55 protein-coding genes (2 of these 55 cut by a window edge) are annotated in these 54907 nt (G+C 73.6%); 31 read left to right on the top strand and 24 right to left on the bottom strand.

Annotated features, from left to right (window positions below):
- From ACFWJB_RS19385 to ACFWJB_RS19360, 6 genes are all read left to right on the top strand, one after another.
- A protein-coding gene (locus ACFWJB_RS19385; protein ID WP_386923567.1) for an AAA family ATPase crosses the window boundary here: on the top strand, positions 1-2827 show its 3' portion. The gene continues 122 nt to the left of window position 1, outside the view; only the last 2827 of its 2949 coding nucleotides appear in the window; the start codon falls outside the window, past its left edge; the stop codon is at positions 2825-2827.
- A gap of 92 nt (positions 2828-2919) precedes the next feature.
- Positions 2920-4212, top strand: a complete 1293-nt coding sequence (locus ACFWJB_RS19380; protein WP_386923565.1) for a CAP domain-containing protein — start codon at positions 2920-2922, stop codon at positions 4210-4212.
- A 132-nt stretch (positions 4213-4344) separates the two neighbouring features.
- On the top strand, positions 4345-5304 hold the full coding sequence (locus ACFWJB_RS19375; protein ID WP_386923563.1) for a threonine/serine dehydratase: 960 nt from the start codon (positions 4345-4347) through the stop codon (positions 5302-5304).
- Between the two features lie 127 nt (positions 5305-5431).
- Positions 5432-7015 carry a serine/threonine-protein kinase gene (locus tag ACFWJB_RS19370; RefSeq protein ID WP_386923561.1) on the top strand — a complete coding sequence of 528 codons (1584 nt, stop codon included), beginning with the start codon at positions 5432-5434 and terminating at the stop codon, positions 7013-7015.
- A 67-nt stretch (positions 7016-7082) separates the two neighbouring features.
- The gene (locus ACFWJB_RS19365) at positions 7083-8057 is read left to right on the top strand and encodes an LLM class F420-dependent oxidoreductase (RefSeq protein ID WP_385472389.1); all 975 of its coding nucleotides are present in this window, start codon (positions 7083-7085) and stop codon (positions 8055-8057) included.
- A 101-nt stretch (positions 8058-8158) separates the two neighbouring features.
- Positions 8159-8584 (top strand): SsgA family sporulation/cell division regulator, encoded by a 426-nt coding sequence (locus ACFWJB_RS19360; RefSeq protein WP_385472386.1) that lies wholly within the window; start codon positions 8159-8161, stop codon positions 8582-8584.
- A gap of 52 nt (positions 8585-8636) precedes the next feature.
- On the opposite strand, the gene ACFWJB_RS19355 is transcribed toward ACFWJB_RS19360, so the two are convergent.
- Positions 8637-9062 (bottom strand): DUF6328 family protein, encoded by a 426-nt coding sequence (locus ACFWJB_RS19355; RefSeq protein ID WP_385472392.1) that lies wholly within the window; start codon positions 9060-9062, stop codon positions 8637-8639.
- 235 nt (positions 9063-9297) lie between these two features.
- Here ACFWJB_RS19355 and ACFWJB_RS19350 point away from each other — a divergent pair, with 235 nt between their 5' ends.
- The gene (locus ACFWJB_RS19350) at positions 9298-9645 is read left to right on the top strand and encodes a hypothetical protein (protein WP_385472383.1); all 348 of its coding nucleotides are present in this window, start codon (positions 9298-9300) and stop codon (positions 9643-9645) included.
- Positions 9646-9696: 51 nt separating this feature from the next.
- Here ACFWJB_RS19350 and ACFWJB_RS19345 read toward each other — a convergent pair whose 3' ends face one another.
- Positions 9697-10680 (bottom strand): aldo/keto reductase, encoded by a 984-nt coding sequence (locus ACFWJB_RS19345; protein ID WP_386923558.1) that lies wholly within the window; start codon positions 10678-10680, stop codon positions 9697-9699.
- Between the two features lie 131 nt (positions 10681-10811).
- Between ACFWJB_RS19345 and ACFWJB_RS19340 the strand changes: the two genes are divergently transcribed.
- Positions 10812-11264: an SRPBCC family protein gene (locus tag ACFWJB_RS19340; protein ID WP_386923556.1), complete on the top strand. Its 453-nt coding sequence runs from the start codon at positions 10812-10814 to the stop codon at positions 11262-11264.
- 19 nt (positions 11265-11283) lie between these two features.
- On the opposite strand, the gene ACFWJB_RS19335 is transcribed toward ACFWJB_RS19340, so the two are convergent.
- The 3 genes from ACFWJB_RS19335 to ACFWJB_RS19325 form a co-directional block, all read right to left on the bottom strand.
- Positions 11284-11985, bottom strand: coding sequence for a ribonuclease H (locus ACFWJB_RS19335; protein ID WP_385472374.1), 702 nt, complete (start codon positions 11983-11985; stop codon positions 11284-11286).
- 31 nt (positions 11986-12016) lie between these two features.
- Entirely contained in the window at positions 12017-12814 is a 798-nt protein-coding gene (locus ACFWJB_RS19330; protein ID WP_385472371.1) for a VOC family protein, read from the bottom strand.
- Positions 12815-12980: 166 nt separating this feature from the next.
- Positions 12981-13463, bottom strand: a complete 483-nt coding sequence (locus ACFWJB_RS19325; RefSeq protein ID WP_385472368.1) for a VOC family protein — start codon at positions 13461-13463, stop codon at positions 12981-12983.
- A 262-nt stretch (positions 13464-13725) separates the two neighbouring features.
- On the opposite strand from ACFWJB_RS19325, the gene ACFWJB_RS19320 reads away from it, so the two are divergent.
- Both ACFWJB_RS19320 and ACFWJB_RS19315 read left to right on the top strand, forming a co-directional pair.
- A complete protein-coding gene (locus ACFWJB_RS19320) occupies positions 13726-14379 on the top strand; it encodes an ATP-dependent Clp protease proteolytic subunit (RefSeq protein WP_385472365.1) in 654 nt (217 codons plus the stop codon).
- Positions 14379-14981 carry a ClpP family protease gene (locus ACFWJB_RS19315; RefSeq protein ID WP_385472363.1) on the top strand — a complete coding sequence of 201 codons (603 nt, stop codon included), beginning with the start codon at positions 14379-14381 and terminating at the stop codon, positions 14979-14981. The genes ACFWJB_RS19320 and ACFWJB_RS19315 overlap by 1 nt, the downstream gene beginning before the upstream one ends.
- Before the next feature lie 87 nt (positions 14982-15068).
- Here ACFWJB_RS19315 and ACFWJB_RS19310 read toward each other — a convergent pair whose 3' ends face one another.
- Positions 15069-15455, bottom strand: coding sequence for a helix-turn-helix domain-containing protein (locus tag ACFWJB_RS19310; RefSeq protein ID WP_385472360.1), 387 nt, complete (start codon positions 15453-15455; stop codon positions 15069-15071).
- Between the two features lie 277 nt (positions 15456-15732).
- Between ACFWJB_RS19310 and ACFWJB_RS19305 the strand changes: the two genes are divergently transcribed.
- Complete coding sequence (locus ACFWJB_RS19305) at positions 15733-16620, top strand: RNA polymerase sigma factor SigF (protein ID WP_386923552.1); 888 nt, start codon at positions 15733-15735, stop codon at positions 16618-16620.
- 90 nt (positions 16621-16710) lie between these two features.
- On the opposite strand, the gene ACFWJB_RS19300 is transcribed toward ACFWJB_RS19305, so the two are convergent.
- Complete coding sequence (locus ACFWJB_RS19300) at positions 16711-17166, bottom strand: ATP-binding protein (RefSeq protein ID WP_385470827.1); 456 nt, start codon at positions 17164-17166, stop codon at positions 16711-16713.
- 146 nt (positions 17167-17312) lie between these two features.
- On the opposite strand from ACFWJB_RS19300, the gene ACFWJB_RS19295 reads away from it, so the two are divergent.
- The 3 genes from ACFWJB_RS19295 (at position 17313) to ACFWJB_RS19285 (ending at position 19677) form a co-directional block, all read left to right on the top strand.
- Positions 17313-17897, top strand: coding sequence for a PRC-barrel domain-containing protein (locus tag ACFWJB_RS19295; RefSeq protein ID WP_385470829.1), 585 nt, complete (start codon positions 17313-17315; stop codon positions 17895-17897).
- Positions 17894-18310: a PRC-barrel domain-containing protein gene (locus ACFWJB_RS19290; RefSeq protein WP_385470831.1), complete on the top strand. Its 417-nt coding sequence runs from the start codon at positions 17894-17896 to the stop codon at positions 18308-18310. Before ACFWJB_RS19295 ends, ACFWJB_RS19290 begins: the two co-directional genes overlap by 4 nt.
- An 89-nt stretch (positions 18311-18399) precedes the next feature.
- Positions 18400-19677, top strand: coding sequence for a streptophobe family protein (locus ACFWJB_RS19285; RefSeq protein ID WP_385470833.1), 1278 nt, complete (start codon positions 18400-18402; stop codon positions 19675-19677).
- Here the strand turns inward: ACFWJB_RS19285 and ACFWJB_RS19280 are convergent.
- Entirely contained in the window at positions 19674-20441 is a 768-nt protein-coding gene (locus tag ACFWJB_RS19280; RefSeq protein WP_386923585.1) for an HAD family hydrolase, read from the bottom strand. The two genes, ACFWJB_RS19285 and ACFWJB_RS19280, sit on opposite strands and share 4 nt — an antisense overlap.
- A 532-nt stretch (positions 20442-20973) precedes the next feature.
- Here ACFWJB_RS19280 and ACFWJB_RS19275 point away from each other — a divergent pair.
- Positions 20974-21615, top strand: coding sequence for a ScbR family autoregulator-binding transcription factor (locus ACFWJB_RS19275; RefSeq protein ID WP_385470834.1), 642 nt, complete (start codon positions 20974-20976; stop codon positions 21613-21615).
- A 63-nt stretch (positions 21616-21678) separates the two neighbouring features.
- Here ACFWJB_RS19275 and ACFWJB_RS19270 read toward each other — a convergent pair whose 3' ends face one another.
- Positions 21679-22089: a hypothetical protein gene (locus tag ACFWJB_RS19270; protein ID WP_385470836.1), complete on the bottom strand. Its 411-nt coding sequence runs from the start codon at positions 22087-22089 to the stop codon at positions 21679-21681.
- Between the two features lie 334 nt (positions 22090-22423).
- Between ACFWJB_RS19270 and ACFWJB_RS19265 the strand changes: the two genes are divergently transcribed.
- Positions 22424-22804, top strand: coding sequence for a nuclear transport factor 2 family protein (locus ACFWJB_RS19265; RefSeq protein ID WP_385470838.1), 381 nt, complete (start codon positions 22424-22426; stop codon positions 22802-22804).
- Between the two features lie 83 nt (positions 22805-22887).
- Complete coding sequence (locus ACFWJB_RS19260; RefSeq protein WP_385470839.1) at positions 22888-23175, top strand: DUF1905 domain-containing protein; 288 nt, start codon at positions 22888-22890, stop codon at positions 23173-23175.
- An 18-nt stretch (positions 23176-23193) separates the two neighbouring features.
- Here ACFWJB_RS19260 and mgrA read toward each other — a convergent pair whose 3' ends face one another.
- Positions 23194-24186, bottom strand: coding sequence for an L-glyceraldehyde 3-phosphate reductase (gene mgrA, locus ACFWJB_RS19255; protein ID WP_386923548.1), 993 nt, complete (start codon positions 24184-24186; stop codon positions 23194-23196).
- A 128-nt stretch (positions 24187-24314) separates the two neighbouring features.
- On the opposite strand from mgrA, the gene ACFWJB_RS19250 reads away from it, so the two are divergent.
- On the top strand, positions 24315-25199 hold the full coding sequence (locus ACFWJB_RS19250) for a LysR substrate-binding domain-containing protein (protein WP_385470843.1): 885 nt from the start codon (positions 24315-24317) through the stop codon (positions 25197-25199).
- Positions 25200-25224: 25 nt separating this feature from the next.
- Positions 25225-25740 carry a DinB family protein gene (locus ACFWJB_RS19245; protein WP_386923546.1) on the top strand — a complete coding sequence of 172 codons (516 nt, stop codon included), beginning with the start codon at positions 25225-25227 and terminating at the stop codon, positions 25738-25740.
- Here the strand turns inward: ACFWJB_RS19245 and ACFWJB_RS19240 are convergent.
- Together ACFWJB_RS19240 and ACFWJB_RS19235 are read right to left on the bottom strand one after the other, a co-directional pair.
- The gene (locus ACFWJB_RS19240; protein WP_386923544.1) at positions 25704-26801 is read right to left on the bottom strand and encodes an adenosine deaminase; all 1098 of its coding nucleotides are present in this window, start codon (positions 26799-26801) and stop codon (positions 25704-25706) included. The genes ACFWJB_RS19245 and ACFWJB_RS19240 overlap by 37 nt on opposite strands.
- A 45-nt stretch (positions 26802-26846) precedes the next feature.
- Positions 26847-27239, bottom strand: a complete 393-nt coding sequence (locus ACFWJB_RS19235) for a VOC family protein (RefSeq protein WP_385470849.1) — start codon at positions 27237-27239, stop codon at positions 26847-26849.
- A gap of 147 nt (positions 27240-27386) precedes the next feature.
- Here ACFWJB_RS19235 and ACFWJB_RS19230 point away from each other — a divergent pair, with 147 nt between their 5' ends.
- Entirely contained in the window at positions 27387-27842 is a 456-nt protein-coding gene (locus ACFWJB_RS19230; RefSeq protein ID WP_385470851.1) for a pyridoxamine 5'-phosphate oxidase family protein, read from the top strand.
- Positions 27843-27847: 5 nt separating this feature from the next.
- Here the strand turns inward: ACFWJB_RS19230 and ACFWJB_RS19225 are convergent, their stop codons facing one another.
- The 3 genes from ACFWJB_RS19225 to ACFWJB_RS19215 form a co-directional block, all read right to left on the bottom strand.
- Positions 27848-28747 (bottom strand): oxidoreductase, encoded by a 900-nt coding sequence (locus ACFWJB_RS19225; protein WP_386923541.1) that lies wholly within the window; start codon positions 28745-28747, stop codon positions 27848-27850.
- Positions 28748-28777: 30 nt separating this feature from the next.
- Entirely contained in the window at positions 28778-29668 is an 891-nt protein-coding gene (locus tag ACFWJB_RS19220; RefSeq protein WP_385470855.1) for a glycoside hydrolase family 19 protein, read from the bottom strand.
- Positions 29669-30180: 512 nt separating this feature from the next.
- Positions 30181-30369, bottom strand: a complete 189-nt coding sequence (locus tag ACFWJB_RS19215; protein WP_385470863.1) for a hypothetical protein — start codon at positions 30367-30369, stop codon at positions 30181-30183.
- Positions 30370-30561: 192 nt separating this feature from the next.
- Here ACFWJB_RS19215 and ACFWJB_RS19210 point away from each other — a divergent pair, with 192 nt between their 5' ends.
- Positions 30562-31002 carry an SPW repeat protein gene (locus tag ACFWJB_RS19210; protein WP_385470857.1) on the top strand — a complete coding sequence of 147 codons (441 nt, stop codon included), beginning with the start codon at positions 30562-30564 and terminating at the stop codon, positions 31000-31002.
- A 175-nt stretch (positions 31003-31177) separates the two neighbouring features.
- Positions 31178-31663, top strand: a complete 486-nt coding sequence (locus tag ACFWJB_RS19205) for a nucleoside deaminase (RefSeq protein ID WP_385470859.1) — start codon at positions 31178-31180, stop codon at positions 31661-31663.
- 158 nt (positions 31664-31821) lie between these two features.
- On the opposite strand, the gene ACFWJB_RS19200 is transcribed toward ACFWJB_RS19205, so the two are convergent.
- On the bottom strand, positions 31822-32514 hold the full coding sequence (locus ACFWJB_RS19200) for a chaplin family protein (protein WP_386923539.1): 693 nt from the start codon (positions 32512-32514) through the stop codon (positions 31822-31824).
- Between the two features lie 260 nt (positions 32515-32774).
- Here ACFWJB_RS19200 and ACFWJB_RS19195 point away from each other — a divergent pair, with 260 nt between their 5' ends.
- The 4 genes from ACFWJB_RS19195 to ACFWJB_RS19180 all read left to right on the top strand — a co-directional run bounded on the left by ACFWJB_RS19195 (position 32775) and on the right by ACFWJB_RS19180 (position 38274).
- Positions 32775-34361: an alpha/beta hydrolase gene (locus tag ACFWJB_RS19195; RefSeq protein ID WP_386923537.1), complete on the top strand. Its 1587-nt coding sequence runs from the start codon at positions 32775-32777 to the stop codon at positions 34359-34361.
- A 91-nt stretch (positions 34362-34452) separates the two neighbouring features.
- Positions 34453-35547: a chemotaxis protein gene (locus ACFWJB_RS19190; RefSeq protein ID WP_386923535.1), complete on the top strand. Its 1095-nt coding sequence runs from the start codon at positions 34453-34455 to the stop codon at positions 35545-35547.
- Between the two features lie 104 nt (positions 35548-35651).
- A complete protein-coding gene (locus ACFWJB_RS19185; RefSeq protein ID WP_386923533.1) occupies positions 35652-36671 on the top strand; it encodes a Gfo/Idh/MocA family protein in 1020 nt (339 codons plus the stop codon).
- 271 nt (positions 36672-36942) lie between these two features.
- Positions 36943-38274 (top strand): SpoIIE family protein phosphatase, encoded by a 1332-nt coding sequence (locus tag ACFWJB_RS19180; RefSeq protein ID WP_386923531.1) that lies wholly within the window; start codon positions 36943-36945, stop codon positions 38272-38274.
- A gap of 15 nt (positions 38275-38289) precedes the next feature.
- On the opposite strand, the gene ACFWJB_RS19175 is transcribed toward ACFWJB_RS19180, so the two are convergent.
- Positions 38290-39798 carry a hypothetical protein gene (locus tag ACFWJB_RS19175; protein ID WP_386923529.1) on the bottom strand — a complete coding sequence of 503 codons (1509 nt, stop codon included), beginning with the start codon at positions 39796-39798 and terminating at the stop codon, positions 38290-38292.
- A gap of 280 nt (positions 39799-40078) precedes the next feature.
- Between ACFWJB_RS19175 and ACFWJB_RS19170 the strand changes: the two genes are divergently transcribed.
- The gene (locus tag ACFWJB_RS19170) at positions 40079-41221 is read left to right on the top strand and encodes an aminoglycoside phosphotransferase family protein (protein ID WP_386923527.1); all 1143 of its coding nucleotides are present in this window, start codon (positions 40079-40081) and stop codon (positions 41219-41221) included.
- Positions 41222-41483: 262 nt separating this feature from the next.
- The gene (locus tag ACFWJB_RS19165) at positions 41484-43460 is read left to right on the top strand and encodes an N-acetylmuramoyl-L-alanine amidase (protein ID WP_386923525.1); all 1977 of its coding nucleotides are present in this window, start codon (positions 41484-41486) and stop codon (positions 43458-43460) included.
- 8 nt (positions 43461-43468) lie between these two features.
- Here ACFWJB_RS19165 and ACFWJB_RS19160 read toward each other — a convergent pair whose 3' ends face one another.
- The 4 genes from ACFWJB_RS19160 to ACFWJB_RS19145 form a co-directional block, all read right to left on the bottom strand.
- Positions 43469-43966 (bottom strand): hypothetical protein, encoded by a 498-nt coding sequence (locus tag ACFWJB_RS19160; protein WP_189233422.1) that lies wholly within the window; start codon positions 43964-43966, stop codon positions 43469-43471.
- A 70-nt stretch (positions 43967-44036) separates the two neighbouring features.
- Positions 44037-44939, bottom strand: coding sequence for a universal stress protein (locus tag ACFWJB_RS19155; RefSeq protein WP_385470508.1), 903 nt, complete (start codon positions 44937-44939; stop codon positions 44037-44039).
- A gap of 162 nt (positions 44940-45101) precedes the next feature.
- On the bottom strand, positions 45102-45344 hold the full coding sequence (locus tag ACFWJB_RS19150) for a DUF397 domain-containing protein (RefSeq protein WP_385470510.1): 243 nt from the start codon (positions 45342-45344) through the stop codon (positions 45102-45104).
- 143 nt (positions 45345-45487) lie between these two features.
- Positions 45488-46327 (bottom strand): alpha/beta fold hydrolase, encoded by an 840-nt coding sequence (locus ACFWJB_RS19145; RefSeq protein WP_386923523.1) that lies wholly within the window; start codon positions 46325-46327, stop codon positions 45488-45490.
- Between the two features lie 133 nt (positions 46328-46460).
- On the opposite strand from ACFWJB_RS19145, the gene ACFWJB_RS19140 reads away from it, so the two are divergent.
- Positions 46461-47207: a DsbA family protein gene (locus ACFWJB_RS19140; protein WP_386923521.1), complete on the top strand. Its 747-nt coding sequence runs from the start codon at positions 46461-46463 to the stop codon at positions 47205-47207.
- Positions 47208-47226: 19 nt separating this feature from the next.
- Here ACFWJB_RS19140 and ACFWJB_RS19135 read toward each other — a convergent pair whose 3' ends face one another.
- On the bottom strand, positions 47227-48726 hold the full coding sequence (locus ACFWJB_RS19135) for an acyl-CoA synthetase (protein WP_386923519.1): 1500 nt from the start codon (positions 48724-48726) through the stop codon (positions 47227-47229).
- 140 nt (positions 48727-48866) lie between these two features.
- Here ACFWJB_RS19135 and ACFWJB_RS19130 point away from each other — a divergent pair, with 140 nt between their 5' ends.
- Together ACFWJB_RS19130 and ACFWJB_RS19125 are read left to right on the top strand one after the other, a co-directional pair.
- Positions 48867-51290 carry a penicillin acylase family protein gene (locus ACFWJB_RS19130; protein ID WP_386923517.1) on the top strand — a complete coding sequence of 808 codons (2424 nt, stop codon included), beginning with the start codon at positions 48867-48869 and terminating at the stop codon, positions 51288-51290.
- A gap of 158 nt (positions 51291-51448) precedes the next feature.
- Positions 51449-53224, top strand: coding sequence for a serine hydrolase (locus ACFWJB_RS19125; protein ID WP_386923515.1), 1776 nt, complete (start codon positions 51449-51451; stop codon positions 53222-53224).
- A 21-nt stretch (positions 53225-53245) separates the two neighbouring features.
- On the opposite strand, the gene ACFWJB_RS19120 is transcribed toward ACFWJB_RS19125, so the two are convergent.
- Together ACFWJB_RS19120 and ACFWJB_RS19115 are read right to left on the bottom strand one after the other, a co-directional pair.
- A complete protein-coding gene (locus tag ACFWJB_RS19120; protein ID WP_385472835.1) occupies positions 53246-53437 on the bottom strand; it encodes a DUF2795 domain-containing protein in 192 nt (63 codons plus the stop codon).
- An 80-nt stretch (positions 53438-53517) separates the two neighbouring features.
- On the bottom strand, positions 53518-54907 hold the 3' portion of the coding sequence (locus ACFWJB_RS19115; protein ID WP_386923512.1) for a phytoene desaturase family protein. 179 nt of this gene lie beyond the right edge of the window; the window shows 1390 of its 1569 coding nt (coding positions 180-1569); its start codon lies off the right edge, out of view; the stop codon is at positions 53518-53520.

Below are 54907 nucleotides of genomic sequence, written 5' to 3'. Positions count from 1 at the left end.
CGGCGACGCCGGGGTGGGCAAGACCCGCACGCTGGACGAGGTCGCCGGGCGGGCCGCCGCGGCCGGGACGACCGTGCTCACCGGGCACTGCGTCGACCTGGGGGACGTCGGTCTGCCGTACCTGCCGTTCACCGAGATCCTCGGGGTACTGGCCGCCGACGAGCGGTTCGCCTCCGTGCTGGCCGCGCATCCGGCAGCGGAGCGCCTGCTCGGGGGCGGCCCGGAGGACGACGGTGGCGCCCCGCGTTCCCGGCTGCTGCTCTTCGAGGGCGTGGCCGCCCTGCTGACCGCCCTGGCGGACGCCGCGCCGCTGCTGCTGGTCCTGGAGGACCTGCACTGGGCCGACCAGTCCTCCCGGGACCTGCTGCGGTTCCTGCTCAGCCGGGGGGTGCTGCAGCGCCACCGGATCGCGGTGCTGGCCTCGTACCGGGCGGACGACCTGCACCGCCGCCACCCGTTGCGCCCGCTGCTCGCCGAGTTGGTGCGGTTGCCCGCCGTGGAGCGGCTGGAGCTGCGTCCCCTGCCGGACGCCGACGTGGCCCGGCTGGTGCGCGCCCTGCGCGACCGGCCGCTGCCGGACACCACCGTGCACCGGATCGTCGAACGCGCCGAGGGCAACGCCTTCTACGCCGAGGAGCTGGTCGCGGCCACGGACACCCCCGCCGGGGGTGTGCCCAGCGGTCTGGCCGACGTCCTGCTGATCCGGTTCGAGCAGCTGTCCGAGACCGCCCAGCAGGTGCTGCGCACCGCCGCCGTCGCCGGGCGCCGCGTGGGGCACGGCCTGCTGCGGGACGCCGTGGGACTGCCCGAGGAGGAACTGGAGTCGGCGCTGCGCGAGGCCGTGGAGCGGCAGTTGCTCGTCTCCGGCGACGGGAACGCGTACTCCTTCCGGCACGCCCTCGCCCGGGAGGCCGTCTACGCCGATCTCCTCCCGGGTGAACGGGCCCGGCTGCACGGCGCGTTCGCCCGGCTGCTCGCGGGGCCGGACCGCCGCTCCGACAGCGCCGCCGAGCGCGCCCACCACTACCGCGAGAGCCACGACCTGTCCGAGGCCCTCGCCGCCTCGCTGGAGGCAGCCGACCACGCCCAGCGCGTCGGCGCGCCCGCCGAGGAGCTGCGGCACCTGGAGGCGGCCCTCGACCTGTGGACGGCGGTCGACGCCACGCGACGCCCCGCCGGCGCCGACGCGGTGACGCTGACCCTGCGGGCCTCGGCCGCCGCCGCGCACGCCGGGGAGCTGCACCGCGCGGTCTCCCTGACCCGGTCCGCGCTGGCGGGCCTCGGCCAGGACGCCGACCTGGAGCTGGCCGCCCGCGTCCGCTACACCCTCGCCGGGAACCTGCTGAGCGTCGACAACCTGTCGGCCGCGTACGCCCACAGCACCGAGGCCCTCGAACTGATCCCCGCCGAGCCCCCCTCGTCGACGTGGGTGTGGGCCGCGGCCACGCACGTGACGGCGGCCCGCCAGGTCGGGGAGAACGAGACCGCGCTGCGGGTCGCCCACCGGGCCCTGCGGGTCGCGGAGGAGCTGGGGGTCACCGACGCCCGCGCCGATCTGCTGATCTCCCTGACGAGTCTGGAGGGCGGCAACCGCTCCACCCCGGCGGGCCGGGAACGGCTGCTGGAGGCACGCGAGCTGGCGCGGCGGTCGGGCAACGCGCCCGTGGAGCTGCGCGCGCTGTTCAATCTCGCCATCGGCAGCTTCGAATCCGGCGACCTGGAGGAGTGCCTGCCCTGGGCGTCGGAGGGACTGGAGCGGGCCCGCCGCTCCGGGCTGCTGTCCTCGCCCTATCCGCGGGAGATGCGGTATCTGCGGCTGCTCGTGCAGTACACGCTGGGCCACTGGGACGAGGTGCTGCGCGAGTCCGCCGAGCAGGCCGGGGTGCGGCCGGCCGTGGACGGTCATGCCCTCGGCCCCGGGCTGTACGTGGCGCTGGCGCGGGGCGACTTCGGGGCGGCCGAGCGGGCCCGGGGCCTGCTGGAGGGGCCGTTCGACTGGATGGCGCGGATGGTCGGGGGGCTCGTGCTGACCGACGCGGCGGCGCTGCGCGGGAACGCGGAGGAGGCCGTGCGGTGGAGCCGGTCCACCGTGGAGGCGCTCACCGAGGGGGGCACGCGGCCCGCCGTGACCGTCCGGCTCGTGACCCTCGCGCTGTCCGCGGTGGCCGACACCGTGGCGGAGCTGCGCCGGGCCGGGGACGCGGCGGGGGTGGCCCGCTGGACGGACACGGCGGCCGAACTGCTGGCCGAGGCCCGCTGGTCCGCCGAGCACGGTTTCGACGACCTCCCCCAGGGCCCGGAGGGCCAGGCGTGGCTGGCCCGGGCGGAGGCGGAGTGGGCGCGGACCTCGGCCGACGCGCCGGACCCGGCGTCCTGGGAGCGGGTGGTGGCCGCCTTCGCGTTCGGTGATCCCTACGAACGCGCGCGGTGCCGGCTGCGGCTGGCCGAGGCCCTGCTGGCGGCCGGCCGCCGCGAGGAGGCGGCCGGCGAGGCCGACGCCGTACGCCGGGAGGCCGACCGGCTCGGCGCCACGCTGCTGCGCGAGCGGCTCGACGCCCTGGCCCGCCGCGGCCGGCTCACGGATCCGGCGCGGCCCGCCGGGACGGGTGCCGCCGTGCTGACGGCGCGCGAGCAGGACGTGCTGCGGCTCCTCGCCGTGGGGCGCAGCAACCGGCAGATCGGCGAGGAGCTGTTCATCAGCGCCAAGACGGCGAGCGTCCACGTCTCCAACATCCTCGCCAAACTGGGTGCTTCGAGCCGGACGGAGGCCGCCGCGGTCGCCCACCGGCAGGGGCTGGTCGCGCCGGAGGCGACCGCCTCGGGCTGATGCCGTCCGGGCGTGCCGGGAACCCCGTCCGGCCGGGGGACGTTGTCCGGGCACCCCCACCCCATGGCGAACCACGACACAGGGCGGACAGGATGAGCGAGTTGGTCCCGGGTGGCAACATCCCCCTGCCGGACGGCCCCGTGAGCGTGCGGGTGCCGGGCGGGTTCGACGTGTCCGCGCTCATCACGGACGACGGCGGCAAGGTGGGCGGTGACGGCGACTTCGTCTTCTACAACCAGCCCGACGCTCCCGGCGCCCGGCTGCGGGACGACACGCTGACCGTGGATCCGCGGCGACTGCGCGCCGGGGCCACCCGGGTGACGGTGGCCGTCAGCCCCGCCGTCCCCGGCACGCCGCTGAGCGGCCCGCCCGCCCCCACCCTGGAGGTGGCCGACGCGGCCGGCCGGACCCTCGCCCGGTTCACCCCGCCCGTCCCGCGCCGGGAGACCGTGCTGCTCCTGGCGGAGCTCTACCGGCGGGGCGACCGCTGGAAGCTGCGCGCCCTCGGCCAGGGGTACGCGGACGGACTCGCCGGCCTGGCGCGGGACTTCGGGGTGGAGGTCGTGGACGACGCCCAGGGCTCCGGCCCGGCGGCGCCGGAGCCCGCCGCCTCCGACGGCTTTCTCGGGCTGGTCAACTCCGCCCGTGCGGCGGCCGGAGCGCCGCCCGTCTCGGCCGACGCGCGCCTGGCCTCGGCGGCCCGCTCGCACGCCGGTGCCATGGCGGCGGCCGGTGCCCTGAGCGTGGAGACCCGGGACGGCGTCTCGGTCCATCAGCGCGTCGTCCTGGCCGGATACGCGTATCTCACCGTCGGCGAGCACCTGGTCTCGGGCCCGCGCACGCCGGCGGAGTTCGTCGGGCACTGTCTGCGCACCGAGCGGGCCCGCCGCACCCTGCACGACGCCGCCTTCACGCACGCAGGCTGGGGGTACGTCACCGGCGGCCCCGCGGGCGACACGTACTGGACGGCCCTGTGGGCCGTGCCGCTGACGCCGGTCGGTCTCGGCCGCGCGACGGGCGAGGTCGTCGAGCTCACCAACCGGGAGCGGGCCCGGGCCGGGCTGCCCGGGCTGGCCGCCGACCCGCGGCTCACCGCGGCCGCGCAGGCGCACAGCGCGGACATGGTGGCCCGGGACTTCTACTCGCACACCGATCCGGACGGCGGAAGGCCCTGGGACCGGGCCGCCGCCGCGGGCGCCACGCGGCGCACGGTCGGCGAGAACATAGCCTGCGGCCAGCGCTCCCCCGCCGACGTGGTGGAGGGCTGGATGAACAGCCCCGGGCACCGTGCCAACATCCTCGGGGCCGACTTCACACACATCGGGGTCGGCCTGGCCGGCGGCGGCCGGGCAGGCATGTACTGGACCCAGCTCTTCGGCGGCTGACGGGCCCTCGCCGGGCAAGTCCGAGCCGCGGGCCTCACCGGCCGCGCCGGGGAGCCCTGTTGACCTGGGAAGCGACGCGCGAAAGGCTGCGGGACGGCGTGGATCACCACCCGCGCCGGAAGGATGGGTGCCTTGATCGGGATCACGGAGATCGAAGCCGCGGCCGCGCGGATCGCCGGCCATGTCGTACGCACCCCGACGGTGCCGAGCCCGGGGTTGACCGCGCTGCTCGGGACCCCGGTCACCGCCAAGCTGGAGCTGCTCCAGCGCACCGGGTCGTTCAAGGCGCGCGGCGCGACGGCGAAGCTGCTGTCGCTGACCGAGGCGGAGCGGGCGGCGGGTGTCGTGGCGGTCAGCGGCGGCAACCACGGCATCGCCGTGGCGGTGATGGCCGCGGCGCTCGACGTGAAGGCCACGGTGGTGATGCCGCGTACGGCTCCCGCGCGTTCGCTGGAGACGGCCGAGGAGGCGGGCGCGCTGGTACGGCTCACCGACGGCATGGACAGTGCCTTCGCGCTGGTGACGCGGCTGCGGGAGGAGGGGCTGACCCTGGTCCACCCGTTCGACGACCCCGTGGTGATCGCGGGGCAGGGCACCGTGGGGCTGGAGTTCGCCGAGGACGCCGGGGAGCTCACCGACGTGGTCGTGAGCGTCGGCGGCGGCGGGCTGATCGCGGGCGTGGCGGCGGCGTTGCGGGCCCGCCGCCCGGACGTGCGGGTCTGGGGCGTGGAGACGGAGGGCGCCGAGGCCATGTCCCGGGCGCGTGCCGCGGGCGGCCCGCTGCCCGTGCCGCTGTCGTCGGTCGTCACCACGCTCAGCGCCCCGTCCGTCTCGCGGCTGACGTACGACCATGTGTCCGCGCTGGTCACCGACGTGCTCGTGGTGCCCGACCGGGAGGCGATCCGGGGGTCGCTGGAGCTCGCCGAGCACGGGAAGGTGTGGACCGAGCCCGCCGCGGGCTGTCTGCTGCCCGCGGCCCGGCAGGTGGTGGAGCGGGTGGGCGACGGCGCCCGGATCGGGCTGGTGGTGTGCGGGGGCAACGCCACGGCCGCCGACATGGCGGCCTGGGCGGACCGTTTCGGGCTGCGCTGACGCTGCGCCGCGCGGGACGCCGCGAGAAAGTCCGGGTGGTCGTTTCGCGCGTCCGTTGAACGCTCCCCGGCCCGCTCACCGTACCCCTGGGCGAGCGGACAGCCGGCGGCGCGGACGAGGGGTGGCCATGGGCAGGGCGCACGTCTCCACACACGACCTGGTCGCCGGACGGTACCGCCTCGTCGAGGTCCTCCACCGGGAGACGAACCGTGTCTGCTGGTCCGGGGAGGAGGCCGGGTCGGGCCGCCCGTTCCTGGTGACACAGGTCGGCCTTCCGGAGGACCCCGCGGCCGAGAGCGCCCGGCGGGTGACCGGCCGGGTCGTGCGGACCTGCGAGACCGTGCGGCTGCTCCGCCCGGACCGGGTGGCCGCGGTGGTCGAGGCCGTCGTGGAGCACGGCGCCCTGTGGACGGTCACCGAGTGGGTCGGTGGCACGCCTCTGAGCGAACTCGTGGCCGGGCAGGGCGCGCTCGGTCACGCGCGGGCGGCACGCATCGGGCTGGAGCTGCTGGACGTGCTGGAGGCGGCGCACGTCCAGGGCGTCACGCACGGCGAGCTCAGCCCCGGGCAGGTGTTCGTGAGCGAGGAGGGCTCCATCGTCGTCACCGGCTTCGGGCTGGCCGGCGCCACGCTCGCCCCGCGGCTCACCGCTCCCTCGTACGCGTCCCCCGAGCAGGCCCGCGACGAGCGGATCGGGCCCGCGGCCGACCTGTGGTCGCTGGGCGCGATCCTCTACACGATGGTCGAGGGCCGTCCGGCGTTCCGTGACCGGGGCCGGGCCGAGGCCACGTTGAAGGGCGTGGACCGGCTGCCGCTGCGGGCCCCGGTGCGGGCCGGGCCGCTCACCCCGGTGGTCCAGGGCCTGCTGCGCCGGAACTCCCGGGAGCGGCCGGGCCGCCCGGCGGTGCGCGAGGCCCTGGCCCGGGTGGCGGCGGACGGCCCCGAGGCCGCGCCGTCCCCGGTCCCGCGGCCCCGGCCGCGTGACGCGGGGGCCGCCGCTCGCCGGGCCGGCCGCGGCACGATCCGGCGGACGACGGCCGCCGGGGCCGTGCCGGCCCTGGCCGCCGTAGTGGGCGCCGTCCTCGCCGTCACCCACGCGCTGCCCGGCCCGGGCGGCGACACGGGCTCGCGACCGCGTCCCCCGGCCCCCGCCGCACCACCCGCGGGCGGCACCGCGCCCTCCTCCCCCGCTCCCCGGCCGACCGCGTCACCCTCACCCTCGCCGTCACCGTCCGGAGCCGCCGTCCCCGCGGGGTTCCGCCGTTACGAGGCGCCGGAGGGGTTCTCCGTGGCCCTTCCCGAGGGCTGGGGGCGTCTGACCACCTCGCGGGTGCCGGACGGGGCGTACCGGGTCGTCTTTGGCGCGTCCGGCGACCCGCGGACGCTGGCGGTCACCTACAGCGAGCGGGCCGGGGCCGATCCGGTGGCGGTCTGGCGCGACGAGGTCGAGCCCGGTCTGGAGCGGTCGGGCGGGTACCGGAGGGTCGGCGGCATCCGCGCGACGGCGTACCGGGGGCGCGAGGCGGCCGACATGGAGTGGCTCGCCGAGGACGACGGCGTCCGGGTGCGCACCTTCGGGCGCGGTTTCCTGCTGGGCGGCGGGCGCAGCTTCTCGCTGCGCTGGACCGCACCGGCCGCCGCCTGGGACGACGCGGCGAACGAGCGGGCGCTCGCCGCCTTCCTCGGGACGTTCCGGGAGGGCGCCGGCTGACCGCCGCCGCACCGGCTCGCGACGAGCGTCCCCGTTTTCGCCCGGCACGGACGGGGACTCGCCTCCTATGGTGCAAATCGGATACACGATGATGACCGAGCAGGCCGGCCCCCGTGAGCTCGTCGACCACGTGGTGCGGGCCGAGCAGGTGGGCTTCGACTTCTCGGTGACCTCGGACCACTACTTCCCGTGGCTGCGTTCGCAGGGGCACGCGCCGTACGCGTGGAGCGTGCTGGGCGCCGCGGCCCAGGCGACCTCCCGCATTCCGCTGATGACGTACGTGACGTGTCCGACGTTCCGGTACCACCCTGCGGTCGTGGCGCAGAAGGCGGCGACGATGCAGCTGCTGGCCGAGGGCCGGTTCCGGCTGGGGCTCGGCTCGGGCGAGAACCTCAACGAGCACGTGGTGGGCGGCGGCTGGCCGTCCGTCGACGTGCGCCACGAGATGTTCGAGGAGGCCCTGGAGATCATCAAGGCGCTCTTCGAGGGCGGTCACGTGAACCATCGCGGTACGCACTTCGACGTCGAGTCGGCCCGGCTGTGGGACCTGCCGGACAGCCCGCCGCCCATCGGGATCGCCGTCTCCGGCGAGCGCTCCTGCCGGCTGGCGGGCGAGCACGCCGATCTCGTGATCGCCACGGAGCCCAAGTCCGACCTGCTGGAGGCGTTCGACCGGCACGGCGGCCGGGGCAAGCCGCGCGTCGGCCAGCTGCCGGTCTGCTACGACCCGGACCGGGACGCGGCGATCGAGCGCGCCCACTCGCAGTTCCGCTGGTTCGGCAGCGGCTGGAAGGTCAACTCCGAGCTTCCGCACCCCGATTCGTTCGACGCGGCGACCCAGTTCGTCACGCCCGGGGACGTCGCCGAGTCCATCCCCTGCGGTGACGACCCCGACGCCTTCGTCGAGGCCGTGCGTCCCTACGCGGAGGCCGGGTTCACCGAGGTCGCCCTGGTGCAGATCGGCGGCGAGTCCCAGGAGGCGTTCCTGGACTGGTCCGAGAAGACCCTGCTGCCGGCCCTGCGGGACGCCTTCGGGTCCTGACGGGCGGGGGGCCGGCGAGGAAGTCACCCGGTTGCCGGAGCATCTTGCGCGGGATCGGGGTACTAGAGGGCCCTACGTCTGTTCTCCCGGAGGCCCCTGCCGTGAACTCCCTCGTGCACAAGACCCTGGTCGTGCAGCTCCAGACGGGCGACGCCGACCGTTTCCCGGTGCTCGCCCACCTGAGCTACGACCCGGCGGACCCGTTCGCCCTCACCGTGGTGTTCAGCCACGACGGTCGCGTGCTGGCCCGCTGGACGCTGGACCGGGAGATGGTGGCCGACGGACTCGCCCGCCCGGTCGGCGTGGGCGACGTCCGGATGCGGCCCGAGTCGCGGGGCATGTGGGAGGAGCTGCGCATGGAGTTCCTCGGCGACCACCGGCCCGACGGGGAGCGTCATCGCGCCGTGGTCTTCGTGTGGGCGGCGGCGGTGGCCGCGTTCCTGCGCGAGACCCACGGGGTGGTCCGGCCGGGCGAGGAAGAGGTGCACGTCGACGACTTCCTCGCGGAGCTGATGGCCGACGGCTGAGCGGACACCGGCGCACCGCCACGGCGCGGCTCCCCCGGGAGGGGCCGCGCCGTCAGCGTGACGTGTGGCGGTGCCGGGTCCACAGGGGTATGCCGAACCAGCACAGCAGGTACCACAGCACCACGCCGGTGACCAGGTAGGGCACGAAGCCGTCATGGGTGGCGACGCGCAGGATCAGCAGGAGCGACGAGGTCGTGGTGGCGAGCAGCAGCACCAGGCCGAGCAGGGTCAGCCGCGAGGCCCACTGCACCGCCTGGGGCTTCACGCGTCGCCCGGAGACGAGGCGGTGCAGGGACACCGGCCCGATCAGGGCGCCGGTCGTCACGGCCCCGAGGACGACCGTCACCAGGTAGAGCGTCCGGTCGGCGTCCGACAGGTCGTCGTACTTGGGGGTGAACACGACGGTGAGCAGGAAGCCGAAGAGGATCTGCACGCCCATCTGCGCGACGCGGACCTCCTGGATCAGCTCCGTCCACATCCGGTCCGCGCGCTCCTCCTCGCTCTCGTCGCGCCCCCTGCGGCGTCCCGAGTGCCCCGTCGTGTCCGCGTCCGTGTGCGCCACAGTTCCTCCCGTTGCCGACGCCTGGTCCCCCTTCCCTCTTCCCGGGTTCCCCACGGTCAGACGACGTGTCGCCGGCGCGTCCGGTTTGGGCGGTCCGGGGGCGGTTACACGGGCGGGACCCACACACCCAGGCCTAGGAGGATGGCGCAGGATGTCCGACACTCAGCTCACCGTGACGCTCAGCGGGGGCGGCATCGACGACGCGCGGGCGGTCGTCCGCGCCCTGGAGGGCGCCTTCGGGGCACCCGACGAGCTGCCCGCCGACGAGCGGGCGACGATCCGTACGGCGACGTTCAGCTCCCCGCCGTCCCCCGAGGCGGACCCGGCCCCACGGGAGGCGGGGGCCGGGCTGTCGGAGCCGGTGACGGTCACCGTGCAGGGCACGCCGCAGGCCGTGGAGGCCGCGAGCAGGACGCTGACCGGCGCCTTCTCGACGCGCGACGAGGGTGCCGTCTCCGGCGACCAGGAGCGGGAACGGCAGCTGCTCCTGGTGCCGTGAGCGGGGCCGCAAGAGGTACCGCGCGTGGCGCCGTGAGGCGGCCGGAGCGGGCTACCAGCGGCCTTCGACCTGCTGCTTGATCCGGCGGTCGTAGAGGTCGCGGACCGCCGTGAGCGTCTCCTCGCTCAGCTCGGGCAGCCGGGCGGCGTCCGTGTTGGCGCGGGCCTGCTCGGGCGAGCGGGCGCCGGGGATCACGGTGGTCACGCCGGGCTGCTGGACGATCCAGCGCAGCGCCAGCTGGGCGGGCGTGTACCCCTCGGGGGCGAGGGCGGCGAACTCCGCGGCGGCCTCCACGCCGGTGGCGAAGTCGACGCCGGAGAAGGTCTCGCCCTGGTCGAACGCCTCGCCGTGGCGGTTGAAGCTGCGGTGGTCGTTCGCGGCGAAGACCGTGTCCTTGGTGTACTTGCCGGTCAGCAGGCCGGAGGCGAGCGGCACCCGGGCGATGATGCCGACGCCGGCCTCCCTGGCGGCCGGCAGGACCTCGCGCAGGGGCTTCATGCGGAACGGGTTGAGGATGATCTGCACGCTCGCCACGTTGGGCCGGGCGATGGCGGTCAGTGCCTCCTGGCAGGTCTCGACGCTGACGCCGTACGCGGCGATCCGCTCCTCCTCGACGAGGGTGTCCAGGGCGTCGAACACCTCGTCGGAGGAGTAGACCGGGGTCGGCGGGCAGTGCAGCTGCACCAGGTCGATGACGTCGACGCCGAGGTTGCGGCGGGAACGGTCGTTCCAGTCCCGGAAGTTGTCGAGGACGTAGTTCTGCGGGATCTGCTCGACGCGCCGGCCCATCTTCGTGGCGACCAGCACGTGCAGGTCCGGCCTGCTGCGCAGGAAGGTCGCGATGGTCTCCTCGCTGCGGCCGTCGCCGTAGACGTCGGCGGTGTCGAAGAAGGTCACGCCCGATTCGGCCGCGGCCTCGAGTACCCCGAGGGCTTCCTTGTCGTCGACGTCCCCCCAGTCGGCACCCAGTTGCCAGGTGCCGAGGCCGATCACCGACGCGTGCTGGTCCGACCTGTCGAAAGTGCGCTCGTCCATGCCGTCAGTCTGTCATCCGCGAAGTCGCGCCACCGAGCCGGGACGGCCCGCGCGGCGAGGAGGGTGATTCACCCGGAATCCGTCGGGTACCCGCGCGGCTCCGTCCGACGAACCATAGGAGGAGAGACAGCGTGTCGCAGGTCGAGGAGTCCATCGAGGTCCGCGTCCCGGTCCGTACCGCCTACAACCAGTGGACCCAGTTCGAGTCGTTCCCCGAGTTCATGAACGGGGTGCAGCGCATCGAGCAGCGCGGTGACACCCTCACCCACTGGGTGACGAGCGTGGACGGCGTCCACCGTGAGTTCGACGCGGAGATCACCGAGCAGGTCCCGGACGAGCGGGTCGCGTGGACCACGGTGTCCGGCGAGGCCAAGCAGGCGGGTTCGGTCACCTTCCACCGCCTGGGTGACGACCGCACCAAGGTGATGCTCCGGATGGAGTTCCAGCCGGAGGGCGTCACCGAGAAGGTCGGTGACAAACTCGGGGTCGTGCAGCGGCAGACCAAGGGCGACCTGGAGCGGTTCAAGCGGTTCATCGAGGAGCGCGGCCAGGAGACCGGGGGCTGGCGCGGCACCGTCGCGTGAACCGCGCGCCCGGCCGGGGCTATCCGGCCGCCGCCGTGCGGCACTCCGGATGGCCCCAGCCCTGGTCGTTCTTGGCGATCGACTCCCCGGCCGCGTAGGAACGGCCGCACGCGCAGCGCCCGGGGAACTTCGCCTTGATGGTGCGCGCGGAGGCGCCCCCGCTCCTGCGGCCCGCCGCGGGCGCGCGGCGCGGCGCCTTCCGCGCCGCCGGGACGTCCGGCGAGGGCGGCGGCTCGGGTGAACCGAGGCCGCTGCCCGCGGGCTCCTGGGCGGTGGCCGCCTGGCTGGCGGCGCGGTCGGCGAAGTCGTTGAGCCGGTCGCCGTCGACCTGGTGGGCGGGTACGTAGCGGAACTCGACCGACCGGCCGTCGAGCAGCTCGTCGATGCGCACGACCAGCTCCTGGTTGGCGACCGGCTTGCCGGCCGCCGTCTTCCAGCCGTTGCGCTTCCAGCCGGGCAGCCAGGTGGTGACGGCCTTCATGGCGTACTGGGAGTCCATCCGGACCTCCAGCGGCACGTCCGGGTCGGTCGACGCCAGCAGGCGCTCCAGCGCGGTGAGTTCGGCGACGTTGTTGGTGGCCTTGCCCAGCGGCCCCGCCTCCCAGCGGGCCGGAACCTCCGCCGCGTCGGCCACCACCCAGGCCCAGCCGGCCGGACCCGGGTTTCCCTTCGAAGCCCCGTCGCACGCGGCCACCACACGTTCACGCATGGCCCCGATCATGCCATGGTCCGGCCGGGTGCCCGGACGGCCCTCAGGAGACGGGCGTCAGCTTGGGCATCTCCCCCTCGGTCTTCGTGATGTCGATCACCGAGAAGCTCGCGCCCTGCGGGTCGCTGAGCGCGGCGAAGCGGCCGAACGGAGTGTCCATGGGCCCGAAGCGCAGGACTCCGCCGAGCTTGGTGGCCCGGGCCACGGCGTCGTCGCAGTCGGTGACCGTGAAGTAGACGTTGATGTACGGCGCCACCTCGGGCGGGAAGTCCTCGGTCATCCGCATCCGGCCCAGGACGGGACGGTCGTCCAGGTCGTACAGGCGGAAGTCCACGTGCTCGTCCTCCATCTGCTTCTCCGTGTAGGAGAAGACCGCGGGGAAGAACGCGTCCGACTTGCCGGGCTCGCGGGTGAAGACCTCGGCCCAGCAGTACGCGCCGGGTTCGGCCATCGCCTCGAAGCCCTCGTGGGTGCCGCCCTGCCAGACGCCGAACACGACGCCGCCCGGGTCGCGGGCCAGGCACATGGTGCCGAAGTCGCCGACCCGCATCGGCTCCATCAGCAGCTCGCCGCCCGCCTCGCGGATGCGGCCGGCGGTCGCGGCGGCGTCCGGGGATGCGAAGTAGAGGCACCACTGGGAGTGGTCCTCCTGGCCGGGCGGCGGCGGGACCACCGCGGCGACCGCCTTGCCGTTCGCGTAGCACTGGGTGTAGTTGCCGTACTCCGACGACGACTCGCCGAAGGTCCAGCCGAGGACGTCGCCGTAGAAGCGCTTGGCCCCCTCGACGTCGCTGAACATCGCGTCGGCCCAACAAGGGGCTCCCTCGGGTTGCACGGCCATGACTGCCGCCTCCGCGTCGCTGGGTGTTCCTGATGGTCGTGGTGGTGCGGACGGTGTGGATGGTCCGTTTTTTCACGCTAGTCACCCCGGCCCGGCCGCGCGCGCCGAGCGTCGCCGCCGTGTGGACGGGCCGGGAGGCCGTCGTGCCGGGCACGGCGGCGTGGCCTCACTGCCCCGCGTAGGCCTTCTCCAGCTCGGCGATGTCGAGCTTGCCCATCCCCATCATCGCCTTGAAGGCACGCGCGGCCCTGGCCGGATCCTCGTCGCGGAACATCTCCTCGATCCGGACGGGCACGACCTGCCACGACACCCCGAACCGGTCCTTGAGCCAGCCGCAGGGACCCGTCTCGCCGCCGCCCTCGACGAGCTTGGCCCAGTAGTGGTCGACCTCCTCCTGGCTCTCGCACATGACCTGGAAGGAGACGGCCTCGTTGAAGGTGAACTGGGGTCCGCCGTTGAGGGCGACGAACCTCTGGCCGTTGGCCGTGAAGTCGACGGTCAGGACGGAGCCGGCGGTGCCGGGCGCGCCCTCGGGGTAGTGGGTGACGGCGCCGATGCTCGAGTTCTTGAAGACCGAGACGTAGAACTCGGCGGCCTCCTCCGCCCGGCCGTCGAACCAGAGACACGTGGTGAATCCGTCGGTGGTCATGAGTACCTCCCAGGTGCGGACGTGGAACGCGGTCACCACTGTCGACCGGTGCGGACAACGGAACTCATCGGTCGCGACGGCGGACGTTCCGGATGTTCCGGATCTTTTCCATGGTCGGGGACCGGGCGGCCGGGCGCTCTGCCGGCGGCGAATCTGCCGCGGGCAGAGAAGTGCCCGCCGGGGCCGGACGCGGCCCGAGAGTGGAGGGACCGCGGCGTACCGGCCGCGCACGACTCCCCCGACGACTCGACGAGGAGCGCCGATGTCCTTGCTCACCACCGGCCCGGCGGCCGGGCTTCCCCGGGCCGAGGAGGGCGACACCCCTCCCACCCGCTTCGACGACCATCTGGCCGCGCAATTGCTCGCGCAGCGCATCGTGCTGCTGGGCACGCAGGTCGACGAGGTCTCCGCCAACCGGGTCTGCGCCCAGTTGCTGATCCTCTCGGCGGAGGACCCTCGCACCGACATCAGCCTGTACATCAACAGCCCCGGCGGCTCCGTGCACGCGGGGCTCGCCATCTACGACACGATGCGGCTGATCCCGAACGACGTCTCGACGCTCGCCATGGGCTTCGCCGCCAGCATGGGGCAGTTCCTGCTCAGCGTCGGCGCGGCGGGCAAGCGCTACGCCCTGCCGAACGCGCGGGTCATGATGCACCAGCCGTCGGCGGGCATCGGCGGCACGACCGCCGACATCGAGATCCAAGCGGACAACCTGGAGTTCACCAAGCGGACCATCGAGCGGATCACCGCCGAGCACACCGGCCAGAGCCCGGAGACGATCTCCCGGGACGGAGACCGCGACCGCTGGTTCACGGCGGAGGAGGCCAGGGAGTACGGCATGGTCGACCGGGTCGTGGAGTCCCTCACGGACGTCCGGCCGTCCGCCTCGCGGCGCAGGGTGGGGTTGCAGTGATGGGGAGCTACACGATTCCGAGCGTCGTCGAGCGCACCCCGCAGGGCGAGCGGTCCTACGACGTGTTCAGCCGGCTGCTGTCGGAGCGGATCATCTTCCTGGGCACCGAGATCGACGACGGCGTGGCCAACGTCGTCATCGCGCAGCTCCTGCATCTGGAGTCGTCGGCCCCGGAGAGCGAGATCGCGGTCTACATCAACTCCCCCGGCGGCTCGTTCACGTCGCTGATGGCGATCTACGACACGATGACCTTCGTCCAGGCGCCGATCTCGACGTTCTGCGTGGGGCAGGCGGCCTCCACCGCGGCCGTGCTGCTGGCCGGCGGGGACCCGGGGCGCCGGTTCGTGCTGGAGCACGCGCGGGTGCTGCTCGGGCAGCCGGCCAGCGGCGGACGGCAGGGCACGGTCTCCGATCTGGCGCTGCAGGCCAAGGAGATGGTGCGGATCCGCTCCCAGGTCGAGGAGGTGCTGGCCCGGCACACGGGGCACGACCCGGCGGCGCTGCGCGCGGACATGGACCGCGACAAGGTGTTCACCGCCGCGGAGGCCGTGGCCTACGGGCTGGCCGACGAGGTGCTCGGCCGGCGCCTCGTGAGGGGGTGAGCGGTGCGGGTGTGAGACTCCGGCCCGGTGTCCCTCGGCGACCGTGACGGCCGCCGGGAGACCCGGGCCGGACGGCGGGAACGCCCGTCAGGCGGCCAGGCACATGCCGTCGTGGCGGGCGGCGGAGGTGCCGCGGTGGCCGCCGGTGTGCCGGGCGGTGACGCGGACCAGCTCACCCTGGGCGCGCGCCAGCAGGTCTCCCAAGCCCAGGCCCAGGGCGCCCGCGGCGGCGGCGAGGACCTCCGACGACGCCTCCTTGCGGCCGCGCTCCACCTCCGACAGGTACGGCATCGAGATACGCGCGGTCTCCGCGACGTCCTTCAGCGTGCGTTCCTGCGCCAGGCGTTCGCGCCGCAGGACGTCGCCGACCAGATCGCGCCACAGGGGCTCTCTGACGGCGGGACGGTCCTCCGGGCGCGCGGCGGGAGGGCGGAGGGGAATGACGCGGGCTTCGTCCGGCGAGTGGCTGGTCACGTGTACAGCCTAGGAGTCCGGCGGCCGGGGGGAAGGGGGCGGCATTCCGCCGACAGGGGAATCGGCCGAGGGCGAACCACCGCGTGACACCGCGTCATAGTGCCGCCCGCGGCTCACCGGCATAGTCTGGAGGGACCTGCACCGCCCCGCGACGACGCCGCGGTCACCGCGTTCACGCCACTCGCGAAACCGGGTGGCATGGACGCGCGCGACCCGGGTACCCGCCAACGGTAAGGACCTGGGGAGACGCCCAACCGTGACTTTCGTGGGAGAGGTAATGGAGACCGCCGTGATCCGGCCGGAAGCGCAGGTCGTCGGGAGGACAACCGAGAGCGGGACGGACTACGGGGCGCTGCCGGGCGTCGTGGACCCGCGCACCGTTGCGCCGCGTGACGCCCGCCAGCTGTCACGTCAGTTCTTCCAGCGCCTGACGGAGCTCGAAGAGGGCACGCACGAGTACCAGTACGCGCGCAACACGCTCATCGAGATGAACATGTCGCTCGTGCGGTTCGCCGCCGGCCGCTTCCGCGGCCGTGGCGACGACATGGAGGACATCGTCCAGACCGGCATGATCGGCCTCATCAAGGCCATCGACCGGTTCGAGCTGTCGCGCGAGGTCGAGTTCACCTCGTTCGCGCTGCCGTACATCGTCGGCGAGATCAAGCGCTTCTTCCGCGACACCACCTGGGCGGTGCACGTGCCGCGGCGGCTCCAGGAGCTGCGCGTGGAGCTCGCCAAGGCGCGCGAGGAGCTGTCCAGCCGGCTGGACCGCGAGCCCACCGTCGCCGAGCTCGCCACGCTGATGAACATCAGCGAGCGCGAGGTGGTCGAGGGGCAGATCGCGTCCAACGGCTACAACTCCTCCTCGCTGGACGCCGCGCTGACCGGGGACGGCCCCGAGGGCGGCGAGTCGGTGCTGGCCGACTTCATCGGTGTGGAGGAGGACGGGCTGCGGCTCGTCGAGGACTTCCACTCGCTCGCCCCGCTGATGGCAGAGCTCAGTGAGCGCGACCGGCGGATCATCCACATGCGGTTCGTGGAGGAGGCCACCCAGGCGGAGATCGGCGAACAGCTCGGCTGCTCCCAGATGCACGTGTCCCGGCTGATCAAGCGGATCATCACCCGCCTGCGCGAGGGCATGCTGGGCGAGCTGGGCTGCGCCTGACACGGACGACGAACAGGACCCCGGGGTGCGTCACGGCCCCGGGGTGCTTCTTTGTGCGGTTTTCCATGTGGCTGCGAGTGAGCGGACCGGTCACTCGTCGGTGACGCGCAGCACCGCGCTCACCCGCTTGCCGACCGGCACCCGCTCGACGACGACCGTCTCGGCGAGGGCGTGGACGATCTCGAGTCCGTGCCGGCCGACCCGCTCCGGGTCGCGGGGGAAGCGCCGGGGCACGGCCCCGCTGCTGTCGTAGACGGTCACCGTCACGGAGGCGTCCGTGCCCTCCAGCTCCAGGATGTACGGCCCCTGGCTGTGCCGGTCGGCGTTGGTAACCAGCTCGCTCACCACCAGGAGGACCGCGCCGTCGGCGCGCCGCCCGATCGTGGCGCACCACTCGGTCCTGAGCTGGTCGAGGAAGAGCGAGGCCAGGTGCCGCGCCTGCGCGATGCATCCGGGCTCGCCGGAGTAGTGGGCCGCCAGCCTCAGTGGCTCCACGGGAACGTCGAAGCCAGTCGGTATCACTGCCCCGTCCAGGTATTCGGTCATGCGTTTCTCTCTCGGAAGCCGGACTGGCCGGACGCTACTGCACGAGTCCTCGTACCCCCGCTCCGGCATTGCAGTCCACCTCTTCCCACAGTGCGGGAATCGTCACAGCCGGCCGGGGAACCCGGAGGGTACGGGAAAGGTGTGCGATGGACGAATTGATGGGCGCGCGCAGTCTCACCACCCGGCCGGTGGTCACCCTGGGCGGGGACGTGATCGCCCACGTCAAGGACACCGTCTTCGACGCCGGCGCCGGGCGGATCACCGGTTTCACGCTGAGCGGCCGGGACCTGTGGTCCGGCCCGATGAAGGAGGGACTTCCGTGGTCGGCGGTGCACTCGCTCGGCCACGACGCGGTGATGGTCCGCGACCGGCGGGGGCTGGTGAGCACCGCGCTGCTGACGTTGCACCAGGAGACGCTGCGGGCACGGCTGCTCGGTGCGAGCGTGCTGACCGACGCCGGCTCCGAGATCGGTACCGTCCTCGACGTCGTGGTGGAGGGCGGCACCGGGGGGCGGGTCGCCGGTTTCCGGCTGGCGGCGAGCAGGCGGTTCGCGCCGGGCCCGACCCGTCACCGGCGCAGGGTGTACGTGGCACGGGGCGGGACGCTGACGGTAGCCGGCCGGTCGCTCGTCCTTCCCGTGGACGCCGTACGGCACGTGGCCGACGACCTGTCGGGCTTCTCGGCCCTGGTCGACGGCGTGCCCGGCAGCCGGAGGGGCTCGCCGTCGTGATGCTGTTCACGGAGGTGCGGGGGCTGCCCGTGCTCACCGGGGACGGGGAACGGAGACTGGGGGCGGTGACGTCCCTGACGGTCGACGCCGCCGCCGGCGTGGTCAGCCACGTACGGTTCCGGGCCGGCCGTCTGCGCGGGGAGTCCGTGCTGGCCTGGGAGGCGGTGCGGTCCCTCGGCCCGGGGGCCCTGCGGGTCGGTCCGGCGGCCGAGCCGGACGCGGCGCCGCCCGGTCACGATCTGCTGGGCCACCGGGTCCTGACCGAGGCGGGGGTGGAGCGGGGCACGGTGCTGGACGTGGCGTTCGATCCGCGGACCGGCCGCGTCCTCGCGCTGTTCACGACGCGGGGCGAGGTGTCGCCCGGCCGCATGATGGGCCTGGGCGACCACGCGCTCGTCGTCCGGGAGGACTGAGCCCGGGCGGACGGTGCGGCGGGGCACACGCCGACGCGGACGGCCCCGCCGGGAGGGCGCGGCGGGCGGGGCCTGCTTAGCGTGGCTGCGTGAGCGCGCGAACCCTTTCCGGTCCGGCAGTGGCCCGTCACGGCTGGGCGCAGGCCCTCGCCACGGTACTGGCCGGGCTGCTCGCCATGGGAGCCGTGGCCGCGTTCGGGCTGTGGGCGGCCGGTGCCACGGACCTGCCCGACAACGCCTTCCCCCGGGTCGTCACGGCGACCGTCGTCGCCGCCGTGGGCGGTTCGGTGGAGCTGTCCGGGGACGCCGGGGGCCTCGCCGGCACCGACGCGGGACTGACGGTGATGCCGCTGTCCGTCACGCTGGCCGGGGCGCTGGTGATCGCGGCGGGATTCCTGCGGCCGCTGCGTCACCGTGCGGTCGCCGGCGCCGGGGAACTGGCCGGCTGGGCCGGCCGCATCGCCCTCCTGTGGCTGCTCGCCCTCGTCGGACTGGCCTTCGCCTCGCGGCAGACCTTCGAGGTGCCGCTCGGGGAAGGGGTGCTCGACGACCTCGGGGACCTGTTCGGCATCACCCCGCGGATCGGCTTCACCACGGACGTGCCGCTGACCGCGCTGTTCGGCCTGCTCTGGCTGGCGGGTGTGCTGGTGCTCGCCCTGCTGGTGGCGCGCGGGGCGCCGCTGCCGGGACGGCTGCTGCGTTTCCGGGCGTCGGTGCGGCCGGTGGCGTACGCGATGGTGGCGCTGCTGCTGGCGTACGTCGCCGTCGGTGCCGTCGTCGGTCTGGTCGTCGCCGGGACGCGGGGGCATCCGGCGGACACCTTCGCCGTGCTGCTGCTCGGTCTGCCGAACCTGGCGTGGCCGGCGCTCACCATCGGTCTCGGCGCCACCTGGAACGGCCGGGTGGAGGGGCCGTTCGGGCTGCCGATGCCGCACGTGCTCGACGAGGTGCTGCGCACGCCGGACGTCTCCACGGTGAATCTGGGCACGCTCACCGACCGGGACGGACGGATGTGGTGGCTCCTCGTCGCGGCCGTGGTGCTGGTCCTGGCGGCCGGGTGTCTGGCGGCGGCCCGGTCCCCGGCCGGTGTGCCGGCGTGGCGGCTCGCCGTGCACATGGCGGTGGCGCTGGCTCTCACGGTGCTCATGATCTGCGCGGTGGGCCGGGTCTCCGCGTACTACGGCCTGTCCGTGCTCGGCATCGGTGACCTGGGCGGAGGACTGTCCGGGCGGTTGTTCCTGCGCCCGCGGCCGTGGGGCGCGGTCGGCCTCGCCCTGCTGTGGGGTCTGGTCGCGGGGTTCCTCGGCGCGCTGATCGTGCGCGGGGTGCGTACCGGGGGTGTCGCGGACGGGCGGCCGTCCGCCTAGTGCCCGGGCGCCCGCCCGGCCGGATCGTCTCCGGGGCCGGCCATCCGTGTGCGCGCCCAGCCGAGCACCTCTTCGGAGTCCAGGCCCGTGACCCAGGCGTCGGCCTGCCGGCTCCCCTCGCCGGGCGGCTGCGGTCCCACGCCTAGGACCCGCAGCCCCGCGCGTCGTGCGGACTCGACGCCCGTGAGGGAGTCCTCGACGGCGAGAGCCGCCTGCGGGGGGACTCCGCACAGGCGGGCGGCCGTGGCGTAGACGTCGGGCCAGGGCTTGGGCCGCACCACGTGCTCCTGCCCGAGGCCGTCCGCCGGCCCCGCCGCGCCGGACGTTCCCGGCGTCACCGTGGGGACGACGACGTGCCGGAAGTACGTGCGCAGTCCGGCCCTCGCAAGGCTCTCCTCCACCGCCACCAGCGGGCAGTTGCTGGCCACCGCCAGCGGGAGGCGCCGCGAGCACAGCCGTACGAACTCGGGGGCGCCGGGCATCGTCAGCGGGTCCTGCGCGACGAGGAACATGAAGTGTTCGAGCAGCGCGTCCGCGAGCTCCTCGGCCAGGTCCGGCTTGTTCGTCTCCTGGGCCATGAGCCGTCCGCAGTCGGCGTAGTGCACGCCCTTCGCCCGCTCGGCGAAGCCGGGGGGAGGCAGCAGACCGAACTCGCGGAAGGTGCGGATGCGGGCGTCCTGCCAGTGGCATTCGGTGTCCATCAGGGTTCCGTCGCAGTCGAAGACGACGGCTTCGGGCGACCAGTTGGACGGAAAACGCGACATCCCGGTCACGGCGACCTCCTGGGGTGGGCGGCCACGCGCGTCACGGGGCCGCCGGGTGAGTGGTTGCGGCCTCCCGCGACGGGCCACCGGGACCGTCACCGTTCCCTCGTCGGTTCCACCGGCGGGAACGATCAGCATTTCGGGACATCAGCCGCAAAAGGAAAACATTGCGACGGCTACGTTATTTCGGTCCGGAAAGGCAGCGCAATCACTACTTCGAGTGCTCGACCCCAGGGCGTCCGGGGTGTATACGGGCATCGGGCGCGATACGTGCGCGGCAATTGCTGACGCACCGTCACTGCCGCTTCCGCGCAGCGGAGTTGAGACCGGCCGCAGGAAGGGAACCGCCCGTCGGCGGGCCGCGACTGCCTTGATCGGTGGAGCGCGCGAGCAGCACCCAAAAGGCCAGTCGCCACTCGCGCGCGTTCATCTTCGAAAGAAAAAAGCAATAACCGCGCGCAGTTGACGCCCGATTGCTCCAGGCGTACGCGGGCGCACTACATTTTCCGTCGTTCATCAACGACGAGCCGAGGTGCGCGAGATCTTGCAAGAACGGGCCAGAGCAACCCGCAGATCGCTCCTGGAGGCGGCCGCCTGCCTCTTCGCCCAGCAGGGATACGCGGGGACCAGCGTCAACGACATAAGCGCCCGGTCCGGGCGGACCAGCGGCTCCGTGTACTTCCACTACGCCAGCAAGGAGGGCATCGCCCTCGCCGTCGTCCGGGACGGCTTCGCCACCTGGCCCGGCCTCGCCGCGCGGTACGGCGACCTGTCCGTGCCACCGCTCGAACGCCTCGTCGCCCTGAGCTACGAGATCGCCCGGGCCCTCTCCGAGGACCCCCTGACCCGCGCGGGTGCCCGGTTGTGGGCGGAGCGCGACACCATCAACGTGCGTCTGCCCGACCCCTTCGCCCTCTGGACGACCGCCGCCACACGTCTGCTCTGCCAGGCCCGGAACAGTGGTCAGCTCGCCGCGCACATCCGCCCGGCCCCCACCGCCCGCACCCTGGTCCGCGCCTTCTTCGGCTTCTGCGCCCTCACCGAGGCACTGGAGGGACCGGGCGCCCTCACCGGCCGCCTCTCCGACTGGTGGCACGTGACCCTGCCGTCGCTCAAACCGGCCCCCGAGCACGACGGCCCCGGGCAGGCCGGCCTCCGGGCGGGCGGTACGTGAGCGACGCCGCTCGGATCCAGCCGTCCGCGCCACGTCCGGGCCGACAGCGGCGGCCGTACGGACTCAGGCGACGGGGACGACCAGCGGCGGAGCGGCCCGCTGCATGCGCAGCGCGTCGACGGACTCGGCCAGCAGCTCGTACTCGGTGGTGTCGTCGCTGGTGGCGATGCGCACCAGGCGCCCCGCGGCCAGCTCGTCGGCGACCAGTTCCTGCTGGACGACGTCCGCGCACCAGTGGCGCAGGACGCGCGGCACGTCGGGAGCGTCGTCGGCGACCGGGGTCAGGGCGCCGCGCGGTAAGTGAGGGGAGTCGGGCTGCGGATCGAGGCGCTCGGCCATCCAGGACGCGCGGTCACGCAGCCACCACAGGGCGAGGGCGAGGGTGGGAGCCCGGTAGGTCCCCAGGGGGACGCCGACACGCCGGCCGTCGCAGACCCCGTAGGCGGTGACATGGCACAGGAACTCGTCGTGCACTGCTCCCCTCCCCCGTCGCCCGGCTCGCCTGCCGGTCGGGCATGACGTCCGGGCGGCTCGTGTGCGGTGCGTGAGGGCACTGTCGCGTGGTGTGAGTCGCCCTAAGGGTGAGTATGTTCACTGCTGAACCACTGTCACCATGAATTTCCGGCCAGTCTCCTGGCATATTCACGGCACTGGTTGGCCGAAACGTGACGACCGGCCGCAGCCACCGTCATGACCCCGGAGGTAATCGACGGCTCCGGCCCGGTGCGGGCAGGGTTGCGCTACCGGGTCGCCGAGACCGGACCCGGTCCCCGACCAGTACGTACCACCTCGATGGAGGCTGATCGACATGTCCGCACCCACCCACCGTCACGAGGATGCCGTCGCCCGCTACTTCGAGGCCTGGAACGCCGGGGCGGAGGCGCGGGACAAGGCGGTCGCCGCGGCCTGGACCGCGGACGGCGGCTACACCGACCCGCTCGCCGACGTCCGCGGCCACGAGCAGATCGCCGCGGTGATCACCGCGGCGCACGAGCAGTTCCCGGGGTTCGTCTTCCGGCTGTCCGGTGCCGTCGACGGTCACCACGACACGGCCCGCTTCTCCTGGGAGCTGGTGAACGAGGCCGACGGCTCGGCGCCCGTGGCCGGGTCCGACGTGATCACCCTGGACGAGGAGGGCCGGATCCGGGCCGTGTACGGCTTCCTGGACCGGGTGCCCGCGGGGGCGTGACGCCGGACCGCCGGCGATGAGTTCCACGGCTCCCGGGAGTCTGCCGAGGAGACGGGCCGCCGGGCCCCGGGAGCGGAGGAACGATGACCACGAACCAGGCGCTGGACGAGGAGTTCACCGCGGTCCTGCGCAAGAGCCCCGCCAAGGGCGGGTGGACGTACCTGGTCTGGCCGCGGTCCGCCGAGTTCTTCGGCACCCGCGGCCCGGTCAAGGTCCGGGGCACGATCGACGGGCACGCCTTCCGCAGCTCCTTCATGGCGCTGGGCGACGGCACCCACAAACTGCCCGTGAAGGCGGACGTCCGCCGTGCCATCGGCAAGGAGGAGGGCGACACGGTCACGGTCCGCCTGGCCGAGAGGCTCGAGGCGTGACCGTGTCGCAGGGCCGCTCTAGCGGGTGACGACGGCGTCGATCCGGGACAGCTCGCCGGCGTCGAAGTCGAGGTTCCCGATGGCCGAGACGCTGTCCTCGAGCTGCCGCGGGCTGCTCGCGCCGACGAGGGCCGAGGTCACCCGTCCCTCGCGCAGGACCCAGGCCAGGGCCATCTGGGCCAGGGACTGGCCGCGGGACTTGGCGATCTCGTCCAGGGCCCGCAGCTTGGCGACCAGTTCCCCGGTGACCGCGTCGGAGTTCAGGAAGGGGCTGTCGCTCGCGGCGCGCGAGTCCTCGGGGATGCCGTCGAGGTAGCGGCCGGTGAGCAGGCCCTGTTCCAGCGGGGAGTACGCGATGGAGCCGACCTTCAGCTCGTCCAGGGTGTCCAGCAGACCGCTGCTCTCCGGGCGCCGGTCGAGCATCGAGTAGCGCGGCTGGTGGATCAGCAGCGGAGTGCCCAGGTCGGCGAGGATGCGGGCGGCCTCGCGGGTCTGCTCCGGCGAGTAGTTGGAGACGCCGACGTAGAGCGCCTTGCCCTGCTGGACCGCCGTGTGCAGCGCGCCCATCGTCTCCTCCAGGGGAGTCTCCGGGTCGGGGCGGTGCGAGTAGAAGATGTCGACGTGGTCCAGGCCCATGCGGGTCAGGCTCTGGTCGAGGGAGGACAGCAGGTACTTGCGCGAGCCCCACTCGCCGTACGGGCCGGGCCACATCAGATAGCCGGCCTTGGTGGAGATGACCAGCTCGTCGCGGTACGGCGCGAAGTCGGCCTCCAGGGCCTCGCCGAGCGCGGACTCGGCGGAGCCGGGCGGCGGGCCGTAGTTGTTGGCGAGGTCGAAGTGGGTGACACCGAGGTCGAAGGCGCGGCGCAGGATGGCGCGCTGGGTCTCGACGGGGCGGTCGGGGCCGAAGTTGTGCCACAGGCCGAGCGAGAGCGCGGGGAGCTTCAGGCCGCTGCGTCCGGTGCGCCGGTAGGGCATCTCCGCGTAGCGGTCGGGGTGTGCGGTGTACAACGCGACTCCAGAGGGGTTGGCCCCCGAGGTACGGGGCTTGGGCGGAACCGCGCCCCACTCTTCCGTGACCTGCGGGCAGTGGTCCAACAGAAGAATCCGATGGTATTCAGCGGCTAGGCTTCTCAATCATGGAACTACGCCATCTCCAGCACTTCGTGGCGGTCGCCGAGGACCAGCACTTCACCCGCGCGGCCGAACGGCTGCTGGTGTCCCAGTCCGGCCTGTCGGCGTCGATCCGGGCGCTGGAGCGGGAGCTGCGGGCACCGCTGTTCGTGCGCACGACCCGCAGGGTGACGCTGACGGAGGCGGGGCGGGCGCTGCTGGACGAGGCACAGCGCATCCTGGCACAGGTGCGGTCGGCCCACGAGGCGGTCGCCGCGGTGCAGGGCGTGCTGCGCGGCACGCTGTCGCTGGGCACCGAGCAGTGCATCGCCGGGGTGCCGGTGGCGGGGCTGCTGGCCGCGTTCCGGCGCCGGCATCCGGACGTGGAGATCCGGCTGCGGCAGGCGGGCTCGGGCGAGCTGGCGGAGGAGGTCGCGGCCGGGCGGCTCGACCTGGCCTTCGCCTACCGCACGCAGGCGGACACGGAACAGCTGCGGTCCGTCTCGCTGGCCGGCGAGCCGATGACCGTCCTGTGCCATCCCGGCCACCGCCTCGCGGGGAACGGTGCGGCGCTGGCCCCGCGCGATCTCGCCGAAGAGGTCTTCGTCGACTTCCACCCGGACTGGGGCCCGCGCCGCGTCACCGACACGGCCTTCGCCGCGGCGGGCGTACGGCGGACCGTCGCGCTGGAGGTGAACGACGTGCACGGGCTGCTCGACCTGCTCGACGAGAATCTCGGCATCGCGGTGGTGCCGCGCCACTTCCGGCACAAGCGGGCCTCCCTCACCTCGCTGCCGTTCGCGGACTCCGACGACACGGCGTACGAGACGATCGCCCTGCTGCCGCCCCCGCAGGCCACCAGTCCCGCGGCCCGGGCACTGATGGGGCTGCTGGAAACGGGGAGCGCGTGAGGGCGGACTGAGCGATGGTGGACCCATGCTTGCGAAGGACATCCTCATCGAGGGCTACGGCCGCATCCAGGAAGAAGTCCACGCCGCCGTCGAGGGCCTGGACCCCGACGGCCTGAACGCCCGTCCCGCTCCCGACGCGAACTCCGTCGCCTGGCTGGTCTGGCACCTCACCCGGGTGCAGGACGACCACATCGCGGACGCCTTCGGGCTCGACCAGGTGTGGCTGACCCAGGACTGGGAGAAGCGCTTCGGGCTGAATCTGCCCCGCCACGACACCGGGTACGGACACAGCTCCGCGCAGGTCGCCGAGGTGCGGGTCGACTCGGCGAGCCTGCTGACCGGCTACCACGACGCCGTGCACGAACAGACGCTCGGCGCCCTGCGTTCCCTGTCCGCCAAGGACCTGGAGCGGGTCGTGGACGACAACTGGGATCCGCCGGTCACGCTGGGCGTGCGCCTGGTCAGCGTCCTGTCCGACGACCTCCAGCACGTCGGACAGGCCGCCTACGCGCGCGGACTCGTCCGGAGCGCGGCCTCGTAACCCGGCAGGACGACGTCCTCGATCAGGGCCCTGCGCTCGTCGAAGGGGATGAAGGCGCTCTTGAGGGCGTTCACGGTGACCGTGCGCAGGTCCTCGGCCGTCCAGCCCGCGTGCTCGACGAGGAGGGACATCTCACGGGTCATCGTCGTGCCCGAGACCAGGCGGTTGTCGGTGTTGAGGGTGACGCGGAAGCCGAGGTCCTTGAGCGCCGTGATCGGGTGCTCGGCGATGGAGGTGGCGGCGCCGGTCTGGAGGTTGGAGGTCGGGCACATCTCCAGCGCGACGCGGCGGTCGCGGACCCAGGCGGCGAGGCGGCCGAGCTTGCCGGCCGCGAGGTCGGGGATGTCGTCGGTGATGCGGACGCCGTGACCGATGCGCTGGGCGCCGCACACCTGGAGGGCCTGGTGGATGCTGGGCAGCCCGTGGGCCTCACCGGCGTGGATGGTGAACGGCACGTTCTCGCGGCGCAGGTGCTCGAAGGCGTCGAGGTGGTCGGCGGGCGGGAAGCCGTCCTCGGCGCCGGCGATGTCGAAGCCGACGACGCCCGCGTCCCGGAACGCGACCGCGAGGTCGGCGGTCGCCCGGGTGCGGTCGAACATCCGCATGCCGCACAGCAGGGTCCCGACGCGTACCGGCGTGCCCGCCGCCGCGGCCTTCGCCATGCCGGCGGCCAGGCCCTCCTGGACGGTCTCCACGACCTCGGCGAGGCTCAGGCCGCCGTTCGTCATGAGCTCGGGGGCGTAGCGGACCTCGCCGTAGACGACGCCGTCGGCGGCGAGGTCGAGGACGTACTCCTCGGCGGTGCGCAGCAGGCCCTCGCGGTTCTGCATCACGGCGAGGGTGTGCTCGAAGGTGGCGATGTAGCGCACCAGGTCACCGGAGTTGGCGGCCTCGTAGTACCAGGCGGCCAGCTCGTCGGGGTCGGTGGTGGGCAGGGTGTGGCCGACGGTGGCGGCCAGTTCCACCACGGTCGCGGGGCGCAGGCCGCCGTCGAGGTGGTCGTGCAGCACCGCCTTCGGCAGGCGGCGGACGGTGTCGTTGTCTATGCGCGTAGATGACATGTGCGGCGATTCCTCGGCGGGTCGGTGCGGGGAGTGCGGGTCGGGTCAGACGGCGGGCTGGAGCAGGTCCCAGCGGTTGCCGTACAGGTCCTGGAAGACGGCGACCGAGCCGTAGGGCTCGTGCCGGGGATCCTCCAGGAAGGTCACGCCGGCGGCGGCCATCCGGGCGTGGTCGCGGGCGAAGTCGTCGGTGTACAGGAAGAAGCCGACGCGCCCGCCCGTCTGGTCGCCGATCCGGGCGCGCTGGACCTCGCCCTTGGCGCGGGCCAGCAGCAGAGCGGTGCCCTGCCCGGGGGCGCCGGGTTCGACGACCACCCAGCGGGAGCCGTCGGGCCGGGGGGTGTCCTCGGCGAGGCGGAACCCGAGGGCCCCGGTGTAGAAGCGGATCGCCTCGTCGTAGTCGTCGACGACGAGGGTGACCAGGGCGATACGCGGCATCGGGACCTTCCGGGACAGGCGATTGACCGGAGAGGTTATACGTAAAACTCAGCGGACGCCAGTCTCCGGTCCTACGTCTCGGGCCCGAGGCCGAGCACCGCCCCGGGCCCGAGGTGCGGGCCCGGCCCGCACCCTACGGTCGTGACCATGAGGAGCACCGCACCGCCGCGCGAACCCGGCCGCCGAAGGCACGACGTACTCGACCGCCTGGAGCGGGAGTCGGACATCTGGGTGGCCACGGCGGACGCCGGGGGTCTGCCGTGCGCGGTCCCGTTGTGGTTCGTGTGGCACCGGGAGTCGGTCTGGCTCTGCACGCGGCTCACCAACCCGACCGGCCGCAACCTGCGGGACGGCGGCCGGGCCCGGCTGGCGTTCGGGGACACCCGGGACGTCGTGCTGATCGACGGCGAGGTGGAGACCTTCGCTCTGCCGGAGGCACCTTCGGCGGCCGAGGCGTTCACCGCGAAGACCGGCTGGGACCCCCGCGGGGACGGTGCGCCGTACGCATGGTTCCGGGTGCGTCCGCTCGCGGTGCAGGCCTGGCACGGGACGCGCGAGCTGAGGGGACGGCACCTCATGCGGGACGGTGTCTGGACCGTGTAGGCGCGTCAGCCCGTCCGTGCGCCGTCGAGCCGCGCGAGTTCGTCGTCGTCGAGCCGCAGGGCGCCCGCCGCCACGTTCTCGGCGAGGTGGCCGGGGTCGCCGGTGCCGGGGATGGCGAGCACGTTCGGCCCCTGGTGCAGGGTCCAGGCGATCCTGACCTGGGCGGGGCTCGCCCCGTGGGCCCGGGCGACGGCGCGGACCTCGTCCTCGTGGGCGGTGCCGGCGCCCCTGGGCCCCGCCTCGCCGGCGATGGCGTAGAACGGCACGAAGGCGATGCCCTGTTGCCGGCACAGGGTGAGGAGTTCGTCGGTCGCGGGGTCGTGGAAGCCGAGGCCGTAGCGGTTCTGGACGCAGACCACGGGCGCGATGGCCTGGGCCTCGGCGAGGTGGCGGGGCTCGACGTCGGAGAGGCCGAGGTGGCGGATCAGGCCGGCCTCACGCAGCTCGGCGAGGGCGCCGAAGTGTTCGGCGATCGAGTCCTGCCGCATGCGGCGCAGGTTGACGACGTCGAGGTGGTCGCGGCCGAGCTGGCGCAGGTTCTCCTCGACGTGGGCGCGCAGGTCCTCGGGGCGGGCGGAGGTGCCCCACTCCCCCGACCAGTCGCGGTACGGGCCGACCTTGGTGACGATCACGAGGTCGTCGGGGTACGGCGCCAGCGCGCTGTTGATCAGTTCGTTGGCGGAGCGCAGCGACGAGAAGTAGAAGGCGGCGGTGTCGATGTGGTTGACGCCGAGTTCGACCGCCCGGCGCAGGACGGCGAGGGACCGCGCGCGGTCGCTCGGCGTGCCGAGGTGGAAGGCGGCGCTGCCCGTCAGCCGCATCGCGCCGAAGCCGACGCGGTTGACGGGCAGGTCGCCGAGGTTCCAGGTGCCCGCGGTCTCCGCGGTGATCGTTTCCGAGGTCATCGGCGGAGTCTCGCACACGCCCGGCGGGGCTCAGCAGTACAGGTTGCCGCCCGGGGAGACACCGAGGATCTGGCTGAACCGCTGGTAGGTGGAGACCCGGCTCTGGACCTGGGCGGGGTTCTTCCCGTCGCACTCCAGGGAGCCGTTGATGGAGCGGATGGTCTGGCCGAATCCGGCCCCGTTGACCATGGCGTTGTGCGGGGTCATGGTGCCCGGTCCGGACTGGGTGTTCCAGTACCACAGGCCGGTCTTCCAGGCGACCGCCGCGTCGTTCTGCACCAGCCAGGGGTTGCCCAGCAGGTCGATGCCGAGCGCGTCGCCCGCGGCCTTGTAGTTGAAGTTCCAGCTGAGCTGGATCGGTCCGCGCCCGTAGTAGGCGGCCTGGCCGGCCGGGCAGCCGTAGGGCTGGTTCCAGTCGCAGTAGTGGGGGTAGTTGGCGGTGTTCTGCTCGACGACGTGCACCAGGCCGCCGGTCTCGTGGCTGACGTTGGCGAGGAAGGCGGCGGCCTCCTGCTTCTTCGTCGTGTCACTTCCGGTGTTGGCGAAGCCCGGGTAGGCGGCGAGCGCGGCGGTGAGGCCGCTGTAGGTGTAGAAGGAACTCCGCCCCGGGAACATCTGGTTGAACTGGGCCTCGCTGACCACGAAGTTGCCGACCGGCGTCTGCGAGCCGCCGTCGCAGCCGTACGGCTCCCAGTACCAGGTGCTGATGACCGGGTCGTAGCCCGGGTTGGCGTGCTCGGCGATGTAGGCCTTGCCGTCGGTGTAGCGGACGATGTCGCCGGCGTTGTAGGACTTGCCCGCCGTCCAGTTCGGGTAGCTCGAACACGCGGCGGCGGACGCCTCGGTGGCCGGCAGGAAGGCGGGCACGGCACCCGCGAGGGCGAGTGCGGTCACGAGGGCGGAGATACGGCGTCTCGGCACGGGGCTGCCTCCTTTGCGGAGCACGGCCGCTCCCCGCGACAAGGGCAGGGGGGAGCCGGTCCCTGTCCGCGCGTGCCGGTGGGACCGGCCAGGCGTGGGGGCGGCCGTGGTGGGGGGTGTGGAGGCATACTCAACCGCTTTGGTCTGTACCAGTCAAGGGTGTAGACCAGTTCAACCCGGCCGAGTTCCGGCCGGGTTGAGTGGGGATGCCGGCGGCGGGCCCGCGGCGAGGGGGGCCGGTGTCATGCGGAGGGTGAGTCCGGCGGGCGGCTCGGGCATCCGGGCGTGGAGTTCACCGCGTGCGGGCACGGTGACGCCGTTGCGGTCCTGCTCGAAGGCGGCGTCGATCTCGCGCACGTAGCCGTACGGCCTGAAGGCGATGCGCGAGACGGTGAAGGAACCGGCGCCGGCGTTGCACCAGTGAGCGTCCTCGCCGAACTCCGGCTCGGGATCCTACGGCTGGGCGTGGGGCCGGCGCGGGGCCCCGGTCACAGGTGGCGCCGCCGGCTCGGTCATCGGGCGCCGGCCGGCACCCTGTCCTCGTCGCGGGCCGGGACCACCACCAGGAAGGCGTCCGTCTCCAGGTCCATCACCACGGTGGCGGGCTCACCCTCGGCGCGGCGTCGCGCCGCGTACTCCTCCGCCGGCCACGACCCGCGCGGAGACCCCGCCGGGAACCGCTCCAACACCTTCGCGTCCATAACCGCCGCCACCTCCAGCGTCCCGGATCGGTCGATCACTTGCGTATCCCTGCGGATGCCCCGGATCCGGGGAGACATGTACCGGGCACCTATCTCTACACATAAGGGAGAAATAAGAGCAGAATGGGGCATGTACGGAGCTGACGCACCGCGTCCGACGCGGTCGGCCCGGCAAGTCGAAGGAGACGACTCATGGCCCACGTCTCGCACCATAGAAGTGACATCAGCAGCCACCCCGACGCACCGGAGATGCAGGCGCGCTACGACCGCATGCTGGGCGGTCGCGACGTGGCACTCGTGGACGGACCGGTGTTCCTGCTCGGTCTGTACTGTGCCGTGTCCCCGTGGATAGTCCACTTCACCACCAGCCAGCCCGCGCTCGTCGCCCACAATCTGATCATCGGAATCGCGATCGGCCTGCTCGCCCTCGGGTTCACCCGGGCCCCCGAGCGCATGTACGGCCTCAGTGGGGCCATGTGCGCCATGGGCGTGTGGATGATCATCTCCCCATGGATCGTCGGCACGAATCCGGACGCCGGCGTCATCTGGAACAACGTCGTCATCGGGGCTCTGACCCTGGCCCTGGGCACGGTCTGCCTCGCTACCGCGGCCAGGAGTTCCCACAAGCGGTAGCTCCGCGAGGCCCGACACGGAAGGAGGGCCGCACGGTCCCGAGCGGCGCGCCGGACACGGCGCGCCGCTCCCGTCCGTCCTCACCGGTTCGCGAGCCACCCGCCGTGCCGGGCCGGCCGTCGCGCGGGACGTAGGGTGCCCCTCGGTGATCACATCTCGAGGAGGGCCGTGGGCCATGGTCGTGAACGACGTCGAACTGCGACACCTCCGCCGCTGCGTGGAACTGGCCGCCGAGGCCCTGGAGGCCGGGGACGAGCCGTTCGGATCGGTTCTGGTGGGCGCGGACGGCACGGTGCTGGCCGAGGACCACAACCGGGTGGCGTCCGGCGACCGCACCCGGCACCCCGAGTTCGAGCTGGCGCGCTGGTCGGCCGCCCACCTCACTCCCGGGGAGCGGGCCGCGGCGACGGTGTACACGTCCGGCGAGCACTGCCCGATGTGTGCCGCCGCGCATGCCTGGGTGGGCCTCGGGCGCATCGTGTACGTCGCCTCGTCGGAGCAGCTCGGCGCCTGGCTCGACGAGTTGGGTGTGCCCGCCCCGCCGGTCCGGCCGCTGCCGATCGGCGACATCGCACCCGGCGTGCCGGTCGAGGGGCCGGTGCCCGGACTGGCGGAGGAGGTGCGGGCGCTGCACCGCCGGTTCCACGGGGGACGGTCCTGACGTCCCACGAAACCCCCGGCGCGACCGGGCGCCGGGGGTGTCACGGGCGGGGAGGACGGGCGGGCAGTGCCCGAGGGCCCGTCCCCCCTGTCACCCCGGCGGGGCGGGCACCGAGGCGCACCCCGCCGGCGCGTGACCGGGTCGGACGTCCGTCCCGGTCAGCCCGTGGCTCCCGGACGGAAACGCCGGTAGAGCACCGCTCCGCCCAGGACGAGCGCCGCGCCGCCGGCGAGGGCGGGCAGCGTCGTGTCCGCGCCCGTGTGGGCGAGGGCCTCCACGGACCGCGGCGGGGCCGTGTGCGGGGACGGCTTGGGCTGCACGCGCTCCTCGGGGGGTGTCGAGGGCGCCGGCTTCACCGGCTGCCGCGGTTCCTCGGGACGGTCGCCGGAGGTGTTCACCGACTCGTTGCCGACGGCCGGATTGCCGATGCCGACCACGTTCACGCTGTTGCCGCTGACGTTCACCGGGGCGTGGACCGGCAGCTGTACGCCGTTGCCCGAGAGCACGCCCGGCGAGCCCTGGGTCACGCTCTCCGCGGTCGCGCCGCCGCCCGAGGTGCCGGACGGGGTGTCCGTCTTCGCGTGCGCCGTCCCGCCGGTGCCGGTGTTGGCGCAGCGGTTGCCCACGGCCGGGTTGAGGAGCCCGATCACGTTCACCGTGTTCCCGCACACGTTCACCGGGACGTCCACGGGGACCTGGACGGTGTTGCCGGAGACGACTCCGGGCGAACCGGCCGCTGAGCCGACCGCGGCCGCACCGTCGGACGCGAACGCCGCGTACGCCGGCATCGTCACGGCCAGCGCGCCGGAGGCGGCGACAGCGAACACACCGTTTCGGGTAACCCTTCGCATGAGGTTCCCTGCCTTCCAGACAATGTCGCGGGCGCTCGCCCGCACCGGTTAAAACGCGGGCGCACCATCCGAGTTATGGCTTATCGGCCTTTCACTCCATCGAGTGGGCGGTTTGTCGAACGAGCGGCACGGTGTCCGTACGCCCGCACAGGACCGCGCCGCCCGGCGAAAACGCCCGGAGGCGCGGGACGCGAGGCCCGTTTATGGTGATCGAGGGCGCCGACGACCGGTCCGCGACGGGGCATCCCCGGGAGGCATCGATGCTGGTCAAGCTGTCGACTCGGCCGACGGTCCGGCACTGCGCGGTCACCGGGGCGCTCGGCCTGGCCCTGCTGGGCGCGGGGCTGCCGGCCGCGACCGCGGTGGGCACCGCACCCGGCCTGTCCCGGTTCTACGACCAGAAGATCAGATGGTCGGCGTGCGAGGGCATGGAGATGCCGAAGGACCTCCAGTGCGGGAAGGTCACCGTCCCTCTCGACTACGGCCGCCCGCGGGGCGAAACCCTCGACCTCGCCCTCGCCCGGTACCGGGCGACGGGCCACTCCCGGGGTTCGGTGCTGCTGAACTTCGGCGGGCCCGGCGGCTCCGGCGTCAGCGAACTCGCCGCCGGCGGCAAGGACTTCATGCACCTCACCAACGGCTACGACGTGGTGACGTTCGACCCCCGCGGCGTCGGGCGGTCCTCGCCGGTCACCTGCGGCCCCGCCACCGGGCGGATCATCGAGGCGACCGACGGGGACGAGGAGATCGCCGACCCGCGGGCCGTGCTGCGAAAGCTGCGCGAGGCGGCAGCCGAGTGCGCGAAGCACTCGGGTCCCGTGCTGCCCCGCATGGGCACGGTGAACGCCGCCCGGGACATGGACGTGATGCGCGCGGCGCTCGGCGACGACCGGCTCAACTACCTCGGCTTCTCCTACGGCACCCGGCTGGGCGCGGTGTACGCCGCGCAGTTCCCCCACAAGGTGGGCCGGGTGGTCCTGGACGGTGTGGACACGCTCACGGAGCCGCTGGCCGAGCAGGGGCTGGCCGGCGCCCGGGGCCAGCAGACCGCGCTGGACAACTTCCTGGACTGGTGCGTCGAGGACATCGCCTGCCCGTTCGGCCAGGACGCCCGGGACGCCCGGCGCCAGGTGGTCCGGCTCGTCGGCTCGCTCGACGCGGATCCGGTGCCGTCGGCCTTCGGCGAGGACTTCTCCGGGCAGGACCTGGTGGGCGCCGTCGGGCAGGCGCTCTACAGCCGGGAGCTGTGGCCCTCGCTGGAACGCGCCCTCGCCCAGTTGCTGGAGGACGGCGACACCCGCGGTATGGAGGGCTTCGTGTCCGGCGGGGTCACCTTCCCCGTCCGCGGGGAGGGCCGCGAGGCCGGCGGCGGCCTCACCGACGAGGAGGACGTCCCCATGGACAACCTCCCGGCCGCCCTGATGGCGGTCAACTGCGCGGACGATCCGGACCGCCCCTCCGCCGAGCAGGTCGCCCGGTCGCTGGGACGGCTGCGCGAGCGGTACGAGGACGCCTCGCCGGTCTTCGGCCGGTACCGGCTCACCCAGGTGCTGATGTGCTACGGGCGCCCGAAGGGGACCGACTACATACGCGACGACGTGAAGAACGTGGACACCGCGAAGATGCTGCTGGTCGGCACGCGCGGCGACCCGGCGACGCCGTACCGCTGGACCGTGGAGACGGCCGAGCGGCTCGGCCCGTCCGCGGTGGTGCTCGACAACAAGGGCGAGGGGCACACCGGTTACGCGTCCTCCGGCTGCGTGCACCGCAAGGTCGACGACTTCCTGCTCTACGGTTCCCTGCCGCCCGACGGCAGTTCCTGCGGCGCCGAGAACGGGGAGGACTGAACCGGCGGGCACGGGGCACGGCCCGGTGCCGCCCCGACCCAGGAGAATTGCTCCGAATGCCCGATACGCCCAACGGCTCTATGGTGCTGACATGGAGCACGATCTGAGTCCCGCAGCCCTTGCCGAGCTACGCCGGCCCCGCCCCTATCCGGCGGTGTCCGTGCTGACGCCGACGCACCGCCGCGAACCGGACAACGCCCAGGACCCGGTCCGCCTGCGCAATGTGGTCGCCGAGGCCAAGAAGCAGCTCGAGGACGATCCGGCGGTCACCCGGGAGCGGCGCCTCGAGGTCGCCCGGGAGCTGGACCGGGCCCTCGCCGAGGTCGATCTCACGTACGCCGAGGACGGTCTGGCGATCTTCGCCGCCCCCGGTGAGCACCAGGTCTGGACGCTGGCCCGTTCCGTGCCCGAGCGCGTGGTGCTCTCGGACACCTTCCTGACCCGCAACCTCGTCGCCGCACAGACCGCCGAGCGGCCGTTCTGGGTGCTCTCGGTCGCCGCGGACCGCGTCACGCTGTGGAACGGCGGCGGCGACCGGGTCGTCGAGGAACGCACCGGCGGCTTCCCCATGGACCGGCCCCTGGAGAACTTCGACCCCGAGCGGCAGGAACGGACCGGGGGCCCGCCGAGCGCCTTCCGCGACGAGCGGACCCATCATTTCCTGCGCGATGCCGACACCGCGATGGGCAAGGTGCTGCGCGCACATCCCCGGCCGCTGTACATCACCGGCCCGGAGGCCGCGCTGTCGCTGTTCGAGGAGATCGGCTCGGTCGCGGCGCACGCCGTCTCCGTGCCGCACGGGGGCCTCGCCCACGGCAGCGCCGAGGCCGTGCGGCAGGCGGTGCGGCCGGTGCTGGACGACGAGGCACGCGGCTTCGTCGAGGCCGTGGCCAGGGAGCTGGAGGCGGCCCGGGGGCGCAAGGACTTCGCGGCGGGCGTGGACGAGCTGTGGGAGAGCGCGCACACCGGGCGTGTCCGGCTGCTCGCCGTCGAGGAGAACTTCCGGGTGACGATGCGGGACGACGGCGAACACCTGATGCTCGCGGAGAGCGGCGACCTCGACGCCCGCGAGGACATCGTGGACGAGATCGTCGAGCAGTGCCTGGAGACCGGCGCCGACGTCCGGTTCGTGCCGGACGGCGCGCTGGGCGACGCGGACGGCATCGCCGGAGTGCTGCGGTACTGACGCCCGCCGTCGCCCCCTCGGGCCTTGACGACCATGAAACCCTGTCCGCCGTACACGCACCCGTCCCTACGGGTGCGGGCGGACAGGGAAGGAGCGGGCGGAGCGTGAGCGGACTTCTGGGCGTGGCGGTCCTGGGCGCGGGACACATGGGCGCCGATCACATACGGCGCCTCGACAGGCTGGTGAGCGGCGCCAGGGTCGCCGCCGTCGCGGACCCCGACGCCGAGCGGGCGCGGGAGGCCGTGGCCGGGATCGACGGGGTGGTCGTGCACACGGAGGCCGAGGCCGCGCTGGACGCGCCCGGCGTGGAGGCCGTCCTGATCGCCTCGCCCGGCGAGGCGCACGAGGAGGCGCTGCTGGCCGCCTTCGCCCGCGGGCTGCCGGTGCTGTGCGAGAAGCCGATGGTGCCCGACTCCGCGGGCGCGCTGCGCGTGGTGGAGGCGGAGGCGAGGCTCGGCCGCAGACTGGCGCAGATCGGTTTCATGCGGCGCTACGACCCCGAGTACCGGCGGCTGAAGTCCCTGCTGGACGACGGCCGGCTGGGCCGCCCGCTGATGCTGCACTGCGTGCACCGCAATGTGTCGTCCCCGCCGCACTTCACCTCCGCGATGCTGGTCAACAGCTCCGTCTCGCACGAGATCGACGCGGCCCGCTGGCTGCTGGGGCAGGAACTGACCGCGGTGACCGTGCTCAGGCCCCGGCCGTCCTCGGGCGCGCCCGAGGGTCTGCTCGACCCGCAGTTCGTGCTCTTCGAGACCGAGCGGGGCGCGCTGGTCGACGTGGAGGTCTTCGTCAACTGCGGTTTCGGCTACGAGGTCCGCTGCGAGGCCGTCTGCGAGGCGGGCAGTGCCCGGATCGGGCAGGCGCACACCATGGTGGTGACGGCGGCGGGCGGCGCCCGGGAGGAGGTGCCGCAGGACTACCTCGTGCGGTTCGCGGACGCCTACGACCGCGAGGTGCAGGAGTGGGTCGACGCCACCCGGCAGGGGCGGGTCACGGGTGCGAGCGCCTGGGACGGATACGCCGCCTCCGTGGTCGCCGAAGCCGGCGTCCGGGCGCTGGAGACGGGGGCGCGGACCCCGGTCGAACCGGCGCCGCGTCCGGCACTGCACATCCCGTCCTAGAACGCGCGTCCGACGAACACCTGGGCGACGGCCCTCCGGGTGCCGGCGAGCCCCAAGTCGCGTAGGAACACTACGACTTGGACGGCCGCGGACGTACTTCGTCCGTGCGCGGAAGTCGCTCCGGGAAGACGCTGGCATATGCCGGAAGCACCACCGTATCGTGTGTCGCCGAATCCCTTACGGGGCGTCGCGGGCTGTGCAACAGTCGTAACAGTCCTTCCGCCACCCCCGGATCCGCCTAGGTCGTACCGTCTGCACATCGGAGTGCGTCATGTCGTCCCATCTCTCCGCGGACCGCCCGGCCGCCCAGCCACCGGGGCACGGCTCGGTCGAGGCACTGATCTCGCAGGCGCGGCGGCTCCGGGGCGACGTGGACGCGGTACGGCGGGACGCCCGGCACGACGCGGCGGATCCGCGGGGCCGCTGGCAGCGCGCCCTGTACGACCTGGCACTGCACCAGCTCAGCGATCTCGACGAGCACCTGGGACAGTTACGGGACGGGCCTGCTCCCGCGCCGCCCCCCGGTTCGCTGCTCAGCCGGGTCGGCAGCGCCGAATGGAACCTGCTGACCGACGAGGCCGACTGGTCCGGCGAACTCTTCCGGATCCTCGGTCTCGACCCGGCCACCACCCCCCTCAGCCTCGACGAACTGCCCTCCCTGGTGCTCGCCGAGGACCGGTCGAAGCTGACCGCGATGGTCACGGGCTGTCTCGTCGACGCCCGCCCCATCGACGGGGAGTTCCGCGTGGTGCGCCCCGACGGCACCGTACGGACGGTGCACATGATGGGCGAGCCCGTGCTCGACGCCGACGGCAGTACCGCCTCGATGTGGGCGGTACTGCGGGACGTCAGCGAACTGCGCCGCAGCCAGCGGGTGGTGAGCGAGACCCGTGACTCGCTCCACCGCCACCCGCGGGACGCGGCCAGCGAGCAGCGGGCCGCGGTAGAGCCGCGGGAGGCCGTGCCACCGCCCTGGCACGCCCTCCTGCGGTTCCCGGAGCGGGGGCGGCCCGGCCTCGACCTGGCCGGCGGGTACCTGCCGGCCCACGCCGGCGCACCCCGGTGCGGTGGCTGGTACGACGCCTGCCCGCTCCCCGGCGACGAGACGCTGCTCAGCGTCGGTGGCCTCGCCGGCCCGGACGGCTCCGTCCCCCCGGCACCGGCGCTGGTGATCAGCGCCCTGCGCGGTCTGGCGGCCGGAGGGGCCCGCCCCTCGGAACTGCCGGACCGGCTCGCCCGGTTGCTGGAGTCCACCGCCCTGCCGGCCGTGCAGGGCGGCGTGTACTGCGGTTACCGGCCGCACACCCGCACCCTGACATGGGCGCACGCCGGAGCCCCCGCCCCGCTGCTGTTCCGCGACGGGACGGGGCACGAGCTGGACGCACGGGCCACGGCGACGCTCGAGACCGGCGACCTGCTGCTCCTGCACACCGGCCGGCTCCTGCCGGCAGCCGTGCGTCACCTCCTCGCCCTGGCCCCCCGTCTGAGCGGGGCGGGCTCGGCGCAGGAAGGCGTACGGCTCGTGGCGGAGGCGCTCGGCGGACCCGACGCGTCCGGCCGCCGGGACGACATCTGCGTACTGGCCGCCCGGGTGACACCGTAGGGAGCGCGTCGCCCGCTACGCCGGAGCGGTGTTCCCGCCCCTTCCCCGGGACTTGGACGACTTCCCCTTGGGCAGGGCCAGTTCGATCTCCTCCCGCAGTTCCCGGATCTTCGGGTAGCCGGCGTACTCGGCGGTGAGCCGGTACATCTGGCGCAGCCGGTCCCAGGTGCGGCGCGAGGAGTTGGACCCCATCGACACCAGCGCCAGGCGCGCGTACCCGGCCGCCTGCTCCGGGTCGTCGGCGATGAAGCAGGCGGACGCCATGGAGAGATGGTCGAAGATCTTCGACCGCTCCTGCGCCTCGACCCGCAGTGCCAGCGCCTTGTCCGCGTAGTGCTGGGCGTGCGCGGCGGCATCCGGCTCGAACTCCGCGAGCGTGCGGTAGGCCAGGGCCTGCATGCCGTACAGATCAGCCTCGTTGAACAGCTGCATCCAGCTCGGCGGCGGCACGTCGCTCCGGTCGGAGACGAACAGGTCCTCCGCCCGGCCGAGGGTCCGGCGCATCGCCTGCCCCTTGCCCATGGACGCCTGCGCCCAGGCCTCGATGGTGTGGAACATCGCCCTGGTGCGGGGCAGTACCTGCTCGCCGGAGCCGGACTGGGCGAGTTTCATCAGGTCCAGCGCGTCGTCGGGCCGGCCCAGGTGCACCATCTGACGGGCCGCCCGGGACAGTGCCTCGCCGGCCCGGGGCCGGTCGCCGCCCTCTCTCGCGGCATGGGCGGCGATCACGAAGTACTTCTGGGCCGTGGGCTCCAGGCCGACGTCGTGCGACATCCAGCCCGCGAGGACGGCGAGGTTGGCGGCCACGCCCCACAGGCGCCGTTGCAGGTGGGGCGGATGGTGGTAGGCGAGGATGCCGCCCACCTCGTTGAGCTGGCCCACCACGGCCTTGCGCTGGAGCCCGCCGCCACGGGCGGCGTCCCAGGCGCGGAACACCTCGACCGAGCGCTCCAGTTCCTCGATCTCCTGCGACCCGATGGGGGCGGCCTCGTAACGGTCGTACCCGGCCGGGTCGGCGTGCAGGGGATCGGTGAAGTGGGGTGCGTCGGCAGCCAGGGCAGGGTCGGTGTGCAGCCAGTCGTGCATGGCGCTGCTGAGTGCGGATCCCGCGGCGAGCGCGGCGCCCGCGCCCACCAAGCCGCGTCGGTTGAGCATGAGGTCCATTCCCGTGAATTCGGTGAGGACCGCCGCAGTCCGCTCGGGCGCCCACGGCACTCCGTCGGGATGTTCCTCGATCCCGCCGTCCTGCCGTTTCCCCGCACGCCCGTGCCGGACCAGACCGAGGTCCTCGATGGTCACGACACGGCCGAGACGCTCGGTGAACAGAACCGCCAGCACCCGCGGCACCGGATCGCGCGGGATCTCTCCCATGTCGATCCACCGCCGCACCCGCGAGGTGTCGGTCGCCAGCTGGGGGTGGCCCATGGCCGCCGCCTGCCGGTTGACCAGCCTCGCGAGCTCGCCCTTGGACCAGCCGGCCAGGCCGAACAGGTCCGACAGACGGGTGTTGGGTTCTCCGCTCACGTCAAGCCCCCAGGTTCTCGGCTGAGTTGACAGTAGCCCCGTGCGGATTGCCGGGCGACTATTCGCCACCGTTCGCCAGGGTGCGCCAGATGGTGTGCCACGGGCGGCCGGGTGTCAGGTAGGAATGCGCCACCTCGACCCGGTCGCCGCGGGGTTACTCCCCAGGGTGGCCCCCGGCGGCCGGGCGGGTAGCGCGAAGGCTTTTCGGAGGGGGCGCCCGTTCCGGCGGGCACCGCCTCCAGGCAGGCACAGCAGGCACACGAAGGGATCTGTCTCGCCCATGTACGCAGCATCGTCCTCCGTGTCCGCCCCGCAGCGATCGCTCCACCCCCGCCAGGCGGCGGGCGGCGGCCCCTACCTCGCCCCCGCGCGTCCGGCGGCCCCGGTGCTCGGGGCGGGCAGGGTGCGGCGCGGCGCGGGAGCCGGCACCCAGCCGCTCAGCGGAAGAATCGACCTGTCCGGCGCCCAGGGCGCCCAGCTGCGCACGGCGATCGCCTCCGTGCACCGCATCTGCCCGGAGTTCGCTCCGGTACAGGTGCTGCGCCGCAGCGGGCGGTCCGTCCTCCTGGTCGGCACGACCGGGCGCAGCACGGCGGTCGCCAAGTGTTTACTGGACCTCTCCCCCGTCTGGGCGGAGCGGATCCAGCACGAGATAGCGGCATACCGCTCGTTCGTCCGGCTCCGCCCGCCGGTGCGGGTGCCGAGGCTGATCGCGGCGGACCCGGACAACGGCACGCTGGTGATCGAGCGGATGCCGGGACGGCCCGCGGCCCTGCAGCGGCATCCGCTGGAGGCACCACCGCGGGCGGACATCAGGGCGGTGCTCGGCGCGATCTGCCGGCTGAACGCCTGGCGGCCGCCGGCCGGGACCTTCGACGCCCCGCTGGACTACGCGGCACGGATCTCCCGGTACCACGACCTCGGACTGCTCACCGACCGGGACCTGGGCGACCTGCAGAAGCTGCTGCGCGGCATCGCCCACACGGCCGGCCGCCACGGCATGGGCCAGTTCTGCCACGGTGACGCGCTGCTGTCCAACATCCTGATGTCACCGTCCGGTCCGGTGCTGGTGGACTGGGAGCACGCGGGCTGGTACCTGCCGGGCTACGACCTGGCGACCCTGTGGGCGGTGCTCGGCGACGCCCCGGTGGCCCGCCGTCAGATCAGCCAGATCGCCCAGGCGCAGGGGCCCGCGACGCGCGACGCGTTCCTGGTGAACCTGATGCTCGTGCTGACCCGGGAGATCCGTACGTACGAGACGGCCGTCCAGCGGTCGATGCACGACGCGCCTCCGGCGTCCCCGACGGCGGCTCCCGGGACCGCCGTGACCGTCGGGGAGGAGCAGCGGCTGCTGCTGCGGCGGCTGCACGACGACTGCCAGCTGGCCCGGCGGGCCGTGCGCGCGGCGGTCGGCACACGCTGACGGAGAAGGTGATCCGCGGTGCGGCCCGGGCGGGGCGCACCGCGGCTTTCGTGTGTCCGGGCCCTTCGCGGAGGGCCATTGGTGTACGCCATTGACGCCACGCAGGCCCGTGCACCGCCGCCACGAAACTCGCCGAAGCCCTGTTGACGTGGGAAATCGCCGCAGCGTCGGCATGATTGACGGATCGTCGGACCGCCGGGTACGACTGACCCACGCCCGGCCCCGCACGTCCCGTCCCGCCCGACCGTCACAGGAGGCCGCTTTGCGAGGATCCGCCACCGCTCCCGAGCCCACCCCCGGCGGCAGACGCGTCCGCACGACGGCGGGTGCCCTGGCCGCCGCGGCGCTGCTGCTGCCGCTGCTCGGGGCGGCCCCGTCCGCGGCCGGTCCTGCCGCACCGCCCGCCCCGGACCGTCTCCAGCGGGCGTTCGCCGCCGCCGCGGCCGAGTACCACGTGCCGCAGTCCGTCCTGCTCGGCGTCTCCTACCTCCAGTCCCGATGGGACACGCACGGCGGCGCCCCGAGCGTGACCGGCGGCTACGGGCCCATGCACCTCACCGACGCCCGCACCGCCGTGGCCGGGGCCTCGCACCACGGTGCGGACGGCGAGGACCCGCGCGGCGACGACGCCCGCGCGCCGCTGCGGCCGCGGGAGGCGGGCGTTCCGGCGGCCACCGAGCTGCCGGCCCGGCTGACCACCCTGCCGAGGGCGGCCGAGCTGACCGGGCTGAGCCCGGACGCGCTGCGCACCGACCCGGCCGCGAACGTGTCGGGCGGCGCCGCGCTGCTGGCCGCCGCCCAGCGTGAGCTGGGCGAGCCGCTCAGCGACGATCCCGCGGACTGGTACGGGGCGGTGGCCCGCTTCTCGGGCGCCGACGACTCCGCGACGGCCGCGGCGTACGCCGACGACGTGTACGGGGTGATCCGCGCCGGTGAGCGGCGGACCACGGACACCGGGCAGCAGGTCGCGCTGACCGCCCGCCCCGGTCTGGCACCCGACACGGCGCAGCTCGCGCACACCGGCCTGCGCGCCGCCTCCGCCGCCGGCACCGAGTGCCCGGCGTCGGTGTCCTGCGAGTGGATCCCGGCGCCGTACGAGGAGTTCGGGGACGGCGACTACGGCAACCACGACCTGGGGAACCGTCCCGCCTCCCAGCGCATCCGGTACATCGTCGTGCACGACACGGAGGGCGCCTGGAACGGGGTTCTGAACATGGTCCAGGACCCGACCTACGTGTCCTGGAACTACACGCTGCGCTCGACGGACGGGCACATCGCGCAGCACGTGAAGGCCAAGGACGTGGCCTGGCACGCGGGCAACTGGTACGTGAACGCCAATTCGGTCGGCCTGGAGCACGAGGGCTTCCTCGCGGACCCGGACGCCTGGTACACGGAGGCGATGTACCGGTCGTCGGCGCGGCTGGTGAAGTACCTGGCCGGGAAGTACGACATCCCGCTGGACCGGCAGCACATCCTGGGCCACGACAACGTGCCCGGCCCGACCACCTCGACCGTCCCCGGGATGCACACCGACCCGGGCCCGTACTGGGACTGGCGGCACTACTTCCAGCTGCTGGGCCGCCCGGTCGAGCCGACCGCCGGCAAGAAGGCGCGGCTGGTGACGATCCGGCCCGACTACGAGGCGAACCGTCCGGAGTACACCGGCTGCGAGACCGCGGGCGTGCCGTGCGCGGCGCACGGTTCGAGCGAGGTGCGGCTGTACTCCGACCACGACCTGAACGCGCCCCTGATCAAGGACGTGGGTCTCGGCACCACGCCGACGACCGGGGTGAACGACCTGTCCTCGCGGGTCTCCACCGGCCAGCAGTTCGCGGTGGCCGACCGGTGGGGCGACTGGACCGCCATCTGGTACCTGGGCCAGAAGGCCTGGTTCCCCAATCCCAGGAAGCACCCGGCGGCGGTGCCGGCCTCGGGCCGGCTGATCACCCCGCGCGCCGGTCTGGAGAGCGTCCCGGTGTACGGGCGCGCGTACCCGGAGAAGGCCGCCTATCCCGCGGACGTCCCCGTCCAGGCCGTCTCGCCGCTGCGGTACACGCTGCCGAAGGGTCAGGCGTACGTGGTGGGTGACAAGGTGCCGGGCGAGTACTACTACGCCGTCACCTTCGACGAGGCGTCCCACCAGGTGGTGGCCGGCCAGGACCTGTACTACGAGATCCAGTACGGCCACCGGGTCGCGTACGTGCGTGCCGCGGACGTCACGCTCACGACCGCGCGGTAGCGGCCGGGTCAGCCCTGCTGGAACAGCTCCGCCGGGAGCGGCTTCAGCAGGGCGTACAGGTCGTCGGTGATGGGGCGGTCCCAGGCGGCGATGGTCACCAGGACGTTGTCGCTGCGGTCGAACTGCACGCAGGAGATCCGGCTCTCGGAGAGCTTGAGGCGGCGCACGATCAGCAGGTTGTCGCCCTGCATGACCGGCACGTCCTCGGTGCCGACGACGGTGATCTCCTCGTCGTTCTCCAGGGCCAGCAGCAGCTGGGCCACCTCGAAGGGGATCTCGCCCTCGGGGACCTCGCGGGCCGGGGAGCCCTCCGGCAGATTGCCGATGATCATCGCGGGTCCGCGCCCGCCGAACAGGTCGTAGCGCAGGAAGACGCCCTGGCAGCTGCCGTCGGGCGCGGGGAGGAGTCCGGCGCCGAGGTTCCCGGGCCAGTCGCCGGGGTCCATGGCCAGTACGTCGAAGTCGGGCCCGGCGGGCGTGGCGCTGCGGCGGCGGAGGAACGACATGCCGCCATGGTACGTGGCCGGACTCCTGAACGGAGGGCGGGCGGGCGTCCGGGCCGCGGGGCAGCCGGGGTCACTCCGCCGGCGGGGCGGGCGGCACGACCGCGACGGGGGACGCGGCGTGCAGCAGGACGGCGTGGGTGACCGAGCCCATCATGCGGGCGGGGGCGAGCAGGCGCCGGCGGTGGCGGCCGACGACGACCAGTTCGGCGTCCCGGGAGGCGGCGACGAGGTGCCCTGCCGCGTCCCCGGCCACGGCGTACGTCTCGGCGCGGACGTCGGGGTGGCGTCCGCGGCCGGGTGCGAGGAGGCCGTCGGCCAGGACGCGGGTCTCGCTCTCGACGGAGACCTCGTCGATCACCAGGGGCATCATCTGGCCCGCGGCGGCCCAGGTCTGCACCGGCCACGGGTAGGCGGCCACGACCTGGAGTCGGGCGCCGCGCCGCGCGGCCTCGGCGAAGGCGAAGGACAGCACCGCGTCGTCGGGGCTGTCCACGTGCAGGCCGACCACCACCCGCGGGCCGGGCCCGGACGGCGGCTCGCCGTGCACCTCGCGGCCGGGGCGGGGCACGACGACGACGGGGCACTCGGCGTCGCGGGCGGCGGCCAGGCCGTTGGAGCCGAGCAGCAGGCTGGCGAATCCGCCCCGGCCGCGGGAGCCGAGCACCAGGAGCTGGGCGTCGGCGCCCAGCCCCGGCAGCAGCGCGCCCGGTACGCCCTCCATGCCGAGGTACTCCGTCTCGGGCACGTCGGGCAGGTCGCGCAGGCGGGCGCGGGCCTCCTCGATCACCGAGTCCTCGCCGGTTTCGGGCGGGCCGGTGACCAGTACGTCGCCCTGTGCCCAGGCGGCGTACTGCCGCACGTGCACCACGCGCAGGGGCGCCCCGCGCCCGCGGGCGGCGTCGACGGCCCAGTCCAGTGCGCGCAGACTGTCCTGCGAACCGTCGACCGCCGCGATGACCGGCAGGGTGGTCATGGGTTCCTCACCTCCGGAGGGCGACCTTCCCCCTCGTGGCGCCAGCCTCGCTCAGGCGTCGGCCCCGAGAGGGCGCTCCTGGTCGCGTGTCCGGAAAATCGGGTGGAACACCCCCGGATCGGCCGGACGGTCCCCGGCCTCGGCGCACCGCGCGCCGGGGGTTCACGTGAGGTCGAACTCCCCCTCCCGCGCCCCTGACACGAACGCGCCCCACTCCGCGGGGGTGAAGATCAGGGAGGGGCTCTCCGGGCTGCCGCTGTTGCGCATGGCGATGAACCCCTCGACGAAGGCGATCTGGACATCCCCCAGTCCTCGGCTGCTGGACTGCCACTGCGCCTTGCTGAGGTCCAGCTCCGGCTTGTCCCAGCCCCTGAGCGGGCGCTGGTGGGTGGTGCTCTCGGCCACGTCCGTGCTCCTCCCGGTTTCGTCGTCCGCGGGTCAGCCTAGCGATCGGGCCGTACCCCCGACAGGCCATGCGGAAAGTGCCCCCCGGAAGATCGCCGCCAGGGTCCCCGGGCGTCCCGCCGGGCTCCCCGGCCTCCCCCGCCTCAGCCGTGGCCGAGGAAGGCGGCGACCCGGCGGACGAACCACTGCGGGTCGTCCAGCCACGGGTAGTGCGCGGCGCCCGGCTGGACCGCGGTCTCGGCGTGCGGGAAGACCGCGGCGCAGCGACGGGCGAGTTCCGGTCGGGGGCCGCCGTCGAGTTCGCCGGCGAGGACGAGCACCCGGGCGGCGCAGCGGGCGAGGGCCGCACGGGTGGCGGGCGGGTCGAAGGCGTCCGGGGACAGGTGGACGTCGGCGGCCTCCTCGTTGGTCTCCTCGTCGCCGCGGAGGGCGTGGTCCCGGGCGGCGTCGTCCCAGCGGCCGTAGAAGAAGGGGAGGAAGGCGGGGTCGAAGTCGCCGGACCCCGCCAGCCAGATCCGGAAGGGCCCGTAGGCCTCCTCGAACCAGGGTTCGTCCTTGCGCAGCAGTGCCGCCTCGATGCGGTCCTCGGCCGTGGCCGGCATGCCCAGTGCCCACGGTGTCGCGGTGACCAGGACGAGCCGCCGGACGCGTGCGGGGTGGCGGGCGGCGTACAGCAGGGCGAGGCTGCCGCCCGCCGAGTGCGCGAGGACGTCCATGCGCTCCAGGCCGAGGTGGACACGGAGGGCCTCGACATCGTCCACGAGCCGGTCGCAGCGGTACGTCGCCGGGTCCGCGGGCGCGGCGGAGTCGCCGGTGCCGCGCAGGTCGAGGAGGATCAGCCGCCGGTGTGCCGTGAGGCCGCCGAGGTCGCCGAGGTAGGCGGAGGCGCGCATGGGTCCGCCCGGCAGGACGACGAGCGGGTCGCCGTCGCCCCGGGCGTGGTAGGCGAGTTCGGTCCCGTCGGGCGCGCTGAGGGTCGGCATGGGGCCGATCATGACCGGCGCGGCACCTCGCCGCAACGGAGTTGCCGCGGCTCCGTGACGGGGAGGTGAACGACGGTGCGTGCGACCGGCGGATGATCTATGGTCTGCCTGTTCTCCGGGGAGGGGATGACGCATGGTGCGTGGGGGGCGGTGGGTCGTGCTGTGCGCGGCCGCGGTGCTGGTGCTGTCGGGGTGCGGCCGGACCGGGGCGGAGGCACGGCCCGACTTCGCGGCGGCTCAGGAGTTGCCGGAGCGGCTCGCCGAGGACGGTGTCACCATCCTGGTGGGTGATCCGGACGCGACGACCCGGGTGCGGCTGTACGAGGACCCGCGCTGCCCGGTGTGCGAGGAGTTCGAGACCACCGGGGGCGCCCCTGAGCTGCGGGAGGCGATGCTCGCGCGCCAGGTCGGGACCGAGTACACGCTGGCGTCCTTCCTGGACGACCGGGTCGGCGGCACCGGGTCGAAGAAGGCGGTCAACGCCCTGCGGGCGGCGCTGGAGGAAGGGAAGTTCGTGGAGTACCACGAGGTGCTCTACGCCAACCAGCCGGAGGAGAGCGTCGACGGCTACACCGACGCCTTCCTGCTGGAGCTGGCCGGCCGGGTGGAGGGGCTGCGCGGTCCCGCCTTCGACGCGGCCGTGCGGACGATGAAGTACCGCTCCTTCGTGACCGCCTCGCAGAAGGCGTACGAGCGGGCCGGCGGTGCGGCGGAACCCGGAGGCCCGGGGACGCCCACCGCTGTCATCGACGGCAAGCGGATCCCGCTCGAGTACAGCGGCGTGCTGTACGACGGGGACACCTTCGCGCGGCTGCTGCTGGAGATCCATCGGGATCCGGAGCAGTGGAGGCGGACCGTTCTGGAGTCGCAGGCCCCGTGACCGGGCGGCCGTGACCGTGTCAGGCGCCGGAGAGCCGGTCCCGCAGTTCCCTCTTGAGGATCTTCCCGCTGGCGTTGCGCGGCAGTGCGTCCACGAACAGGACGCGCTTGGGGGCCTTGAAGGCGGGCAGCTTCTCGCGGGCGTGGGCGATCAGTTCGTCCTCGGTGACCTCGCCGCGCCGGACGACGACCGCCGTGACGGCCTCGATCCAGCGTGCGTCGGGCAGGCCGACGACGGCGGCCTCGGCGACGCCCTCGTGGGTGTAGAGGGCGTCCTCGACCTGGCGGGAGGCGACCAGGACGCCGCCGGAGTTGATGACGTCCTTCACCCGGTCGACGATCGTGTAGTAGCCGTCGGCGTCCCGGACCGCGAGGTCGCCGGAGTGGAACCAGCCGTCGCGGAAGGCCGCCTCGGTCTCCTCGGGCTTGTCCCAGTAGCCCTCGCACAGCTGCGGGGAGCGGTAGACGATCTCGCCGGCGGTGCCGTCGGGCACGTCCTTGCCGTCCTCGTCGACCACGCGCGCGTCGACGAACAGCACGGGCCGGCCGCAGGAGTCCATGCGGCCCTCGTGCTCGTCGGGGCCGAGGACGGTGGCGAGGGGGCCGATCTCGCTCTGGCCGAAGCAGTTGTAGAAGGCGAGGTGCGGGAGGCGTTCGCGCAGCCGCTCCAGGACGGGTACGGGCATGATCGAAGCGCCGTAGTAGGCCTTGCGCAGGCCGTCGAGGTCGCGGGTGGCGAAGTCGGCGCGGTTCGCGAGGGCGATCCAGACCGTGGGCGGCGCGAACAGGCTGTCCACGCGGCCGGCTTCGATCAGGTCGAACAGGCGGTCGCCGTCCGGTGCGTCCAGGAGGACGCTGGTCGCGCCGACGGCGAGGTAGGGCAGCAGGAAGACGTGCGTCTGCGCCGAGTGGTAGAGGGGCAGCGCGTGTGCTGGGCGGTCGCCGGCGCGGAGGTCCAGGGCGGTGATGGCGCTGAGGTACTCGTGCACCAGGGCCCGGTGGGTCATCATCGCGCCCTTGGGCAGGGCGGTGGTGCCCGAGGTGTAGAGGAGCTGCACCAGGTCCTCGCCGTCCGGTTCGGGCCCGTCGTACCCGGGGGCCGTCGCCAGCCGGTCGAGCAGGCTGTCGCCGGCGTCGCGCAGGGCGAGGGTGCGCACGCCGTCGGGGAGGCGGCCGGCGAGGTCCGGGTCGGTGAGGACGAGGGCGGCGCCGGACTGGCGGACGAGGTAGGCGAGGTCGTCGCCGGTGAGGTTCTGGTTGACCGGGACGTGGACCAGGCCCGCGCGGGCACAGGCGAGGAAGGCGATCAGGTAGGCGTCCGAGTTGTGCCCGTAGGCGCCGACCCGGTCGCCGGGCGCGAGTCCCTGGTCCCGCAGGACGCCCGCCGCGCGGGAGACCGCGGTGTCGAGCTCCTCGTAGGTCCAGGAGCGGTCGCGGTACTCCACCGCGACGCGTGCGGGGGTGCGCCGGGCGCTGCGGCGCAGCACCCCGTCGACCGTGCTGCGGTGTCCGGGCGTCATGCCATGATCCTCGGCCGGTACGGGGGGCGGGTCAAGACGTGTGCGCGCGCCCCTCACTCCCGTCCTGTCATGCCACTGACACGTGCACATACCCACTGGTACGCTCAGCCGCTCCTTCCCCAAAGACGTCGGGAGGCACCATGCGCATCCGCCCGGGACGACTCGTCGTCACGGTCGTGGCCCTGCTCACCGCGGCGGCCACCCTGCCCGCGGCCGCCGCGGACGGCCGCTCCGGCGGCCGGCCAGAGCGGCCGTCCCACGGCGGACTGTCCGCCACCATCCGGTACACCGAGTACGGCATTCCGCACATCGTGGCGAAGGACTACGCGGACCTCGGCTTCGGCACCGGCTGGGCGCAGGCCGCCGACCAGGTCTGCACCCTGGCCGACGGCTTCGTGACCGTGCGCGGCGAACGCTCCCGCCACTTCGGGCCGGACGCCGCGCCCGACCTCTCCCTGTCCTCGGCCACCACGAACCTCTCCAGCGACCTGTACTTCTCCGGCGTACGCCGGGCGGGCACCGTGGAGAAGCTGCTCGCCGAGCCGGCGCCCCGGGGCCCGAGCCGGGACGCCGAGGAACTGATGCGGGGCTTCGCCGCGGGCTACAACGCCTGGCTGGCACAGAACCGGATCACCGACCCGGCGTGCCGCGGCGCCGCCTGGGTACGGCCGGTGACCGCGCTGGACGTGGCCGCGCGCGGCTTCGCCCTCTCCGTGCTCGGCGGACAGGGCCGGGCGGTGGACGGCATCACGGCCGCGCGGCCCCCCGCCCCGGCGGCCGGGGCGGGCACCGCGCAGGCCCCCGATGCCGCGGCGACCGCCCGCGCCGCCCGCGAGCTCTTCGCCGCCGGCGACGCCGACATGGGCTCCAACGCGGTCGCCTTCGGCGGCAGCACCACCGCGAACGGCCGCGGGCTGCTGCTCGGCAACCCGCACTACCCCTGGCAGGGCGGGCGCCGCTTCTGGCAGTCCCAGCAGACGATCCCCGGACGGCTGAACGTCACGGGCGGCTCGCTGCTCGGCTCGGCGACCGTGTCCATCGGCCACAACGCGCACGTCGCCTGGAGCCACACCGTCGCCACGGGCGTCACCCTGAATCTGCACCAGCTGACGCTGGATCCGGCCGACCCGACGGTCTATCTGGTCGACGGCAGGCGCGAGCGGATGACGCAGCGGTCCGTCACCGTCGCCGTGCGGAACGGGGCACCGGTGACGAGGACGCAGTGGTGGACCAGGTACGGACCGGTGGTGACCTCGCTCGGCGCCTCGCTGCCGCTGCCGTGGACGGCGGCGAGCGCGTACGCGCTGAACGATCCGAACGCCGCCAACCTGCGCGGCTCCGACACCGCCCTCGGCTTCGGCCGGGCCCGCGGCACGGACGACGTCCTGGCCTCGCTGCGCCGCACGCAGGGGCTGCCGTGGGTCAACACGGTCGCCGCCGACTCGCGCGGCCACACCCTGTTCACCCAGTCCCAGGTGCTCCCCCGCATCACCGACGAGCTGGCCGGACGCTGCTCCACGCCGCTCGGCAGGGTGACCTACCCGTCCTCGGGGCTGGCGGTGCTGGACGGTTCGCGCGGGGAGTGCGCGCCGGGGCGCGACCGGGACGCGGTCCAGCCGGGGATCTTCGGTCCGGCCGCCATGCCCACGCTGAAGGACGCGCCGTACGCGGAGAACTCCAACGACAGCGCCTGGCTGGCCAACGCGGACCGGCCGCTGACCGGTTACGAACGGATCTTCGGCACCGTCGGCACCCAGCGGTCGATGCGCACACGCGGTGCCATCGAGGACGTGGCGGCGATGACGGACCGGGGCGGTCTGACCGTACGCGACCTGCAAGCGCAGCAGTTCGCCGACCGCGCGCCGGCCGGCGACCTGACCGCGGCCGACGCCGCGCGGGCCTGTGCCGCACTGCCCGGATCCACCGCGACGGGCAGCGACGGCCGGACCGTGGACGTGCGCGAGGCGTGTGACGTGCTCGCCGGCTGGGACCGCACCATGGACACCGGCAGCCGGGGCGCGCTGCTCTTCGACCGGTTCTGGCGTGCGCTCACCAGGACCGTGCCGGCGGGAGAACTGTGGCAGGTGCCGTTCTCGCCGGCCGACCCCGTCCGCACCCCCAACACGCTGAACACCGGCGCGAAGGGCGTCGCCACCGCCCTCGCGGACGCGGTCGGCGAGCTGCGCGCCGCGGGCGTCCCGCTCGACGGGCCGCTCGGGGAGCACCAGTACGTCGTCCGCGGCGGCGCGCGCATCCCGGTCGGCGGCGGCACGGAGTCGCTGGGCGTCTGGAACAAGGTCGAGCCCGTCTGGGACCCGGCGCGCGGCGACTACACCGACGTGACCACCGGCTCCAGCTACATCCAGGCCGTCGGCTGGAACGGCGGCCCGTGCCCGGTGGCCCGTACGCTGCTGACCTACTCCCAGTCCTCCGACCCGGCCTCGCCCCACCACGCGGACCAGACACGGCTGTTCTCCGCGGAGAAGTGGGTGACGTCCCGCTTCTGCGAGCGGGATGTCCTGGCGTCGCCCGCCCTGCGGATCGTCCGGGTGCGCGAACGCTGAGCGGCAGCGCGCCACGGCCCGTCCGGCAGCACACCGGGCGGGCCGCGGCCGCGGGTCCCGCTCGCCCCATTGACACGGCCCGCCCCTGACAGGAAAGTTTCACTCCGCACGGTGATCCGGGAAAGATACTTTCAGCTTCGGCGGCGGGAGGCTCTTCGATGGCCGGTCAGGGCACGAGCGGATTCACACGGCGTCAACTGGGCGCCGGCGTACTGGCACTGGGCGGGGCGCTGGCGATCGCCCCGTTCGCGGCCGGGCCCGCCGAGGCCGTGGCGGACCGGGCCCCGCGCCCCACCCTCCGGCGCGGCTCGGCGGAACACGCCGGGCTGCTCCGCGGCCATCTGCGGCAACTGGTCACCGACGCCGAGGCGTTCCTCGGCCCCTCCCCGAAGCACCCGTGGTACGCGGGCGCCGTGCTGCTGGCCGGGCGCGGCGGCACGGTGGCCCTGCACGAGCCGATCGGCATGGCGGTGCGCTACCGGGCGTACGACGAGAAGACCGACACCGGCGTCGAGTTCCCGGCCGGGCAGCAGATCCCGATGGCCGAGGACACGGTGTTCGACCTCGCGTCGATCTCCAAGCTGTTCACCTCGCTCCTCGCCGTGCAGCAGATGGAGCGGGGGGCGCTGGAACTGGAGGCGCCGGTCGCCTCGTACCTGCCGGACTTCGGACGGGCGGGCAAGCAGGAGGTGACCGTCCGCCAGCTCCTCACCCACACCTCCGGGTTCCGGGCCTGGATCCCGCTGTACAGCGCGCCGACGCACGAGGAGAAGGTCCGGCTGATCCTCGACGAGGCGCCGGTGAGCCCGCCCGGCACCGCGTACCTCTACTCGGACCTGAACATGATCTCCCTCCAGCTGGTGCTGGAGCGGATCACGGGGCGCACCCTGGACGTCCTGCTGCGCGAGGAGATCACCGCCCCGCTGGGCCTGCAACGCACCCGCTACAACCCGCCCGCCTCCTGGCGGCCGAAGATCGCGGCCACGGAGGACGCCCGCCGGCCCTGGTCCGGCCTCGACCGCGGGCTGGTCTGGGGAGAGGTGCACGACGAGAACGCCTTCAGCCTGGGCGGGGTCGCCGGCCACGCGGGGGTGTTCTCCTGTGCCTGGGACCTGGCGGTGCTCGGCCGGGCGCTGCTCAACGGCGGCTCCTACGGGCGGGCGCGCATTCTGCGACCCGAGTCGGTGCAGCTGATGTTCACCGACTTCAACACGGCCTTCCCCGGCGACGAGCACGGTCTCGGCTTCGAGCTCTACCAGCACTGGTACATGGGCGCCATGGCCACCCCGCGCACCGCCGGGCACACCGGCTTCACCGGCACCTCGCTGGTGCTCGACCCGACGACCGACTCGTTCCTGGTCGTCCTGGGCAACTCCGTGCACCCGGTGCGCAACTGGCGCTCCGGGTCGGCCCCCCGGGTGGCGGCCGGCACGAACCTCGCCCGTGCCGTGCCCGTCCGCCCGGCACACGGGCGCACCGCCTGGTTCTCGGGGACGGCGAACTCCGCCTCGGCGACGCTCGCCCTGCCCGCGCTGGACACGTCCGCCGGGGGCGCGCGGCTGCGCTGCTCGCTGTGGTGGGACACCGAGCCCGGTGCGGACGTGCTCGCCCTGGAGGCCACCACGGACGGCGGCACCACCTGGCAGCCGGTCCCCTTCACCACCTCACGCCGCGGTGAGGGCCCGCGGACCCACGGGACGGGCTCGGTCGGGGGCTGGTCGGGGCGTGTGTGGCACCGCCTGACGGCGGACCTCCCGGCCGCCCGCGGGCTCGTCCTGCGCTGGCGGTACACGACCGACCGGCTGTACGTGGGCCGCGGGGCGTACGTCGACGGGCTGCGCGCGGAGGCGGCCGGCGGCGTCCTGTTCGACGACGCGCGCCCGGCGGACGCGGCCCGGATCGAAGCGGTGGGGTGGACGCCGTCGGCCGACTAGGGGCGGCCCGGGACGGACGCGTCACCCGTGGAACATGGCCTTCTGCACCTCGTTCGGCCCGTCGAAGCTGTTCTCCTTCAGGCCGTCGAGGCGGCTCACGACCTTGTCGTCCGCGTTGTTCCTGCGGGCGCAGTCGACGAGCGCCTTCTTGTCCGCCGGGTAGTCCATGCCGCTGAGGGCCTTCTGCAGGTCGATGGGGCTGAGGTCCGCCATGACAGACTCCTTGTCACCTGGTCGTCGGTACGGAATGTCCGTTATGTCGCGGTACCCAGCCCGGCCCGGCGCATGCGCGGTCACCCTCCGGTCCGCTCCAGCACGGCCATCGCGGCGTTGTGTCCCGGCACCCCGCTGACCCCTCCCCCGCGCACCGCCCCCGCCCCGCACAGCAGGACGTTCGCCTGCGCCGTCTCCACACCCCAGCGGCCGGTGCCCTCGGCCGCGTGGGGCCAGGACAGGTCGCGGTGGAAGATGTGGCCGCCGGGCAGCCGGAGGTCGCGCTCCAGGTCCAGCGGCGACCTGGCCTCGATGCAGGGCCGCCCGTCGGCGTCGGTCGCCAGGCAGTCCGCGAGGGGCTCGGCCAGGTGGGCGTCGAGCTGGGCGAGGGTCGACTTCAGCAGTTCCTCGCGGACGGCGTCGTTGTCCCGGGCGAAGAGCCGGGCGGGGGTGTGCAGCCCGAACAGGGTCAGGGTGTGCAGGCCCTGCTCGGCGAGATCGGGGGCGAGGATCGTGGGGTCGGTCAGCGAGTGGCAGTAGATCTCGGAGGGTGGGGCGGCGGGCAGGTCGCCGGCCGCGGCCCGGGCGTACGCGGTGGCCAGCTGCTCGTAGCCCTCCGCGATGTGGAAGGTTCCCGCGAAGGCCTCGCGCGGGTCCACCGCGGGGTCGCGCAGCGCCGGCAGGCGCTTGAGCAGCATGTTCACCTTGAGCTGGGCACCTTCGGCGGGCGGGGGCGCGGCCCGGCCGGTCAGCGCCGCGAGCTCCCGCGGGGAGGCGTTGACCAGGACGTGGCGCGCGGCGGCCACCTCCTCGCCGTCGGCCGACCGGTAGGTGACCTCGGCCTCCCTCCCGTCCGTGTCGACGCGCACCGCCTCGTGCCCGGTGGCGAGCACCGCCCCCGCGGCGCGCGCCGCGTCGGCCAGCGCGTCGGTGAGGGCGCCCATGCCGCCGACCGGAACGTCCCAGGCGCCGGTGCCGCCGCCGATCACGTGGTACAGGAAGCAGCGGTTCTGGCTCAGGTCGGGGTCGTGGGCGTCGGCGAAGGTGCCGATCAGCGCGTCGGTGAGGGCCACGCCCCGCACCAGGTCGTCGTCGAAGTACTCCTCGACGGCGACGCCGATGGGCTCCTCGAACAGGGCCCGCCAGGCGTCCTCGTCGTCGATCCGGCGGCGCAGCTCGTCCCGGGTGGGCAGCGGCTCGGTGAGGGTCGGGAAGACGCGCCGGGCGACGTCGCCGGTCATGCCGTAGAACCGCTGCCAGGCCGCGTACTCCCGCTCCGAGCCGGTGAGCGCTGCGAAGGACTCCCGGGTGCGCCGTTCGCCCCCGCCGACCAGCAGCCCGGTGGGCCGCCCGTCCCTCTGCACCGGCGTGTACGAGGAGACGGTGCGGCCGCGCACCCGGAAGTCGAGGTCCAGGTCCCGCACGATCTTCCGCGGCAGCAGGCTGACCAGGTACGAGTACCGGGACAGC

The organism is Streptomyces sp. NPDC127100, assembly GCF_042724095.1.
Classification (GTDB): domain Bacteria; phylum Actinomycetota; class Actinomycetes; order Streptomycetales; family Streptomycetaceae; genus Streptomyces.
The sequence above is the reverse complement of the archived record's forward strand: the minus strand, read 5'-3'. Positions and strand labels throughout refer to the sequence as shown.

Bases quoted from the DNA above. Each gene is read 5' to 3' on its own strand.
- ACFWJB_RS19380 (WP_386923565.1), top strand. From the start codon at position 2,920: ATGAGCGAGTTGGTCCCGGGTGGCAACATCCCCCTGCCGGACGGCCCC.
- ACFWJB_RS19370 (WP_386923561.1), top strand. From the start codon at position 5,432: ATGGGCAGGGCGCACGTCTCCACACACGACCTGGTCGCCGGACGGTAC.
- ACFWJB_RS19365 (WP_385472389.1), top strand. From the start codon at position 7,083: ATGGTGCAAATCGGATACACGATGATGACCGAGCAGGCCGGCCCCCGT.
- ACFWJB_RS19355 (WP_385472392.1), bottom strand. From the start codon at position 9,062: ATGTGGACGGAGCTGATCCAGGAGGTCCGCGTCGCGCAGATGGGCGTG.
- ACFWJB_RS19350 (WP_385472383.1), top strand. From the start codon at position 9,298: ATGTCCGACACTCAGCTCACCGTGACGCTCAGCGGGGGCGGCATCGAC.
- ACFWJB_RS19345 (WP_386923558.1), bottom strand. From the start codon at position 10,680: ATGGACGAGCGCACTTTCGACAGGTCGGACCAGCACGCGTCGGTGATC.
- ACFWJB_RS19335 (WP_385472374.1), bottom strand. From the start codon at position 11,985: ATGATCGGGGCCATGCGTGAACGTGTGGTGGCCGCGTGCGACGGGGCT.
- ACFWJB_RS19330 (WP_385472371.1), bottom strand. From the start codon at position 12,814: ATGGCCGTGCAACCCGAGGGAGCCCCTTGTTGGGCCGACGCGATGTTC.
- ACFWJB_RS19325 (WP_385472368.1), bottom strand. From the start codon at position 13,463: ATGACCACCGACGGATTCACCACGTGTCTCTGGTTCGACGGCCGGGCG.
- ACFWJB_RS19320 (WP_385472365.1), top strand. From the start codon at position 13,726: ATGTCCTTGCTCACCACCGGCCCGGCGGCCGGGCTTCCCCGGGCCGAG.
- ACFWJB_RS19315 (WP_385472363.1), top strand. From the start codon at position 14,379: ATGGGGAGCTACACGATTCCGAGCGTCGTCGAGCGCACCCCGCAGGGC.
- ACFWJB_RS19305 (WP_386923552.1), top strand. From the start codon at position 15,733: ATGGAGACCGCCGTGATCCGGCCGGAAGCGCAGGTCGTCGGGAGGACA.
- ACFWJB_RS19300 (WP_385470827.1), bottom strand. From the start codon at position 17,166: ATGACCGAATACCTGGACGGGGCAGTGATACCGACTGGCTTCGACGTT.
- ACFWJB_RS19295 (WP_385470829.1), top strand. From the start codon at position 17,313: ATGGACGAATTGATGGGCGCGCGCAGTCTCACCACCCGGCCGGTGGTC.
- ACFWJB_RS19280 (WP_386923585.1), bottom strand. From the start codon at position 20,441: ATGTCGCGTTTTCCGTCCAACTGGTCGCCCGAAGCCGTCGTCTTCGAC.
- ACFWJB_RS19265 (WP_385470838.1), top strand. From the start codon at position 22,424: ATGTCCGCACCCACCCACCGTCACGAGGATGCCGTCGCCCGCTACTTC.
- ACFWJB_RS19260 (WP_385470839.1), top strand. From the start codon at position 22,888: ATGACCACGAACCAGGCGCTGGACGAGGAGTTCACCGCGGTCCTGCGC.
- ACFWJB_RS19250 (WP_385470843.1), top strand. From the start codon at position 24,315: ATGGAACTACGCCATCTCCAGCACTTCGTGGCGGTCGCCGAGGACCAG.
- ACFWJB_RS19245 (WP_386923546.1), top strand. From the start codon at position 25,225: ATGCTTGCGAAGGACATCCTCATCGAGGGCTACGGCCGCATCCAGGAA.
- ACFWJB_RS19240 (WP_386923544.1), bottom strand. From the start codon at position 26,801: ATGTCATCTACGCGCATAGACAACGACACCGTCCGCCGCCTGCCGAAG.
- ACFWJB_RS19235 (WP_385470849.1), bottom strand. From the start codon at position 27,239: ATGCCGCGTATCGCCCTGGTCACCCTCGTCGTCGACGACTACGACGAG.
- ACFWJB_RS19230 (WP_385470851.1), top strand. From the start codon at position 27,387: ATGAGGAGCACCGCACCGCCGCGCGAACCCGGCCGCCGAAGGCACGAC.
- ACFWJB_RS19225 (WP_386923541.1), bottom strand. From the start codon at position 28,747: ATGACCTCGGAAACGATCACCGCGGAGACCGCGGGCACCTGGAACCTC.
- ACFWJB_RS19215 (WP_385470863.1), bottom strand. From the start codon at position 30,369: ATGGACGCGAAGGTGTTGGAGCGGTTCCCGGCGGGGTCTCCGCGCGGG.
- ACFWJB_RS19210 (WP_385470857.1), top strand. From the start codon at position 30,562: ATGGCCCACGTCTCGCACCATAGAAGTGACATCAGCAGCCACCCCGAC.
- ACFWJB_RS19205 (WP_385470859.1), top strand. From the start codon at position 31,178: ATGGTCGTGAACGACGTCGAACTGCGACACCTCCGCCGCTGCGTGGAA.
- ACFWJB_RS19200 (WP_386923539.1), bottom strand. From the start codon at position 32,514: ATGCGAAGGGTTACCCGAAACGGTGTGTTCGCTGTCGCCGCCTCCGGC.
- ACFWJB_RS19195 (WP_386923537.1), top strand. From the start codon at position 32,775: ATGCTGGTCAAGCTGTCGACTCGGCCGACGGTCCGGCACTGCGCGGTC.
- ACFWJB_RS19190 (WP_386923535.1), top strand. From the start codon at position 34,453: ATGGAGCACGATCTGAGTCCCGCAGCCCTTGCCGAGCTACGCCGGCCC.
- ACFWJB_RS19180 (WP_386923531.1), top strand. From the start codon at position 36,943: ATGTCGTCCCATCTCTCCGCGGACCGCCCGGCCGCCCAGCCACCGGGG.
- ACFWJB_RS19170 (WP_386923527.1), top strand. From the start codon at position 40,079: ATGTACGCAGCATCGTCCTCCGTGTCCGCCCCGCAGCGATCGCTCCAC.
- ACFWJB_RS19160 (WP_189233422.1), bottom strand. From the start codon at position 43,966: ATGTCGTTCCTCCGCCGCCGCAGCGCCACGCCCGCCGGGCCCGACTTC.
- ACFWJB_RS19155 (WP_385470508.1), bottom strand. From the start codon at position 44,939: ATGACCACCCTGCCGGTCATCGCGGCGGTCGACGGTTCGCAGGACAGT.
- ACFWJB_RS19145 (WP_386923523.1), bottom strand. From the start codon at position 46,327: ATGCCGACCCTCAGCGCGCCCGACGGGACCGAACTCGCCTACCACGCC.
- ACFWJB_RS19140 (WP_386923521.1), top strand. From the start codon at position 46,461: ATGGTGCGTGGGGGGCGGTGGGTCGTGCTGTGCGCGGCCGCGGTGCTG.
- ACFWJB_RS19135 (WP_386923519.1), bottom strand. From the start codon at position 48,726: ATGACGCCCGGACACCGCAGCACGGTCGACGGGGTGCTGCGCCGCAGC.
- ACFWJB_RS19130 (WP_386923517.1), top strand. From the start codon at position 48,867: ATGCGCATCCGCCCGGGACGACTCGTCGTCACGGTCGTGGCCCTGCTC.
- ACFWJB_RS19125 (WP_386923515.1), top strand. From the start codon at position 51,449: ATGGCCGGTCAGGGCACGAGCGGATTCACACGGCGTCAACTGGGCGCC.
- ACFWJB_RS19120 (WP_385472835.1), bottom strand. From the start codon at position 53,437: ATGGCGGACCTCAGCCCCATCGACCTGCAGAAGGCCCTCAGCGGCATG.